Raw genomic sequence first — 56729 nt, forward strand, 5'->3', positions numbered from 1 at the left:
CTGCTACCTTCGCGCCTTCACGTCCAAAGCGGACAGCCATCGCCCGGCCCAGCCCTGAAGAAGCGCCGGTAATCACCACTGCTTTTCCTTTTAAGTCAGGATACATGCTTCTTCCTCCTTTAGTGATATTATGTTTTTGTAAAACCGACGAGCACACCACCGGCTGCGATAAGCAGGCAGCCCGCTAGTACAAGGACAAGCTGTTTTTTCGTTTTCTTTTCTCCTAACAGAAAAATGCCGCCCAGTGTTGAGATAATGACACCCGTTTGAGACAAGGAGAAGCTGGTGGCCACGCCGATCCGGGGTACGGATAAAAGCAGTCCGAGATTGCCGATGCCCCAAAGAATGCCAGACAAAGTATTGCGTAAAGCATATTTGTTAAAGGGCTTATGTTTAAGCGTCAGCAGCACGGCTCCGATAAACATACCGATTGCTTGAGGCAGAATAGCGGCCCAGCTGTCGATGTTAAACCAGCGGATAATCACAACGTAGAGCAGGTAGCCCGCTGTCGAAATGAGCAGCAGAAGCAGCCCTTTTCGCCGGCTGCCCGATCTTTTGCTTGGGTCTTCTCCGCCTCCTGTAATCGATGTCAGTACGACCCCTGTGATAATCAGTACGATCGATATAATCCCTAGTAAAACCGCTGTAGCAGTCGTCCACTCTTTAAAGACAATAACGCCAAAAAGAGTCGTAGCGGCCAGCTGCATACCAGTAGAAATCGGAACGGCTTTTGAAACGCCAAGATGCGGTACACTGCCGAGCTGGTTTTTCTGGCCAACTGCCCAGAAAAGGCCGGAAACAACCCCCGCCATCCAAGCGGTTGTATTCACAAAAGGCTGGGCCCACAGATACATACCAAAAGCAAAAACAAGCGCCCCAATGGTAATGCCGAGAGTCTGACTATGAGAATCGCCGCCTAATTTTACGCTCACCAATACGATACTTCCCCATGTCAAAGCAGGAAGAAGTGCAATTAAAATCGTTATCATTCTAAGTCCCTCAGTTCTTCTGTTGTTGGACACCTACAGGTTATGAGCGTTCTATCTATACAGAAGATAGCTTTTGTCCAATGCAAAACGATTATACGCAAAAAAAACGCTTAGTCTTAAACTAAGCGTAATCGGCAGAACCATATTATTATGAAAGCGTATACAAAATCCTATAAAGAGTAGGACCCTTGCTATGCACCGGCGGTTCAGGCGTGCCGTTGATCTGATGTTTCATCATTCATAACCTGCTCAGCCCGGCCAATATAGTGCACACCCTCCATCAACTGCGAAGCATCACAAATTAAATGAACCAGTGTTTCTTTTTTCGTCCATGCAATTAAATCATTCGCCAGAATAGGCTTTTGGCACTTGCTGCAGCACCAATTTATGTTTCGATTCATTTTGTTCACGCACCCTTTTTTTCTTTCTATCATACCGTCCCATGAAAGAAAAGCGTGTCAAACGACAACCGATTTTTTTGGCATGTTTTGTCGAGTTCTTTTCCTTTGTTCTACATCGCCATACGGACACATTACCTTCGTGATACATATGATGAAGAGCAGGATTTAAATTTAATGGGCGGAGGGGAAGCAATATGTATCCATACTGGCATCCTTATTACGGTTTTTATGGCATGATGCCTTACGAAGCTGTCCCAGCTAACGTGATCAGCGCGCAGGGGCAGCCAGACAGATTAGGACGTCGCTGGATTGTTCAAGAAGGTGCTTGGCGGGCCGTCTGGACGCGGCGTGGAAACAGTAACGTGTTTGATGGAAGATGGTCATTGGCAGGTCAGCCGGATATCACAGCCGTTTTAACCATTTATACAGCTGGATCTTTTGTTTTTGTGCTGCGCCGAAACAGCAGCGATGGGAATAACTGCAATTATACAGGGAACTTCGGTGCTGACGGACGGACGGTAAGCGGACAATTTATTTGTAACCGCGGCGGCGGCACGTGGAGTGCCGTAATTGAACGGCGTCAGCAGCCCGATGACCGGGACCGGCTCGGCCGGAGATGGGATGAGCAGGAAGGCGCCTGGCGCGGGGTATGGACACGTCGCGGGAACAGCAACATTTTTGATGCAAGATGGACACAGCCCGGTCAAACGCCTGTTACCGCCGTTTTAACGATTACGCTGCAAGGAAACAACGTCCGCATTCAAAGACGAAACAGCAGCGACGGAAACAACTGTGACTACAGAGGCACACTGTCTGCAGACGGCAGAACAGCTTCCGGCCAATTCACCTGTGACCGCGGCGGCGGTAGCTGGAGCGCTACGATTACCCGATAATACAAGAAGGCTTCCGGATAACCGGAAGCCTTTTGATTATTCGCCTGCTTTTTCTGCTAAGTATTCCCATCTTTCCATCATGTGGTCAAGCTTTTCTTTGAGTTCTGTTTCTTCTGCCATTAACAGATTTAATTTCTCAAAATCACTGCCAGCAGTAGCCATTTCCTCTGAGATCGCTGCCAGCCGCTGCTCTGCGGCTTCCATGTCATCCTCAATCGTTTCCCATTCGCGTGTTTCCGAATACGACATTTTCTTTTTTCGTTCCGGGCGCGGCGGTGCAGCCGCCATTTTTGGCTTCGCTTCTTCAACGGGTGCCTCCTGCTTTTCTTCCAGAAACTCAGAGTAGCTTCCGTAGTAAAAATCGACGGTACCCTGTCCTTTGAAAACAAGCAGCTGGTGACACACTTTATCAAGGAAGTAGCGGTCATGGGATACCGTTGCCACCACGCCGGAAAAGTTTTCCAGGTAGTCTTCTAAAATCGTCAGGGTCTGCGTGTCGAGATCATTCGTTGGTTCGTCTAGTAAAAGCACGTTTGGTGCGGACATTAAAATATTTAATAAATAAAGGCGCCGCTTTTCCCCGCCTGAAAGCTTTCGGATCAATGTGCCATGCGTATGCATAGGGAACAAAAACTTTTCCAGCATCTGTGCAGCTGAAACGAAGCTGCCGTCTTTAAGCTGAATCGATTCGGCTGTTTCCCGAATGTACTCGATCATCCGCATGTTTTCGTCCATGTCTTCGTTTTCCTGTGTATAGTAGCCGATTTTCACAGTCTGCCCCTGATCCAGACTACCGGCATCTACCGTCTCCCGGCCTGCAATAATATTAAGGAGTGTTGATTTCCCGCTGCCGTTGCGTCCGACAATTCCAATCCGGTCCCCCCGCTTAAACAAAAAGGAAAAGTCGGTTAAAATCGCCTGGCTGTCAAAAGATTTTTGAATGTTTTGAAGCTCGAGTACTTTTTTGCCAAGACGGGCGCCGCCAAGGTCCATTTGAAGGGATTCGCTGCTGTGCTTCTGTTTCACTTCCGCATCCAGGACTTCAAAGCGCTGAATACGGGCTTTTTGTTTGGTTGTGCGGGCTTTGGCCCCTTTGCGCATCCAGGCAAGCTCTTTTTTAAACAAGCTTTCTTTTTTGCCCTGCTCAAGCGTCTCGTTTTCTTCCCGAATAGCTTTCGCTTCAAGAAAGTCTGCATAATTTCCTTTGTACTCATACAACTTTCCGCGCTCAAGCTCCCAAATTTTATCCGCGACGGCATCGAGAAAATACCGGTCATGCGTGACAAACAGCACCGCTTTCTGCGATTTCTTCAAGTATTCCTGAAGCCATTTAATACTGTCATAGTCCAAGTGGTTCGTCGGCTCATCCAAAATAAGCAGATCAGGTGTTTCAATGAGCGTTTTAGCAAGAGCAGCCCGCTTTTTCTGGCCGCCGGACAGTTCAGACAGCTTTTGTCCAAAATTCGGCAGGCCCAGCTTTGTTAAGATCGTTTTGGCTTCCGCGCTTGTATCCCATGCGCCCAGGTCATCCATTCGCTGCTGCTGCTTCATAAGCTCTTGCTGCACCGATTCGTCTTCGGCATTTTCCTGCAGCCGAAGAAGCGCCCGCTCATACTCTTTAATCGCCGAAAAAACCGGTGATTGGCTGGCATATAAATAATCCATAATGGTCATGTTCTCATCAAAATCCGGATTTTGAGACAAGTAGGAAATCGAATAGTCATTCGGATGGTCCTTTTTTCCTTCGTCCCAGTCATCCAGGCCGGCAATCACGTTTAAAAGTGTTGTTTTGCCAGTTCCATTGATACCGAGAATACCAATTTTATCTCCTTCTGTGATCGAAAAAGAAATATGCTGAAACAGCTCTTTTTCCCCTACTGTTTTTGTTACGCCTTCCATTGTAAAAACGTTCATGGTTTTCCCCTTTTCATGCTGGTCTTTTTTCATTTTACCATTCTTCCCTGTATAATGGACCCGAGGTGGTTGAATTGGTTAAAACGATTTTGCTCTCCGGCTACAAAAGCCATGAGCTTGGCATATGGGATCAAAAACACCCCGGCATTTCCGTGATCAAACTTGCACTTGAGGGGCGGCTGCGTACGCTTCTTGACGAAGGGCTCCAATGGGTGATTATCGGCGGACAGCCCGGCGTGGAGCTGTGGGGAGCGGAAGTGGTTTTTTCCTTGAAAGAAGAGTTTCCGGACTTAAAGCTCGGTGTTCTAACCCCTTTTTTAGAGCAGGAGAAAAATTGGAAGGAAGAACGGCAGGATTACTATAACAGCATTATCGACCAGGCCGATTTTGTAGATGCCGTGTCTAAAAAGCCGTACATAGGGCCCTGGCAGTTCAAAGCGAGAGATGAATTTTCACTCGACAATACAGACGCGCTTCTGCTCGTTTATGATGAAGAAAGAGAAGGGTCGCCCAAGTTTTTAAAAGCAGCAGCAGATAAACGGACGGAACGAGGCGATTACGCGGTTTTCATAATCACGATGTATGACCTGCAGACAGCAGCGGAAGAGCTGCAGGAGCGGGAGCGTACCGACTTTTATTAAATCGGCAGAATGCTTCATATAAAAAGGAACCTGAGGCAGGTTCCTTTTTTGATTGCATCGTTTTATTCGTATTCCACTGTAATATGAGCGGCAGCGGCCTCTGCCTGTTTACGCGCTTTCTCAACCGTTTCAGCACTGTTTAGCACAACAGCCATGCGGCGGCCTTTTTTTGTTTCCGGCTTTCCAAACACACGCACCTGCGTGTCGGGTGCCGCCAGTGCTTTTTCAACCCCTTTAATTTCATAAGAAGACTGCTCTTCCCATGCTTTGATCGTACGGCTGGCACCAGGTGAAAGAAGACGGATACCTGGAATCGGAAAACCAAGGACAGCCCGGATGTGGATGGCAAACTCAGACAAATCCTGGGTTACCATGGTCACCATTCCTGTATCGTGCGGACGCGGTGATACCTCGCTAAAGTAAATACCGTTTTCGGTAATAAACAGCTCTACGCCAAATAAGCCATAACCGCCAAGCGCGTCTGTTATTTTTTGAGCAATTGCTTCTGCTTCTGCGATCTGGCTCTCCGTCATGTTATGCGGCTGCCATGATTCGATATAATCGCCGTCTTCTTGAATATGGCCGATTGGCGCACAGAAGCTTGTGCCGGAAACGGAACGGACGGTTAACAATGTAATTTCGGATTCAAACGTAATAAACTCTTCTACAATGACCCGTGTTTTTTTCGCCCGTCCTCCTTCAAGCGCAATATTCCAGGAAGACTCTATCTCTTCTTTTGAGCGGCAGACGCTTTGTCCTTTGCCGGATGAACTCATTATCGGCTTAATCACACACGGTGTACCGATCGTCTCTACCGCTTCTTGCAGTTCTTCAAGCGTATTGGCAAAAGCATATTTTGCAGTAGGCAGTCCCAGTGTTTCGCTGGCAAGACGGCGGATTCCTTCGCGGTCCATCGTTAAATTTGCGGCTTTCGCTGTTGGCACAACATGATACCCTTCTTCCTCCAGCTCGATTAGTGTCTCAGTCGCAATAGCTTCAATTTCTGGAATAATAAAGTCGGGTTTTTCCTGTTCAATTAACGCACGCAGCGCTGCCCCGTCCAGCATATTGATTACATGGGAGGAATGAGCGACCTGCATGGCGGGCGCCTGCGCGTAACGGTCTACCGCAATCGTTTTTACGCCAAGCCGGTGTGCTTCAATCACCACTTCTTTACCCAATTCTCCCGACCCGAGCATCATAATCGTTTTTGTTTTTAATCCAGTCATCTTCATATTCTCCTTAACATCCGCCATTGGTGGCTTTTTCTCTTCTTTTTCTGTTTCCGAATCCATTATAACACGCAAATAACGAACATATTAATCTGATTTACAATAAATTATTCGTATGACGGAACACGTTAACTTTTTAAAAAAGAGGGAAAACAGAAAACAGAATAAGAAAGCGGGTGACGGAATGATACAGAGCGATACAAATACATGCCTGTTATGTGAAAACGAGCAATCTTTAATACCAATCAAACAGCACTTTATGTGCAGCGAATGCCTGGATGAAGGAAATGACTGGCGGCTGGCACAATGGGAATCGTGGTTTCAAAAGCGGATCAGCCGGTATTTGCATTTATGCCATAAATGCTTAAAAACGGATGATATCGAAGCAGTTCATCAAGCCCGGATAACAGGAAGAAAGATCCTGGCTTTACTCCAGTTTTTAAACGTACCTAAAAATCATTCTGTTATAAAAGTGTTAAAAAACATCCATTCTTTGCTTAACCCCGTGCGTGAAGCCGATGTGTTTTTAGAGGCATTTGAGAGCCGAAACCATAAGGTTCACCAGCAGCTTTTTAAAAAGGTCCGCAAAAAACGAAAAAAGCTGCAAAAAAAGCTGCAGCAAAGCCTGCCTCCATTAATTAAAAAAGCGAGCCGCCGGCTGTCAGCTTTTGCTGCAGAGGAACTGCCTTTTTACGCATTATCCATTGACCCAGAGGCCCAGATCCTTTTGTTTGAAAACCAATTCAACGAGAAAATTGAGCGATACAAGCAGTCCGTGGACGCGTATGGGAAACGAGCACCTGGATCCATTAAAGCGCTTCACAAAGTACGAATTCAATCTAAAGCGCTCCGCTACATGTACGCAGAGCTCGGCAGCTTGCTGGGACAGGTCTTTTCAAAAAAAGAAAAGCATTATAAGGATATTCAAAGCCAGTTTGGCGAGATTAACGATGTGCAGGAATGGCTGAATAAGCTGGACCGTTACAAAAACAAGCTGGGTGCATCCAAAGAAGAAGTGGCTGCTGTCGAAAAAAAGTGGCAGAACCGATTAAAAGTGCTTCTCGAGGAAGTGGAACTTATACTCATAGAAAACCGGGCAGGCTAATGTATGCCAATCCTGCCGCACATTGAAATAATGATAAAAAAGCCGCCTATTGGCGGCTTTTTTATCATCGCTTATTTCGTATACGGGCAACTTCATCCGCCACAAACTGTACATTCGTGCCGACAATGACTTGAATACTGTTTGGGCCTACAATATGGGTGCCCGGCACACCGGTTGATTTGATTTTTGCTTCGTCTACTGCTTTCATATCTCTGACTTCAACGCGCAGACGGGTCACACAGTTATCAATGGAAGCAACATTGGCGTCACCGCCCAGCCCTTCGTAAATGACGGCTGCCATTTTCACGAATCGGCTGCCTGAAGCAGTATCTTCAATTTGTGCTGTTTCTTCTTCTCGTCCCGGTGTTTTTAAATCAAACTTTTGAATTAAAAACCGGAACATAATGTAATAAATCAGACCAAAGACAAGACCCTGTAAAAGCAGCATATACGGCATATTGGCGAGCGGCAGCCTTGAACTGAGTATAAAATCAACAAGCCCTGCACTAAAGCCGAATCCTGCGGTCCAGTGGAAAAACGCAGCTACAGCAAGAGACAGCCCAGTCAATGCCGCATGCACGACATATAGCGCTGGTGCTAAAAACATAAAGGAGAATTCCAGCGGTTCTGTCACACCGGTGAAAAAGGACGCGAATCCAGCCGCAAGCAATAGAGATGCAGCCTGCTTTTTACGCTTCGTTTTGGCTGTATGATACATCGCCAGCGCCGCAGCCGGAAGACCGAACATCATCACCGGGAAAAATCCTGCCTGGTACATGCCAGTTACGCCTTTTTCACCAGTTCCGGACCAAAAATTGCCGATATCATTAATCCCTGCTACATCAAACCAGAAAACAGAGTTTAAAGCGTGGTGAAGACCGGTTGGAATCAGGAGACGGTTGAAAAAGCCGTACAAGCCGGCACCAATAAAATCAAGCTTACTGATCGCTGTTCCAAATGAGACGAGTGCTGTGAAGATAACAGGCCAGACAAAAAACAATACACCGGAGATAACAAGCATCGCTACCGCCGTCATAATCGGCACGAGACGTTTGCCGCTGAAAAAAGCAAGCGCATCATGAAGCTGCACATGACTAAACCGGTTATACATCACAGAAGCCACAATACCCGATAAAATACCGATAAACTGATTCCCGATTTTTTCAAATGCCGCATTGACGTTTTCAGGGTCCGTCCCTTGTAGCATGGCCACCGAATCGGTTGACAGGAGTGTAGTGACTACGAGATAAGCAACCAGCCCGCTTAGCGCTGCCGATCCATCTTTGTCTTTTGACATGCCAAGCGCAACCCCGACTGCAAACAAAATCGCCATATTATCAATAATGGACGATCCCGCTTTAATTAAGAAAGCGGCGGCCGCATTGTCTGCTCCCCATCCGGCCGGATCAATCCAGTAGCCGATTCCCATCAAAATCGCGGCAGCCGGAAGTACAGCTACCGGCAGCATTAACGAACGGCCGATATTTTGCAGATATTTCATCATGAATATCCATCCCCCTTAAAAGTAAATTAGAAAACGGTTTCGTTAACAGCACTTTATCACGCTTAAAGTATAGATGTCTATACCAATTAAAGAAATTTTAAAAGTATAACCCCGTAAATTTTGAGACTAAAGCTGCTTATTGGTATAGACAACTAGTTTTTACTCCGTTACACTGAAAATAAACATATAAAAAATGAGGTGCTGTAAAATGAAGGAGTATATGATAAAAGGCGGCTCCGTTTATGCAGAGAACGAAGTATTTTCTCCCGGGTTTGTTCATATAACAAATGGGAAAATTGCTGCTGCAGGCCACTTGTCAGCGTGTCCATCTGACGTGCCGGCTGTTTCCACTTCTGCTGAGTCGATAATTCTGCCCGGAGCAGTTGACATTCATATTCACGGTGCAGCCGGTGCCGATACAATGGATGCCACACAAGCTTCCCTGCATAAAATGGCGGCATATCTTCCGTCCGAAGGCACAACCACTTTTTTAGCGACAACTATGACACAAGCAAAAGAAGCGATTGAACAAGCACTGGACTGCTTTTCGCATTACGAACAGAAGTCGGGTGAAGCAGAAATAGCCGGTATTCATTTAGAAGGACCTTTTATTTCCCCAAAACACCCCGGCGCCCAGCCGCGTGAAGCGATTCAGCAGCCAAATGTAGAGCAGTTTCAAAAATGGAATGCCCTATGCGGTGAAAAGATCCGCCTCGTTACACTGGCACCCGAAGAAAAATACGGAATGGACCTTGTCGCTTATTTAACACAATCAAGTGTTACCGCATCCGCCGGCCATACCGATGCTACATTTGATGAACTCTGCAGGGCGGCCGAAGCCGGACTGACCCATATCACCCACCTTTATAACGGAATGCGGGGCATGCACCACCGTGAACCCGGTACTGCCGGAGGTGCCTTGCTTCACAGCGGGCTTTATGTGGAAATGATCGTGGACGGCATTCATATCCATCCGCAGATGGTGCGTCTTGCCTTCGAACAAAAAACAGCGGACCGAACTATATTGATTACGGACTCTATGCGCGCTAAAGGCGTACCGGACGGAGAGTATGAGCTTGGCGGACAGGCGGTCACCGTTCAAAACGGAAGGGCTGTTCTTGAAGACGGTACCCTGGCCGGCAGCACGTTATCTATGCAGGGAGCCATTCAAAACATGCGGAAGTTTACGGACTGCACGATACGGGATATTGTTAAAATGACCGCCGAAAATCCAGCAAAGCAGGTACGGCTGTTTGAGCGAAAAGGAAGTATTGCACCAGGAAAAGATGCTGACCTTGTCGTGTACGATGAACAGTTTTGTGTACAAAAAACGATTTGCCGCGGCGTTGTGGCATTCGAAAAGGAGAGGGAAAAATGAAGATCATCCGTGTTCCCGATTATGAAGCGATGAGCAAACAAGCCGCAGATGTTTTAATAAAAAGAATCAAAGAGCTTCCCGCGCCTGTTATCGGATTGGCGACAGGCTCTACCCCAAAAGGGATGTATGAGCAGTTAATTTCTGCGCATCAAAATGAAGGCCTTTCCTTTCGGCATGTGACGACCTTTAATTTAGATGAGTATATCGGACTGCCGCCATCTGATCCGAACAGCTATCATTCTTTTATGCAGGAAACCTTTTTTCGGCATATTGATATCCCATTGGAAAATATCCATATACCTAATGGAGAAGCGGCTCTTTTAGAAAATGAGTGTACCCGGTATGAAGCGCTCATTGACAAAAAAGAAATCGATGTGCAGGTGCTCGGCATCGGCGAAAATGGACATATTGGCTTTAACGAGCCAGGCACATCTTTCGATCAAATCACCCATGTGACGACACTGACCCATTCTACCCGGCAGGCAAACGCCCGGTTTTTCCAATCAGCAGAAGCAGTGCCGAAGCAGGCGATTACAATGGGAATTGCGTCTATTATGAAAAGCCGCAAGATTCTTTTGCTTGCCTCAGGCTTGCGAAAAGCAGAAGCAGTCGCACGCTTGTTTTCAGGAAATATCTCAGAAGATTTCCCGGCGTCTGTACTACACCATCACCCATGTGTTACAATAATAGCAGATAATGAAGCGCTTTCATTGTCGAATATGAAAGGAAGAACGATATGATTGACAAACGCTCGCCTGTGCCAATTTACTATCAGCTTGAACATGTGATTCGTCAGCAAATCGATACGGGTGAATTACAGCCTGGTGACCTCATTCCTTCTGAACGGGAGTATGCCGAACAGCTTGATGTCAGCCGGATGACCGTACGGCAGGCCATTACAAACCTCGTGAACGAAGGACTGCTGTACCGGCAAAAAGGCCGCGGCACGTTTGTGGCAGAACAAAAATTAGAACAAAACCTTTCTGGACTCACGAGTTTTACCGAAGATATGAGAGCGCGGGGAATGGTCCCTGGCAGCACACTGCTTGCATTTGAAATTGTGCCGGCGGACAAAAAAGTAGCAGACCGGCTGTCGCTCGCTGAACATGCGCCTGTGTATGAAATCAAACGAATCCGGCTGGCCGATAAAGTGCCAATGGCTCTGGAGACCGTATACATGTCTGCCAACTTAATCAAAGGCTTAAGCGAAGCCATTATTACGACTTCTCTTTACCACTATATAGAAGAAGAACTCGGACTTGAGATTGGGCGCGCCGTTCAATCAATGGAGTCTGCGATCGTCAGCGAAGCAGAGCGGCCGCATCTGCTTGTGCCAAAAGGAGCGCCTGTTTTGCTGATTGAACGGCATACCTTCTTAAAAGACGGTACACCCCTTGAATATGTGAAGTCATCCTACCGCGCGGACCGCTACAAGTTCACGATCGACATAAACCGGTAAAGGAGCAGGATACGATGATGTACTTAAAATATGTTCACAGAGTCGCAGATATGCTTGTTGATGCAGCGCACAAACAAACAAGCCAGGCGGATATTGCCGCTGAATGGATTGTCAAAAGTGTCCGGCGTGGAGGAATTGTTCACGTATTCGGCTGCGGGCATTCACATATGCTGGCAGAAGAGCTGTTTTACCGGGCTGGAGGACTCGCCTGCATTCAGCCCATTTTTTTAGAAGATGTCATGCTCCATAAAGGAGCCGTACGCTCTTCGACATTTGAACGCCAAAACGGCTATATCGCTTCGCTGGAGGATGAACTCGATATTCGTCCGGAAGATGTACTGATCGTCGTATCCACATCGGGCATTAACCCGGTTCCGATTGACATTTTGCTTCGCGGCCGAAAAGCAGGCGTGAAAACAATCGCTATTACTTCCTTAGAATATGCCCGAAGAGCCCAGACCCGGCACGAGGAAGGAACGACCCTGCGCGATGCCGCAGATCTTGTCATTGATAATGGTGCTCCTTATGGAGATGCGCTGTTAACAGACAAAAAAGCGCCAGCGCCGTTCGGGCCAGCGTCCACCTTGCTCAGTGCCGCCCTGTTAAATGGCATTATGGCTTCTGTGATCGCCAAAATGATTGAACGTGGATTGGAACCGCCGATTTTTTTAAGCGGCAATCTGCCGGATGCCGATGAACATAACCGCATGCTGGTTGAACAATATAAAGAACGGATTCCTCTGCTTCGTTAAAACGTTCTTCCCTGCGGAAGAGCGTTTTTTTAACGGTATTGTTCCCGTATTTGCAGGACGGCGAGCTCCTTCATTTTTGCTTCCACCATCACATCAATGGATGTATCCGGCAAATGCTCGATAAAATAGCGCCAGTCATCTTCCAAAATATAATTATGGTGAGCACGATCTGTTTTTCCATCCCGCCCGGAGCTGATATGCATTTTCGGCGGAATTTCTTTATGCTGCCACGTGTCGACGGCTCGCTGGATTACTTCGTCAATTTTTGCGTCTTCTTCATGGTTACATGCATGATGATGAATATCAAAACAAGCCGCTGCACCGGTTTCGCTGCACACATCAAGCACATCATGGATGGTAAAAATCTTATCATCATTTTCAATCCGCATCGTTTGTTTGATTACTTCCGGAAGCTGCTTAAATGTTCCGGCAAACCGTTCCTTTGCTGATTCTTTATCCCCATATGCACCGCCGACATGCAAAATCATATCGCGTCCGCCGGTAAGATCTAAGAGTTCCTGATGGTGAATCAAGTCTAAAATCGACTTTTGCACCACTTCCTCGTTAGGAGAATTGATCAACGTATACTGGCCTGGATGAACAGACAAACGAACATCGTATTCAGCTGCCAGTTCCTTGATTTCATCTGTAATTTTTAAAACATCTTCATCTTTCCACCACTCCCATGTCACTACCGGATGGGTGGCAAGCGGTATGAGGTTGCTGCTCATCCGGTAAAAATAAATCCGGTTGGCCACATTCCATTTTATAATTTCCAATGTTTCGTTTAAGTTATGAAGCGCCAGTTCTTTTATTTTGGCCATCCCTTCTGTTTCAGCTGTTTTCAGCCGGCACGTTTTAAATTTGGATGGCATCGACATATTGATACAAGCATATCCGATTCGCATAGATAAACTCCTTTTTGGTTTCGTTTCTTTTCTTTATCTTTTCCCTAACCACCCGGGGATGAACCGCTTCACTATACATGAATTCACGCTTTTCCTACAAGAAAGAATCGGCTATACCAGAAGCAAAGATAACTTAAAAGTATAGGTAATAGATTTTAGCCAATTTCATCGTTCTGAAATACCCCCAATAGATGCTGTTGTATCAACGTTTTTAAGCGATAACCGAAACAACCGTTTCGTTCATTTGATTTATTTTCAATTGCTTGGTCACCTGTGTCCACCCAGGTCACTATGGAAATGGCTGTGATTCTGAATCCTGTTTTTTCATTTTAATTTATCGTAATCCTATAATAAAAAAGCGTCATTTTCTTCAAATAAAACAGCCCCTTTAAGCCAATAAAGCTTAAAGGGGCTGTTTTTTATCTGCACAATTCTCTGCTGGCCAGAGAGTAATTTTTCGAATTTCTCACTAGGCATCAGTTTTCCGAAAAGATAACCCTGTGCAAACCGGCAATTATATTTTAAGAAGTATATTCTTCTGCTGTTCTTCTACAATCACCTGGAGGCCCGGACTCCTGCCTATTCCAATAACAGCTTTTAACAAATCTTGATCAGCCGGACCACTCAGATTATCAATAAACGATTTGTCTATCTTGACCCTATCAATCGGTAAAGTCTTTATGACGCTCAGTGAAGAATAGCGTGTACCAAAATCATCAATGGATGTTCGGACACCCAGCAGTATGCGTCTAATCCTCATCATTGTGTGGAATGTCCGTTTCTGTCCGTGTGCACCCAGAGCCAGAATCACTTGAAGCTGGCCTGCTGGTCGTGGAAACCAGTGCAGCCAGCATGAACAGGGCTGTCCAAACCCATAAAAAAAGACAAAGCGGTCCCAGAACCACTTTGTCTACAGTCTGTGACCAGTTAAAACAGGCCTTTTTTAATTTTTTTCAAAAAAAATCAAATCATTTCATACAATAGTAAAAAGCATTATAGATGGAATTGGAAAGTTAGTCTCAGAATAATTTAAGATAAAGAGGTTGAATAAGTGGATAGAATAGAAATTTTTAAAGAAAATTATCATAAAGAGCTGGAATTGAGAGAATACCTGCAAAACCGTTTCTCCACAAACGTTACAATTGTGACCTTATTATTAGCTGCTTTGCTATACTGCATTAAAAATGCCGGCTCCATTGAATACACTAAATATTTTTACTCTGATTTCTTTTGGGTTTTTTACATCTCCCTAATCTTTGCAGTAGCTACTTCTATTTATATAATTGTGATTTTGTTAATACACTTACTTGGAGCACCTTATAAAAGAATACCTTCTTCTCAGGTATTAAATTCTTACTATCAAGATTTAGTAAAGTACTACGAAGATTATCCCGAAGCTGAAGGAAATCCTGATAGTGAGTTCGAAAAATCTATGACTGAATATTATATTGAGATAGGCACATATAATACGGAGGTCAACGAGAAAAGAACGAAAAATATGGGCAACGCACATATTGGAATAATTGTTTTAGCAGTTACTATTTTAATTTCTTTGATGTTCTATGTCCCCACCTTTCTTGAAAAGGATGCAAATGTTCAAAAGTTTGAAATTGTTGATCCGAATGCACCTGAAAATCCAGCGACACCTAAAGAAAAAGATATAAAGGAGAATGTTAATGATCCAAAATAACTCTAGAAAAACCGGCCCGCAAAACAGTAAAAAAACCCCTCCCCCGCCTAGAAAACCAGATCCTTCGATTTTTAAAGAGAATTCTGTTAAACCTGGCCATATTAACAGTAAGAAAAAATAACTTTTATTTGTAAAGCCCCAAAGCCGACATTGCAGACAGCTTTGGGGCTTTTTCAAAAGTATTTTGACAGAGCCCTACAATTTATTGTAGGGTTTTCTCATAGGCATGACCGTTTAGTACATGAAAGGAGATATCCTTATGTCGAGTTATATTGTTTTAGATAAGAAAAATCCAAACGACAAGTCGGAACTTCCCCGCATAAAGATAACCGTTGAATTAGGATATGATGAGCGTGGTAAACGGATCCGGCGCAAAAAGACTGTTGCACTGAAAACTCTTTCGGATCGTGCTATTAAAAAAGCAATCACCGAATTTGAAATTGAAGTAGCAACCAGCGGCCCGATTGATACAAATAACCTTAAATACCGGGAAGCAGTTACATTGTGGCTCGAGAACCATGTATCACACCTTTCCTTCCAATCGCAAAAGACGTATGAGCAGAACATTCAGCCTGCTGTTGAGTTTTTTGGAGATATTAAACTGAAGGACTTGAAGAAATTCCACATTGTCGAGTTCATGAATCATTTAACAGTTTTAGATGAGAAATCTGCAGATTACAAAATGAAGATGAACCGCTTGATGCTACAGAAGATGGTTGAATGGGATTTGATGCCTGAAAACGTTGCGGCAACCGTTAAAAAGAAAAAGCAGGAAAAGAAAGAAATGCTCTTCTATAGTGAGCAGGAAGTAAAGCAGCTTTTTGAACTGCTTGAAGAAGCGATGCCGAAACACCGGCTGGTTATTAAGATGGCTGTTCTTTCCGGAATGCGTCTTGGAGAGATTCTAGGCTTAACGATGGAGAATGTAAACTTCTCGGATAATACGATCACAGTTAAGCATACGTTGGTTCACGATACGAAAAAAGGCATCTATTACCTGGGCGCCCCTAAGAATAAAAAGAAACGTGTAATCCCGATGCCAGCTGACTACATGGCAGAGCTGCGCGGATATATTAAAGAAGTGAAAAAGAACCGGATGGCATATGGATCCGAGTGGCGAGGAATTGAAGGGATGGATTTAATCTTCTGCCGGCCGGATGGATACCCGCATCTTCCGCAGTCATTCTTAAAGTATTTTCACACCTTTACAGAGAACCACGGCATGAAGCGAATTCGATTCCATGATCTTCGCCATACGCATGCTTCCCTTTTATTATCGAAAGGTGTTAATATTAAGGTCATTCAAGAACGGATGGGTCACAGCACGATTACATTGACCATCGACACATATTCGCATTTAACGAAGGAAAACGAGCAAGAAGCTGTAACGAAATTAACGAGCATCTTTTAAAGTTTTTACTTTGTTAGTGCAAAAATTTATTCGTAATCTATTTTAGAATAAATGGATCAGAATAAAGAGGAAAATAATGAAAACAAAATTACTTACAGCACTTTTTTCTCTCTACTTTGGCGGGCTGTACCTTTAATGATGCAACAAACGATATTTATCTCATACCAGAAGGCTATGAAGGATATGTTTATGCATTCTATAACGTAAAGAACACTCCCGAAGTTAAAAAAGAAGGCGATTATGATGTTTATAACATAAATAAGGATGGATACTTCGTCACCTCTACCCCGGATATGGATTACGGGACAGTAACAGATAAATACTATTATGTAGATACAAATGGACAAAGAACCAAAATTGACGAAGAGTGTATTAGAGGAATAGGAACTGGCGGCTATGAAAGTGATTCGGATAGCTCCAATAAAATTGACATCAAGTACACTGGAGTTGAAGTTAAAAAAGCGGATGCAGCCAAGAATTTGCGGAATCCAGTAATGGGATGGGTGGTACCGAAGATTTAGATTCAGTTCTTTCAGAAGTAACACAGAAACACTATGGAGTAGATTGACCAACATCAACCCTAAACGGAGACAAAGTTTTTATACTTCGGTCCCCTTTTGGTCACCTAAAACAAAAAAAACGCTAAAAAATGACAGAAACCCTTTATGCATAAGGGTTTCTATTTTTATGTCCAGATAATTATAAATTATATGGACTTTACATAATTATTTTACGGTAAAGAACTGAAACATGAATCTGCCGGCGATTTTAGCCTCACATGAAGCGTTTATGCAGCTGCTCCAATCAAAAGAGCATATACTTGATGAAGAGCTCAACTTGTCTCTTGCCTACTGTACAGATGAAGAATTTTTAGAGTATTTTTTGCGATTGGCCTTTTAAAAGAAAACTGGACCGTCATGCGCGAGCTGTCTTCACAGGAAAGGAAGCGCGCTATATTATCGACCGTTTTGCAAAAATGAGTGAAACAACGAAAAATGCAGAAGCGATTGAAGCCCGCAGCCAGAGGGTGATTTGTTGGTGGATGTGATAGAAAAAGGCGGAAAAGAACGGACTCTTACGATTATGAGAGAAACCGAGTCTCTTCTTTTTCAATATCGAAGTGTATGCGGCGAAACAACAGAAATTTGCTTGAACCGGATGTTCCGCTTGCTTTCGTGAAGTATATGGAAGTTAATCAATATTTTTCCATTACTAATCTTTATTTAGAACGAATTCAAGAAGATTGCATGCATCATCACCTCCAAAATATCTGTTTTTAGGCATGCTTGAGATTCACTTTCTCGTGCATCGAGAAACCGTTAGATGAACAGCAGTCCGTCTCGATGCAAATAAAAACAGCACTCATTTTGAGTGCTGTTTTTCCTTATAATGGATCATTCCTTGGGCGCTGACTCTGAGATCGATAGCAAGCAGTTCATAAACTGGATGATCATTCTCAACTCCGGCCCGTTCGAGCTGTTCGCGGACTTTTTGCATGAGTACCGTTTCGATCTCTTCGACTGTGCTGTTTTTTTCCAAAACCTGCATATACACATTAAGCCAGTCCAAAACCATGCTTGCAGCTTGCTTCGGCTGATCGCTTATTCCATAATGACTAAAGAAAAGTCGTTCTGGGTGAAAGGCCATCATTTTATCGATAGACTGCTTCATCAAATGCGGGTCAAATTGATTCGGTGAGGTAGTCGGCATAAAAAGCTCGGTTTCTTTGTTTTTTAGCTGGGCATATTGAATACCTGCTGTGTCGCCGGTAAACATACCAGCCGATTTTTCATCCCAAATCGAAAAGTGATGGTTCGCATGCCCTGGAGTATGAAGAAACCGCAGAATGCGTCCGCCAAGATCCAGCTCGCCCCCGTCTTCCATTTCAATGATTCGTTCTTTTGGCACCGGCACAATCGGATCGAATAATTCATCGAACGCTTCTCCATATACCATTTTTGCACTGGCAATCAACCGGCTCGGGTCTGCCAGGTGGCGGGCGCCTTTCGGATGCACGACCAATTTTGCATTTGGGCAGGATTCCAAAAACAAGCCGGCGCCGCCCGCATGATCAAGATGAATATGCGTGACAATCACATAATCAATTTCTTTAGGCTGTATATGAAGTTCCTTCAATCCATCGAGTAAAAATGGAACAGATGGGCTGGCACTTGTTTCAATAATCGCTTTTTTCGACTCGTGAAACACATAGCAGCCCGTTCGCTCTTCAAACCCGGAATCGTGTAAATCAATTAACGATAAGTCAAATCCTAATGAAACCGTCGTCATTTTTTTGCCTCCTTTTGAAACGAAACGAACTGCCCAAGGGAGCAGTTCGTTTCATCCATACAGTATAGGAATTATTTTGAAACGGGAACTTCCGTTACCCATCCAAACTCGTCTTTGATCTTACCTTTTTGAATGCCTGTAATTGTATCGTAAATACGTTTTGACAACTCACCTGTCTGGGCGTCGTTCAGCACCATTTTTTCTTCCTCCCATAAAAATTCACCAATTGGAGAAATAACCGCAGCAGTGCCTGTTCCAAAGGCTTCTTCCAATTTACCGTCACGGTAAGCCTGTGCAACTTCCTCGATTGAAATGCGGCGTTCTGAAACCGGTACATTCCAGTGTTTTAAAAGCTGAATGACTGAGTCACGTGTGACCCCGTGCAAAATGCTGCCGTTTAGCGCAGGTGTCACCACTTCCCCGTCAATTTTAAAGAATACATTCATGCTGCCCACTTCTTCGATGTATTTTTTCTCTACACCGTCAAGCCAGAGCACTTGTGAGTATTCTTTTCCGGCTGCTGCTTCCTGTGCTTTTAAGCTGGATGCATAGTTTCCGCCTGTTTTCGCTTCACCTGTTCCGCCTTTTACCGCGCGGACAAACTCATTTTCCACGAGAATCTTAACCGGCGCAATTCCTTCTTTGTAATACGAACCGACCGGCGACATGATAATCATGAAAATATAGTTTTTCGATGGAGCAACACCCAAAAACGGTTCTGTAGCCACAATAAATGGACGGACGTATAAAGATGTGCCTTCCGCTGTCGGAATCCATTCCTGGTCTACCTCAATCAGCTTTTTTAACCCGTCAATCACAAAGTCACCATCAATTTGCGGAATGCAAAGACGCTCATTGGAGCGATTTAAACGTTCCATATTTTTCTCCGGGCGGAATAAAAAGACTTTTCCTTCTTCTGTTAAGTAAGCTTTCAATCCTTCGAATACCGTTTGTCCATAGTGGAACACCATAGCCGACGGATCAAGGGTAATCGGCTGGTATGGAACGATGCGCGCATCATGCCATCCTCTGCCTTCCGTGTAATCCATCATAAACATATGATCAGTAAAAATACGGCCGAACCCAAGGTTGGATTGATCCGGTTTTTCTCTTTTTGTGTCAGCTAATTGGACGGTTAATTCTTGTGTCATCTTCAAGGACTCCTCATGTGTAAAAATTCGTCAGCACAGGGGCTGATGTATGTACTTCTTCTATCATACAATTTTTTAGAATATTTTCACACTATAAAATCAAATTTTTTCAATGTGCTCCGCTTTCAACTATAATAGATTAAGAAAGAAAAGGTGAACTGATGTGCCTTTGGGCATCACGGCCGGCTCATCAGGGGCTTGAAAGAAAAATGGAGCTGGTTAAATGAACATAAACGAACTAAAAGCTTTGTTTGGAGAAAGAACTCCGGATATACTAGGCGGCGAAAATCTAGTCAAGTTTTCAGTCCTGCTGCCGCTTATTCAAAAAAACGGCGAATTGCATGTGCTTTTTGAAGTCCGTTCCCTTTTAATGCGGCGACAGCCAGGTGAAATTTGCTTTCCGGGCGGCAAAATCGATCAAAGTGACGAGAGCCCCGCTCATGCGGCCATTCGTGAAACGAAGGAAGAGCTGGGAATACCGGTGGAACATATTGAGATCCTCTTTCCTCTTGATTACATGCTTTCGCCGTTTGGGACAATCATTTACAGTTATGCCGGCCTCATTGACATATCTCATATGCAGCTGAACGAAGCAGAGGTAGGTGAAATATTTACCGTACCGCTTTCCTTTTTACTGCAAACGGAGCCGGAGCTTCACTACGTGGCGCTTAGGCCGGAGCCGGAAGAAAATTTCCCCTATCATTTAATCGCACAGGGAGAGAACTATGCCTGGCAGACGAAGAGAATGGAAGAATATTTTTATCTTTACGAAGACCGGATTATATGGGGGCTGACCGCACGAATTTTAAAGCATTTCCTTGATATCCTGCGTTCTCATCCACATATGCTTGACAAATAGTTAGAATATACGATAATAAAAACAAATATATCAAAATGATGGGATTAGTATACAGACAGCTGCCGGATTAGAGAGGGAGTTCATTGGCTGAAAAGCTCCTGCGGAAAAGCACTGTAGAACCTGCCCTAGCCAACATTGCTTATGAAAACATAAGCCGGTCTTTCCCCGTTACGGATGCAGAGTGGGCGCAGTTTTGCGTCAAAAAAGGTGGTACCACGGAAAGCATACCCGTCCTTTATGGACGATTCGGTATGCTTTTTTTATGGAAAAGGATGAGATAATCAATGAAAAAGCAACGTATTGTCGTAAAAATTGGCAGCAGTTCTTTAACAGATGACAGCGGCAACATTATGGAAGAAAAAATCGCAGATCACACATCTGCGATTGCGGAGATGAAGCAAGCAGGACACGAAGTCATTGTTGTATCCTCTGGTGCTGTAGCAGCCGGCTTTCGGGCGCTTGGCTACCCGGCGCGGCCGAAAGTAATGGCCGCACGCCAGGCCTCGGCGGCTGTCGGACAAAGCTTATTGATTCAGCGGTATATTGCCCACTTGTCGCCAAAAGGTATTACAACCGCCCAGATGCTGCTTACAAAAGGCGATTTTTATTCAAAAGGACGGTTTCAAAATTTCTACACGTCGATGAGTGAACTGTTAAGCCGCGGGGCTGTGCCGATCATCAACGAAAACGATTCTATTTCGATTGAGGAGTTAACGTACGGAGACAATGATATGCTTTCGGCACTTGTCAGCGGCTTCCTGCAGGCGGACGGACTGGTCATTTTAACGGATATTGATGGCTTATATGACAGCAATCCGAAAACAAATCCAAACGCAAAGCGGTTTAACTTTGTTCCGTCTATTACGGAAGAAATGCTTCAGGCAGCGGGCGGAAGCGGCTCGTCTGTTGGAACCGGCGGCATGAAATCAAAATTGCTGGCTGCAGACAAAGCCCAGTCTCTTGGCGTTTCTGTTTTTATTGGCAACGGAATTGGCGAACGAAAGCTGCTTGATATTATTGAAGGAAAAGGGGCCGGCACCTATATCGGCTCACCGATGCAGCCGCATATGCAGCGAAAAAAACAGTGGCTCGCTCTTCATGCAAAGCCATCCGGAACGGTTACGGTAGATGCAGGAGCCGAAAAAGCAGTGTTAAAAGGAGGCAAAAGTCTTCTTCCTGTCGGCATCCTGGCTGTAGAAGGCTTGTTTGACGCATTGGATGTTGTAGATATACGCAGCCAAAGCGGTGAATTACTCGGCCGCGGCCAGGTCTTTTACTCATCGGTTGATTTAGAAAAAGTAAAAGGCCTGCCCGGTCCTGAAGCAAAAGCTTATTCTATCAACGAACGGGCTGAAGTGATCCACCGCGATAACTGGGTAACATTAAAAAACGAGAGCTAGGAGTGGAAAACATGAGTGAGCTATTACAAAAAGCAGCACGGTTGAAAGAAGCATCTTTTGATATGGCAATGAAATCAACAGCCGAGAAAGACGAGGCACTTCTGCTGATTGCAGATGCTTTAATTGAACAGACACCTTACATTTTAGCGGCAAATGAGCAGGATATGGCTGCTGGACGTGAAGCCGGCTTTACCGATTCTCTGCTTGACCGGCTTCAACTGACGGAAGAACGTTTAACTGCTATTGCTGAAGCGGTGCGCCAGCTGACAAAGCTAAACGACCCAATTGGTGAAACGGTCGAATCGTGGACGACTGAGCATGGCCTTGAGATTGAAACGATCCGAGTGCCGCTCGGCGTGGTCGGCATGGTATATGAAGCACGTCCAAATGTAACAGTTGATGCAGCTACTCTCTGTTTAAAAGCAGGCAATGCCGTTCTGCTCCGCGGCAGCACTTCTGCGCTCGAATCCAATAAAGCGCTCGTTTCGGTGATGAAAAAAGCGCTCGAGCAGTCTGCTCTTTCCGCAGATGCGATTCAGCTTTTAGAGGATACAAGCCGCTCCACTGCAGCTCAAATGTTTAAGCTGAATGAATATTTAGATGTGTTAATCCCGCGGGGCGGCGCCGGCCTCATTCAATCAGTGATTGAACAGGCAACTGTTCCAGTTCTGGAGACAGGGGTTGGAAACTGCCACATTTTTATTGATGAGTCAGCTCAGAAAAACATGGCTGTCGATATCGCATTAAATGCGAAAACACACCGCCCTTCTGTTTGTAACGCAGCAGAAAGCCTGCTTGTTCATCGAAACTGGCCTTATCAGCGCGAGTTGTTTGCGGCTCTTCAGGAAGCCGGCGTAGAAGTACGGGGCGATGATAACCTGACCCATTCCTATGAGCATATTAAAAAAGCATCCGAAGAAGACTGGGGCCAGGAATACTTGGCTATGACGCTGTCTGCAAAGCTTGTTGACAGTACAAAAGAAGCGGTGGCTCATATTAACCGTTACGGCACAAAGCATTCAGAGGCAATTGTGACGGATAATGAAGAAAGTGCGGAGTTATTTTTCCGTGGAATTGATGCAGCAGTTTTATACCGAAATGCCTCTACCCGGTTTACGGATGGAGAACAATTCGGTTATGGGGCAGAAATTGGCATCAGTACCCAAAAACTGCACGCACGTGGTCCTATGGGGCTGACGGCCATTACAACCGTAAAATCCCTTGTTCGCGGATCCGGGCAAATACGTCAATAAAAAAAGCGGCGAGAGATTTCTCTCGCCGCTTCAGGCGTTTTCAACCAGCCTGCTTTCTTATTTTGTTTATACTCTCAAACGTCAGGGAAAAACCCTGCCGCTTTTCACATAAACGCTTTGTCAATATAGTTACTTTGTTTTAAAATCAATCCATCTTCTACAAGCGCTTCCCATATTACGCAATCAAGCGCGTAAGGCGCTTCTGCCTGAAGCTCCTTCAGCATTTGTTTTGTTACCGTAAAAGAGTGCGAGAAGCCGTCTATAATAAACAAACCGGAAACGTAATCCTCCTGTTTGTCCCAATTGAATAAAAGAAGCGTGTCATAATCCCAGTCTGCCAGCTGTTTTTCCATGCAGTTGATCACGTGGAAAAAGAAGCTTTCCTGATCCATTACTTTAGCCAAATACCCGCGAAGCATTCCAGATGTATTCATATCTCCCATCCCCCTATAGTCCTTGCTGTCTTATAATTTTTTCTTCCCTTTGCCCGTTCCTTTTAAACGAGAAAAGCGCATCATGTTTTGATGCGCTTTTCACTTTATTTTACCTCATTAATAACAAGCTGTTCACCGTTTTCTTCATAAACAAATGTCACACTTTGGCCAGGTTCCATTGATTCAAATTTTTTCATCGTTTCACTTTCAGCTTCTACTTGGTAAGCATTTGGTACGCCGTCTACTTCAATTTCTACTGTATGCGGATCGGCTACACCGTTAAATGTCCCCGTTGCTTCTTTTCCCTGCACCGTTCCGGTCACTTCTTCCGTCGCATTTTCTGTAGCCGTTTCAGCTTGTTCTTTCGCGTCACTTGCGCCCTGTTCAATGGCTGCGCCGGCATCAGCTGCTTTTTCTTTTACCGTATCGGCAGCTTTGCTGGCTTCATCCTGCACACCCTGTGTAGCTTGATCCGCTTCCTCAACGGCTTTTTCGGTTGACTGGGCTGCATTATCAGCTGCCGTTTTGGCATCGCTGGCCGCTTCATCTGCTGCTTGCTCTGCGTCTGTTGCTGTTTCTGTTGTTGTTTCTGTTTCTTGCTGCTCGGTCTGCTGCTCAGTTTGCTCTGTTTCTTCCTGAGGCGCCGTTGTTGTTTCCTCAGCTGTATTTTCGTTTTCCTCTGGTGATGCATTCTCAGAATCAGCTGAACAGCCGGCAAGAAGTCCTCCAGCCAGTAAAGCGGCTCCTAGGAAACCTGTTGCTTTCTTCATTATGTAGCTCCTCCTCATATGTTGTTACCTCACACTATACTTGTTTTTTGTTTTGAAGAAAAGTAATACGATAATAATAGAGGAGAAATGGATGATTTTTACTATTCCGATGGTCCTGCCAGTCAAGGCGGATTCGTCCGGTAACCTTTTTTTAATGGTACAAAAATGGAGTTCATCTGTCTTTGAAGGTTGAACGGATGCAGCTTTCTTTGGTTTTTCCTATTTCGGTTCATGCTGTTGCGTTCAGTTTGTTCAATCAAGACAATGCCTCTTCTTTTGCCCATTCAAGCACCTCTTTCAATTTAGGAAATAGTCATGCCACTTCTCTTACTATCATACGGTACAAGTATGAAGAATATGTAAATATGTTATTAAAGATTGTAAATTTATCAATCACCTATCCTGCTTAGCTGATCAGTGATGTACCTCTCAACTTTCTTTTTCATTTCCGTGAAAAAGCGGTATAATTATGTGTTGAAAGATTAAAGAGGTGTTTTTAAAATGAAAAAAACCATTTCACCCGCGTTTGATCCGTGGGAAAGCTATATGGATATCGATCAGTCCGGCTCTGCCCGGCTGTCTAATATTGAGTTTACAACGACGACACTCTGCAATATGCGCTGCGAGCATTGTGCGGTCGGCTATACTCTTCAAACAAAGGATCCTGAGGCTCTGCCTCTTTCGCTGCTACTGTCACGCCTGGAGGAAATTCCACATTTGCGCGCGATCAGCATCACAGGCGGCGAACCGATGCTCTCCAAAAAATCGGTTGAACAGTATGTAAAACCATTGCTCAAATATGCCCACGAACGCGGTGTTTATACCCAAATGAATTCCAATTTGACGATTGATGCCGGGCGTTATGAAGAGATTGCGCCTTTTCTTGATGTTCTTCATATTTCCCATAACTGGGGCACTGTAGACGATTTTGTGGAAGCCGGGTTTGCAAATATGGAGCGCAAACCTTCCTATAGCCAGCGCGAAAAGCTATTTGACCGAATGATCGAAAACAGCCGGATTTTATCCGAGGCAAATGTGATGGTATCGGCCGAGACGATGCTGAATAAACGGACTCTTCCCCATCTTGAACACATTCACAAACAAATTGTTGGGGAAATGAAATGTGCCCGCCATGAGGTTCATCCGATGTATCCAAGTGATTTTGCCAGCGCGCTTGAATCTTTGACGCTTGACGAAACCCGCAGCGCGATCCATCACTTGCTTGATGTTCGTGATCCAGGTGTGTGGATGCTGTTCGGAACACTTCCGTTTTTTGCGTGCAGTTCGAATGAGCGCGATCGTGAACTTCTAACCCGTCTGCACCAGGAACCGCTGGTGACCGTGCGCAATGATCCGGATGGACGCTCACGATTAAATGTGAATATTTTTTCCGGTGATGTGATCGTAACCGATTTTGCAGATGCACCGTCGCTTGGCAATATTGCAGACAACTCTCTTCAATCTTCTTTTGAAACGTGGAACCATTCTGCATTGGCAAAGGAAATTGCCTGCCATTGCTCGTCCGTACGGTGTTTAGGCCCGAATTTACTTGTTAAAAAAGCTTATTATCCAGATACAGATTTTACAACACAAACAGCTTGGATAGAAAGAAAGGAAGTACAGCAATGAAAAAAGAAAAAGCGATTTTTGCCGGTGGATGTTTTTGGTGCATGGTCAAGCCGTTTGACCAATGGGACGGCATTGAATCCGTCATTTCCGGTTACACAGGCGGCCACACGGAAAATCCGACGTATGAGGAAGTAAAGGCCGGCGGTACCGGCCATAAAGAAGCAGTTGAAATCATCTACGATGCCGATATTATTTCATATGAGCAAATCCTTGAGGTATACTGGCAGCAAATTGATCCAACCGATGACGAAGGACAGTTCCAGGACCGGGGTGACTCTTACCGGGCCGTTATCTTTTATTTGTCTCCTGAGCAGCACAAAGCGGCCGAGGAGTCCAAGCGAAAACTGGCAGAGAGCGGTATGTTTAAAAAGCCGGTTGTGACGCCTATTTTACCGGCTGGTCCGTTTTATCCGGCGGAAGACTATCATCAGAATTTTTATCAAACACACGAGGAAGAATATAAAGCGGACCGGGCACAGTCCGGCCGCGATGAATTTTTAAATGAGCATTGGACAGATCATGAAACGAAGCATTAAGTCAGATGCTGTTGCCGGCTGGATTAAAGATCAAATCGTGCGTGGCAAATGGGCGATTGGCACGAAGATTCCAAGCCAGCGTGTTTTGGCAGAAGAACTGTCTGTAAACCGGAGCACGGTTGTAGCGGCGCTCGAACAGCTGAAAGCGGCCGGTATTATCGAGGGCGTGATGGGAAAAGGAACGATTGTAGCGAGCGATACATGGTCGCTTCTCGCTGCCCTGCCTGCAGAAGATAAAGTACAATCTTTACCAGCAGATACCGGAATTATTGACTTAAGCAAAGGTGAGCTTGCCGAAGATGTTTTTCCGGAAAATTATTTAAATGATGTGCTCAGCCGGCTGTCTGGAAAAATCCATTCACTCGGGTATGAAGACCGGGGCGGTTATGAGCCGCTTCGTGAGGCCATTGCCGGGTATATGACCCGGCAGGGAACCAAGGTAGCGCCGTCTTCTATTTTAATTGTGTCTGGTGCTATGCAGGGATTTGGCTTGATTGCATCCGGCCTGCTTGAGCGGGGATCTTCTGTTTTACTCGAAGAGCCTTCTTATCTATACTCCATCCGTACTTTTCAGTCGCTTGGCATGTCACTCAAAGGCATTGAGATGGATAGCGAAGGAGTAAAACTGGATTCACTTCAGAATACTTGGATGTCCGGCCAAAAAGGAGCGCTTTATACCATTCCCTGCTTTCATAACCCGACCGGTATTTTAATGAGCGAAACAAGAAGAAAAGAAGTGCTGTCTTTTTGCAGCACGAACCGCCTTCCTGTAATTGAAGATGACATTTATCGTGATTTATGGCTCGATGAACCGCCGCCGCCTTCTTTAAAATCAATGGATGAGACCGGTAACGTGCTTTATATTGGCAGCTTGTCAAAAACATTGAGTCCCGGCCTGCGGATCGGCTGGATCGCCGGCTCTGAGTCCGTTATTGAACGGCTGGCAGACTTGAAAATGCAGGCTGATTACGGAACGAGTTCCCTCTCGCAGCGTGTAGCAGCCGAGTGGCTTGGTGAAGGGCTCTATGAGCATCACCTTGAATATGTCCGTAAAGAGCTGAAAAAGCGGCGGCAGGCGGCTTCTGAGTCGCTTCAGCGGCACCTGTCGGATGTCGCGCAATGGACAATGCCGAACGGCGGTTTTTTTGTCTGGCTTCGCTTGAACCAGCCTATTTCTTTAAAAGAGTTATATACAGAAGCATTAAATGAAGGGATTTTATTTCATCCGGGAAGTATTTATACAGAGGGTACGTCACGGGCGATTCGACTGTCCTACGGCTATGCCAGGCCTGATCAATTTGAAGAAGGCATCAAACGGATGAAAAAGTGGATTGTTGCTTTATCAAAATAACTAAAGGAGTATCACACATGGTCATTACAGAACATACACTTGAAAAAATAGAAGATCCATTTGGCATTTTAGAGGGAGATCGATACGAATATCGCCTTTTTGCTTCCGTAGATGAAGAGGATGAGTTGTATTCACCGGAAGGCTTTTATATCCGCGTTTTGTACGCAGTAACGGAATCTGGCCAGCACATAGCCGGTTTGTTTTTGCATAACCGCATAGATGACAGCGTATTGGATTTTGAACTAGAAGAAGATGAAGTGGAAATGGTTCGCGAATACTGCGCTGCCCACCTTTCCTAAACAGTAAAAACCCCGTCTGCTCTATCAATGCGGACGGGGTTTTTACATAACTTCACTGACGGCCGTTTCCGTGACGATCAATCCCTTCCTCCTTATTGGGCTTTTTGAATATATAACTTCATCTGCTCTTCTGTTAAGTTGTGCATAAAGCGGTAAAACGGAATTTTTTTAATTCCAAACGCCTTGCACATTTCCAAATAATATTCATATGCTTCCCGGTACATCTCCATATTTTCCACCCCTTCTGTTATATAACAATTTATTTTTGTATAAATTAATATATAACAGTATGAAAGGGTTGTCAATTTCTTTCAATAAAAAAAAGCAGAAAGATTTCTGCTTTTTTAACGAATCATCACTTCGTCTTCATCTTCTGGATCTACGGCCTGATCAATAAATACTTTTGTCCGGATGAACCATTTATGTGTTTCATCGGTTTTAGGACCCTGCAAAGGAATCTTGATAGAAAATGGAACCTTATGTGCCTCACTTGCTTTTATATTCCGTTTAAATGGCAGGATCACTTCTTGGAAATGTTTTTCGTGCCATGAAAAATCACTGTCTTCCTTTACTTCTTCATACTGAAGATAAAGCAATATTTGAACTTTATCAATCGGCTCTTCCACTTTTCCTCCCTTTATGTAGACATAGCCGTTTATCGTTTCTCCCGGCGATACCGCTTTTTGATCTATCATTGTATCTACTTTAATGCTTCCTATGCCAATGCTCGAAAAAAAATCTTTCCACATGTACAGTTCCTCCTGTTTTTATTTTTCTTTTCCCCGAACAGATTGTTTTTATGACGTTTTTTTAATTATTTTATTTGAATTTTGCACATAATGCATTATTAACAAAATAACGGTAAGCGGTCAAAATTCTTTTTTCCATATTGGATAAAAAAACTTGGTTCCTTTTTTATTGTATGGAAGCAGCTTCATGTCGGCGATTAAATGAGATAAGTATGCAAGCATTAAAACGGTTTGAAGTCCCTGAATCGGAAATCTTCGGGCAATTTCAGCGGCAACAAAATAAAACAGAAGCAACCCGATAAAAGAGTGCGTCCATGTCCGATGAGAAACAACAGAAGCAAATATAATGAATAGTCCATTGTAAACAATCCATGTTTCCTGTATGTACCACCCTGCATAAGCGGCGACCGCGCCGGTTAAAAACAATGATGTTCTTTGCTTAATAAACAGTCTTGGCAGAAGCAGCAGTCCAAGACTGACAAGAAAGCCGGTTACCTGTTTTACACCGAACAGCATAAAGTAACTGTATAAAGCCAGCAGCACACCGGCTGCCGCAAAAAACAACACGAGCCATTTCTTTTCTACCGTAATTTTATTTGCCAGCTTTCCGTTCACATCCAGATCGGGAACTAACGCGGTAACTGCTCCGGCAAAACCGAAAAGAGCTGTTTCAACGATTGAAGACTGCGACCAGACAGCTATGCCCACCCCCGTAGCAGCTCCAATCGCCATATGAGAAGATCCTTTCATGATTCCTCGTCCTTTCATCATATAAAAAGCCGCCCTTTTACCGGACGGCTTTTTACTTTTATAAATTGTCCATAACTTGAAGCATCCAGTCTTGTACTGCTTCAATATGCTCTGTAGAAATTTCCATTTCGCATAATACAGTGCCCTTGCCGATAATTTTCAGCACTGGAACAATGGCCGGCTTTTTAGGGTTGTAAGAATAAACAACCGTATCGATGTGTTTGATCGGTATCCGCGTATTCGTTACCATCCCTGTGCTTTTTAAGTATCCATTTTCTACTTTCACGCAGTTTTTCTTCCAGCTGTAGGATGATTCGGTTACAATTGCCTGCGCCTGCTCGTCTGTAAAAATTGCCATCTTTATTGATAACTCCTTTTTGTTCACCGCGACTACTTAAAAATAACAGCTTCTATTCCATTTGTAAATACCATTCTAAAGTTTACATAATACTATTACCGTTCATTTAGGCACAAAAAAATAAAACGGAACTTATTCCGTTTTACATCACTTTTGCTTTGATAAACACTTGTGGGTTTTGCGCTTTTATCGCTTTTACGAAACGGTTTGGGTTGCGCAGAATAAAAAAGTAAGAAACATTTGAACGGGTATAAACCGCAATCCGTTCCTTTTTGACGTAAGGACGGATAATATATTTTTCAAAAAAGGATGCATCCTTTGATATTTCACCCATTTCAAAAACTTCCACAATCTCATTCGTTGGAATAGAGGTTTCCTGGGTGCCATTTTTAACAACAAGCACTCCTTCTTCTACTTTATGTCCAGAGAATACACGGCTTGCCCATACTATTCCAGCAATCATTGCAACGACAGCTGCTGCCATATAGATCATACTCATCCTCCTGATCGTTCATTATTCATCTATTTGCCACCCTTATTTTACTCGTTTTTTCTAAAAAAACACCTATTTCCTTCAGAAAAATGTAGCATTTTTGTGACAAATAACCATAATGATATTGACAGCGCTTGCAAATTATGCTTTTTTAAAAAAGACTCTAAAAATGTAAAACAGGTGAAGCGTTTGCTTCACCTGTTATGGTTTCATTCAGAATTATTGTTTTTCAACGTTAGCAGCTTGTGGGCCACGTGGTCCTTCAACCACTTCAAATGTCACATTTTGACCTTCTTCAAGTGATTTGTAGCCTTCACCTTGAATAGCTGAGAAATGAACGAATACATCGTCCTGTCCTTCAACTTCGATAAAACCGAAGCCTTTTTCTGCGTTAAACCATTTTACTTTACCTTCTAGCATGTTATGTCCTCCTCGCGCTTAATACGCAAATCTTTTCTTGCTGTTTGCTGCTATTTCAAGATGAAGCACGTAATGTGATATCATTTGAAACGAACGAACAACTGTCTTTACTATATCATCTTTTTTTAGGCGGTGCAACCGCAATCTTTCCATTTTTCTCAATTTCAAGCATCCTTGCTATCTGCAAAAGATGAGCTGGAATATCCCATTTTATCGTACGGTCCGGGTAGACCCACATGCGGATGATATCAAGCTTATCAAGACCGGTCTCAAGCTTTGACACAACCCATTTCATGCGGTCAAGTCCTGGATTGGCCATAATAAACAAGCTTGGGTTTTCAGCTTCTCCCTGAGCACGAATCAGCTTTTCAATCTGGTCTCCTGTATTTCCCCGCAACTGGTTGTTGTCATAAACCATGCCTTCCTGCTGGCGTTTTCCGCGTGAACCTTTACACTTTATGTAAGCGTACCAGTCCTGTTTAGCGGCGATTAGATCATGGCTCCCGGCTGCGGCTTCAAGCTGGACCGTCCATCCTTGAGCCATTAAATGCTCCGTTACGGCTTCAAGTACTTCTTCCTGTGTTAGAACAAATTCATCCGGCACTTTTAATCGTTCAAGACTAATCGGCACATGTCTTCCCCCCTTTTCTTTTCATATTACATTCCACCCGCATGCCTGGTTTCCCTTCTCAGCGCAGAATTTTCCGCATAATCTGCACGCGATTTTCATAAGGAGGATACAAAAACGGCATGGAAAGCGACGTTTTTTTGCGCAGAATGCTTTTTTTATGGGAAAAAAGATCGAAGCTTGCTTTTCCATGATAGGCATTCATGCCGGAAGGCCCGACGCCGCCAAACGGAAGATGCGGACTTGATACGTGAAGAAGCGTATCATTGATCGTGGCACCGCCAAACGGAATGGAAGAAACAAGCTTTTCTTCAATTGCTGCCTTTTTTGTAAACGCGTAAAGCGCCAGCGGTTTAGGAAGCTGTTTGACTCTCTTAATGGCCTCATCGAGCTCCGTATAAGTAAGAACAGGCAAAATCGGGCCGAATATCTCTTCTTCCATTAATACATCGTCCCACTCTGCTTCAACCACAGCAGGCGCAATAAACAAGTCTTCTCTGTCTGCCGCGCCGCCCATAAGAAGGCGCCCGTCCGTCCGCTCGAGCATAGCGTGCAGCCGGTTAAACTGCCGTTCATTGACAATACGCGCAAAATCAGGACTTTCCTGCGGCGCTGCTCCGTAAAAATCATGCACAGCAAGCTGCAGTTCTTTCAAAAAAGCCCCCTTTGCATTTTGATGTACGAGCACATAATCTGGTGCTACACATGTCTGGCCGGCGTTTGTAAATTTCCCCCATGCAATCCGGCGGGCGGCTTGTTTTAAATCAGCTGAATAGTCTACGAAAGCCGGACTTTTGCCGCCGAGCTCCAGTGTAACGGGAATCAGCTGCTTAGCTGCTGCACTCATTACTACTTTTGCCGTTGAGGCACTTCCGGTAAAGAATATATAATCAAAAGGAGCTTCTAGCAAAGCGGTAACCGTTTCTTTTCCTCCTTCCTGGACACCGATAAACCCGGGCTCAAAAAGTTCTTCTAAAAGGCTTTTAATCACAGCAGAGGTGTGCGGGGTGCTTTCGGAGGGCTTGACCACAACAGTATTTCCAGCTGCAACGGCACCGATCAGCGGTTCAAGAACCAATTGAAACGGATAATTAAACGGGCCGATGATAAGAATACTCCCGTACGGCTCCGGAATAATATAGCTTTCCGCCGGCTGCTGGTATAAAGGAGTAGCGACTTTTTCCGCCGCTGCCCATTCCTTCAGATGATTCTGCATGTATCGAATACTTTCATATAAGAAACCAATTTCTGTGGTATACGCTTCAAAGGCACTTTTGCGTAGATCTCGGTGCAGTGCTGCTGAAATCTCGTTTTCATACTTTTTTATCGCTTGCTTTAACTCTGTCAGGCGCTCGATTCGCCAATCGATACTTTGGGTGACGCCTGAATCAAAAAAATTCTTCTGGGCCTGCATCATATCGGCCATATTCATGCTTATCAACCCCTGTATGTATATTTCTTTTAGTTTAACAGTCTCCTATAGGAGCGTCAAAAAACACCTTCAAATTTGGGGTAAAGTGCGCTATGATGACACAGAGAGGTGAAGGTTGTGAACATATTGCTTTGGACAGCTGGTGCCGCCATTCAAGCAGCAGCAATGTCGATTTTTTTATTTCCGCACGCCATTTCTTCCGGTGGTGCAGCAGGTATCAGCATTATGATGAATCATGTGCTTCACACTCCTTATGCGGCAACAATCTGGGGAGTGAACGCCATCATGATCGTCCTGGCCTTTAAATGGCTTGGCTTGAAAACAGCGGCCGGCACCATGTATTGTGTATCGGTTACAGCGACCATTATTCATTTTTTAACACCGGTCTTTATTGTTCCACCCGCAACAATTTGGCTTGATCTTCCGGCCGGCGCCCTTTTGTTTGGAATTGGGCTTGGCATCCTGTTTAAAGCCGGTGCTTCTTCCGGCGGTATGGATATCGCGGCGCTTATTCTGTCAAAATGGCGGAACTGGGCACCGGGACGAACGTTATTTTACATAAACACGCTGATTTTAATTGCAACGGGAATCGTGGTTGATGTTAAAACCATCCTCTATGCGATTGTCTGTCAATGGATCGCATCACGGGTGATTGATTTTATTCAATCTGCTATGGTTTATCCTGTGCAAAAAAAGGCGCTTCCGAAGCAGTAGCTTCAGGAAGCGCCTTTTTTATTTGTCGTTCATCGCTGTTTTTAACGTTTCAATGTTTTGTTTCATAATCGACATATAATCCTGTTTCTGTTCAATATCTTCTTCTGTGAGTGTAGCGAGATTGTGAAGGCGGAGAGAATCTGCTCCAATTTCGTCTTGAATCACCTTAGCAATTTTAGGCGTTACGTTTTGCTCGAAAATCATGTAGTGAATATTATGCTCTTTCGCTGTATCGGCCAAATCTTTCAGCTCTTTCTGTGACGGCTCATCCGTAGACGATATGCCGGCCACACTCAGCTGTTCAATGCCGTATGATTTTTCCCAGTAACCGTACGCTGCATGAGACACGAGAATTTCCTTATGTGCTGCTGTATCTGCCATTGCATGGAAATCTTCATCCAGCTGCTCAAGTTCCGCTGTCAGCGCCTCATAGTTTTTTGTATAAAGTGCTTCTTCATCCGGATTTAGTTCAACCAGTTCTTCCTTTACAATTTCGGCCATTTGTTCTGCTAACAGCGGATCCAGCCAGATGTGCGGGTCCACTCCACTGTGATTATGCCCATCTTCTGATTCATGGCTGTGCTCTTCTGCTGCTTCTTCTGATTCATGATTCTGCTCTTCCGCTGCTTCTTCCGATTCACCGCTATGTTCTTCTGTCCCGTGGTCATGTGCCGAATCAAGGTCCACCTGCTCCCCTACATTTACCACATGCACATCTTCAGAAGAAAGGGTCTCGGTTACCTTATCTGCAAACGGCTCCAACTGAAGGCCGTTATACAGGAATAAATCAGCTCCAGCAATATCTAATATCGTTTTAGATGTTGGTTCATACGTATGCTCATCTGCTCCTGCAGGCAGCATGCTTTCTACTTTCACCGTATCACCGCCGATGCGCTGGGTAAAATATTGAAGCGGATAAATCGTTGTATAAACCGTCAATGTGTCATCCGCTGCTTTTTTTGTATCCGCTGCTTCGTTTTCTTCATTTCCGCAAGCTGCCAGCATTAAAAGCAAGCCAGCTGCTGCTGCTGTCCATTTTTTCACTTGTATATCCTCCAGAATCAAATGTTTCTTTAATAATATAGTAATGATTCCGATTTGTAAACAGTAATTGTTACGATTTAAAAAAGCACCCACCAAAAGGTGGGTGCCTGCTCGTTATTTCGTTAAAATAATCGGCTCGCCTCTCGTGACAATAACCGTATGTTCAATTTGCGCTACTCGGCTTCCGTCTGGTGTTACAAACGTCCATCCATCTCCTGACTCTTTAATCATATCGGCTTTTTCTGAAACGAACGGTTCAAACGCAATCACCATTCCTTCTTTTAAAAGCGCATTATCCCACGGATCAAAATAGTTTAAAATATGATCTGGTGCTTCATGGAGTGATTTGCCGATTCCATGCCCAGTTAAATTTTTAATGACCTCAAATCCATTGCGGCGCGCTTCATTTGCGACTGCTTTCCCAATTTGGTTTTGCTTTGCGCCTGCTTTGATTTTCATTAAGCCGCGCTCAAAAGCCTGCTCTGCCGTTTGGCATAATTTCGTTAAAATAGGATCGCCTTCGCCTACTACAAAGGAAATACCGGTGTCTGCAAAGTAGCCGTCGAGTGACCCAGAAACGTCAATATTTACAAGGTCTCCTTCTTGAATCACACGGCTTCCGGGGATACCGTGGGCCACTTCGTCATTTACACTAATACACGTAAAGCCCGGAAAATCGTACTCCCCTTTTGGCCCTGAAATCGCACCATGCTGCGCAAACAAGCGGCCGCCCAGTTCATCTATTTCTTTTGTAGTCACGCCTGGTTTTGTAAAAGCGCGCATTTCATCGCGAATCAACGCGACGATTTTTCCGATTTTTTGGAGTGCTTGAATATCTTCATCTGTTTTTACAATCATTAAGTCCATTCCTTCACTTTTAATTTTCCATTACTTATTATAGCAGAATGTTAAGAATCTGTTGAAAATATGTATGGATCATGTTTGATGCACCCATGCAATGTTAAACTAATACTATAAGCCGATACTATCCCGACCGAAGGAGTGATTTCGATGACGAAATGCATCATTTTTGATTTTGACGGTACCCTTTCTGATTCTATTCAAATATTTATAAAGGCATACAATGATTTTGCCGAAAAAGAGGGCTATAATCAAGTTTCAATTGAAGAACTTGATGATTTAAAAAAAATGAGCATTCCTGAGCGCTGCCGCCATTTAAATTTCCCAATGCGCAGCATCCCATTTGCGGCTCCGAAGCTGTATCGCTTTATACGTGAATCAAAGGCCTCTCTTCCGCTGTTCCCAGGCATTAAACAAATGCTTGATGAATTAAGCAGCCGCGGCATTCACATTGCGATCATTTCATCTAATGCATCAGATATTATTAACCACTGCTTAAAATCAAATGGGATTCATTACATTCATGATATCTTTTCTTCTAAGTACATCTTCAGTAAAGATAAAATGATCAAAAAATTATTGAAGCAGTACAATTATTCGCGGGAAGAGGTTTTTTATGTAGGCGATGAGCAGCGTGATATTGATGCCTGCATGAAAAGCGGGCTGCGGGCCGTCTGGGCGTCGTGGGGATACGACCATGAATCTCTCATTTCCGGCGAAGCGTCCAAAGCGGCTGTTCCAGACGACATTGTTGATTTTGCGCTGCGGACATAAAAAAAGTGCGGATCTTTAGTCCGCACTTTTTTAATGAACTGAACTTGCGGTGCTCTGCTTTCTCCCTCTTGCCCAGTGGATGCAGATCAGAAGCGTAACACCGATAATGACAGCCCCAAAAATATAAGGAAGCCCCATATTTACATCAAACAGGGTACCTGCAAGAGCTGGACCAATCATGTTGCCAATGCTCATGTAGGCGTTGTTCATACCGGCTGCAAACCCCTGCTCGCTTCCTGCCATTTTTGAAATGGTTGTGTTAATGGAGGGGCGCAGCAGGGAAGCAGCGGTAAAAAATACCGCTGAAATAAGTAAAATGGACGAGAAGCCGGTTGCAAATAAAATACCAAGCATCGAAACCGCTGCAACAACAAGCATCGTATTCATGACGCGAACTTCCCCAAATCGTTCCAGCACACGGTCAAGCACAAACGCCTGGACAACCACACCAATCAAGCCGCCGATTACCATTAAAATTGAAATGTCTGACGGGCTAAAGCCGAACTTTTGGTCGGTAAATAAGCTGATGGTAGATTGATAATTAGCCAGTCCAAAAGACAGTGTAAACATCATAACAAGCAAAATAAAATAAGGCTTTTTCAAAGAAAGCGCAAGCTGTTTCACAAGCGGATCCCGTTTTTTTACAATGGCTTGTACATGTTCTTTCGCTGGTTCACTCAAGAAAAAAGTGGAGATCAGCGCCGCCAGTGCCGCTACCGTACCGGCAATCATAAACGGCGCCCGAAGCCCGAATGCTGCCAGGAAGCCGCCGACACCCGGTCCCACTACAAATCCAAATGACATGGCCGCTCCAAGGCGCCCCATCCCTTTTGCCCGCGTTTCAACTGTTGTAATATCCGCCACAAATGCCATCATCGACGGAATCATAAAAGCGCCTCCGATACCGCCAATCACACGGGATGCATATAAAAGAGCAAGGTGATTAGAAAACGCGAATATGAATTGGGCGGCAGAAAACAGCAGAAGACCAAAAATAATAGATTTCTTCCGTCCGTATCGATCTGATAAGTCTCCAGCCAGCGGTGAAAATAAAAACTGGGCAAACGCAAACGTTGCAATTAAAAATCCAAATGTTTTTCCGCCGGCCCCAAATTCATGAATAATGGTTGGCATGATCGGAATCACCAGGCCAATTCCTGTCATGACGATAAACATATTCATCATTAAAATCAGCAGTGGAAACTGCTGAATATCTTGTCTTGACATGTACATCCTTCTTTCTTGTCTTAATAAATCGTTTTAGGCATTCTGCCGACTGCCTGTTCAAGCTCTTCAGCCATCGCTTTCATATGCGGCAGGCTTTTCAAATTAAAAAGCATCCCTGCTAGAACGGCGGCACGCGGGTTTACTTCAAGTAATTCTTTTTCTAAAAGCGCGATCGAGTCGAGTGCAAAAGAAGCATCCTGTTCCCCTTCAGCCAGGGCTTTCAGTTTTTTTATAAAATAAAGGGGATGAACACTTTCTGAATACAAACCGGCTTCCTTATCAGACCCGGAGGCTTTAAAAAACGGCTCTTGTTTGTTCTGAAGCATCCACAGGGCTGAGGCATTCAACTGCTGAAATAAATGCCGGGCAAGGCGGTCAAAATCGTGCTGGACGTCTTGTTCAATAATTTCTCCTAAGTACGATATCATCATTCCCTTTATGGAAGTGTTCAAATCTGGTGCATATGGAATGATTTCTTTTCCGTAGATAGCAGCAATCTGTCTTTCTGTCCGCTTTCTCAGCTGAATACTTTCCTGGCGGATAAAATCGTGCAAAGATGAATCTTCAAGGCCGCGTATTTCTTTTAGCTGCATCATAAAAAACTCCTGAAAGGCATAATAATGCCGCGCTCGAATGGCCATCTCCCGGATAAAATGTTCTTCATGGCTGTCTGACTCGTTTTTCGCCGCTGCAATTTGATCGTGCAGCACCTGATAGTAATACTTGAATATATCGGATAACAGTTCTTCTTTTGATTTGAAGTACGTGTACAAACTTCCCTTTGACAGCCCGCATACATCCGCAATCTGCTGCATGGACGTTTGATGAAAGCTCGTTGTTGAAAATAGCTTCATCGCCGTCAGCAGGATTTTTCTTTTTTTGCCATTCATTTTCTACACCAACCAAACAGTTTTTTAATTGACCGCGAAGTCAATCTTAGCATAGGCTGTCCTAAAACACACGGAAAATGTTTCGTAAAACGAAATAAATACCAAAAAAATACCCGAACGGTTTGTCCGGGTATCGGGTCACTGTCTGCCTGACTTCAGCAAGTCACGTATTTCTGTTAAAAGCTCTTCTTCTTTTGTTAAAGAAAGCGGTGCTTCTTCTTCTTTTTTTTCTTTTGTGTAAAGCTTATTAAACAATTTAATAAACAAAAAAACGGAAAATGAAATAATAACAAAATCCACAATAGTTTGAATGAAAATACCGTATTTCACCTCAGCCTTGCCAAATGTAAAAGACAAGCCTGAAAAGTCGATTCCGCCAACTAAAAGTCCAACAAGCGGCATGATCACATCAGCCACAAGGGAAGAAACAATTTTACCAAAAGCGGCTCCGAGGATCACCCCGACGGCTAAATCCATCACGTTGCCCCGCATCGCAAATGATTTAAATTCCTTCAGCATGGTCCTCCCTCCTTTCTGCTTCACTGTTTTATATCCTGCAAACAGGCATAAAAAACATTTTAGCAGAAAAGGAGCTTATTTTTCAGCAAGATCGTCTTTTTTCATTTTTTCCCTTCTATTCCATCTTTGCTCGGACTTAAAAAGCTTAATAAATAACGTAATAAAAAAAACTGGAACTGCATAAACCAATACATACAGAAAACCGGCCAGCCATTGCATATTCCCGCCCCCTCTGTTGATTGACTTTCAGTTTTTATATTATATAAGGTTTTTCTGTTTTATTGCAATCTCATTTGAATTTTGCACATAGTTAAATAAACATATTGAGGAACTTAAAAAGCTTCACGCTGTGAAGGCGTGAAGCTTTTAGTTAGGCTTCTTCTTTTTCCGTTACAAGAAGCTGTTCTACAGCGCCTTGTTCCTTTTCGTCTACAACAAATGAACCATTTGAATAACGGTCCACTTTTTTCAAAGTATGGACAACCACTTTTACATCCGGTCCTTTTTTCGTCCGTACATAATAGTCCCGGTCTTCATCAAGCTTTGCTGCACCGACAATACGGTGTGGATTTGTTTTCAACTCACGAAGCAGCACGACGCCGCGCTTGGCGCGTGTTGTCTGCTCGAATTGATCGAGCCCTCCCCGTTTTGCCGATCCGCGGTTTGTAACGGCGATAAACGACGTTTCGTCTCCGCTGTCCGACACAATAACCGCAACGGTATAATCTTCGTCTTTTAAGCTGATTCCTTTTACGCCGGCTGCACGCGGTCCAACCACAGGTACTTCTTCTTCTGGAAACCGCAGACCATAGCCGTAATGTGTAATCATTAAAATTTCACTGCTGCCGTCTGTAAGTGCCGCTGCACACACTTCATCGTCACCCTTGACATTCATAGCCGTCAATGCCCGTGAATAGCGCTGTACGCTCAGCTGCGAAAGCTCTGTCCGCTTAATCATGCCGTCTTTTGTGGCCAGCAGCACATATCGCTCGGCAGAAAAATCACGTACAGGAAAAGCCGCCACAATCGATTCATCCTTAAAGCCGCTGACCATACCCGATGCATGCTGGCCGGCGTCTTTCCAGCGAATATCCGGCAGCTCGTGTACCGGTAAATACAAGTAGCTGCCTTTATTTGTGAAAACGAGCAGCACATCTGTTGTATTCATTTCGCGCTTAAATAACAGCCCGTCCGATTCTTTCATGGCCGGAAGCCCGCCAGAAGCGGAATAAGAGCGCGTACCGGTCCGTTTAATGTATCCTTCCCGCGTAACAGAAACGATTACATCCTCACTTGGGATCATCGCTTTTTGATCGATTTTAATTTCCTGGATCTCCGCTTCGATCACCGTGCGGCGCTCGGTCGCATAGATTTTCTTCATATCTTTCAATTCACGCTTAATAACCGATTCAAGCTTTTTCGCACTTCCTAAAATGGCTTCCAGCTGCTTGATCGTTTTTTCAAGCTCAGCCGACTCTTTTTGAAGCGCGGTAATATCTGTGTTGGTTAAGCGGTAAAGCTGTAATGTCACAATTGCTTCAGCCTGCGGCTCCGTAAATTCAAATTGATCCATCAAGCGGTGTTTAGCGTCCTGTTTGTCTTTTGAAGAACGAATACAGGCAATCACTTCGTCCAAAATAGACAGTGCTTTGATCAGCCCCGCTACGATATGATGGCGGGCTTTTGCTCTCTCTAACTCATAAGCTGACCGGTTGGTTACCACTTCTTTTCTATGTTCAATATAAGCATCCAGCAGGCGGTGCAGTCCCATCAAAACAGGACGCTTATTGGCGATTGCAACCATGTTAAAGTTATACGAAATCTGCAGGTCCGTCGCTTTAAATAAATAATTTAAAATCAGCTCTGCATCTGCTTCTTTTTTCAAATCAATCACGACCCGCAGTCCGGTCCGGTCGGTCTCATCCCGAACCTCGGCGATACTGTCGAGCTTTCGATCGATGCGTAAATCATCCATTTTCTTTACAAGTGATGCTTTGTTTACTTCATATGGTATTTCTGTAATGACAATCCGCTGACGTCCTCCACGCATATCTTCAATTTCCGTTTTGGCGCGGACAATCATTTTTCCTTTTCCGGTTTTATATGCTTTTTCAATGCCGTCTACCCCTTGAATAATACCGCCGGTTGGAAAATCCGGACCCGGAAGAACAGTCATTAACTCCTCCACTGTGCAATCCGGTTTTTCCATCCGCATAATCACAGCGTCAATCACTTCATCAAGGCGGTGAGGAGGAATTTCCGTGGCATATCCTGCTGAGATCCCTGTTGATCCATTCACAAGCAGATTTGGAAATCTTGCCGGCAGCACAACCGGCTCATTGGTTGTTTCATCGAAGTTCGGAATAAAATCAACGGTTCTTTTTTCAATATCTGTCAGCAATTCACCGGCAATCGCTGACAGTCTTGTTTCGGTATAACGCATCGCAGCAGGGGGATCCCCATCGACCGATCCGTTGTTGCCATGCATTTCAATAAGCGGTGTCCGCATTTTCCAGTTCTGGCTCAAGCGGACCATTGCATCGTACACAGATGTATCACCATGAGGGTGATAATTACCGATTACGTTCCCGACCGTTTTGGCGGCTTTTCGGAACGGCTTTTGGTGCGTATTCCCCTCTGTATGCATAGAAAACAAAATACGGCGCTGTACCGGTTTGAGTCCATCCCGTGCATCCGGAAGCGCCCGTTCTTGAATAATGTATTTACTATACCGCCCGAATCGGTCACCAATGACGTCCTCAAGCGGCAAATCTTGAATGTGTTCACTTTCCAATTCGTTATTCCTCCCTGTTGCCAGCCAGCTGCTCATTTTCTAAAAGCGCGGCTTCCTCTTCCAATCCGAACGCCACATTGGATTCGATCCATTTTCTGCGCGGCTCTACTTTATCCCCCATCAGGACGGTTACACGACGCTCCGCCCGTGCGGCATCATCAATGGTCACCCGGATCAGCGTTCTTGTTTCAGGGTTCATTGTTGTTTCCCATAGCTGATCGGCATTCATCTCACCAAGACCCTTGTAACGCTGAATGGTGGTTCCTTTGCCCATTTTTTTGAGCAACCCATCGAGTTCACGCTCAGTCCACACATATTCTGTTACTTCTTTTTTTCCGGTTCCTTTTGATACTTTAAAAAGCGGCGGCATGGCAATATACACCTTCCCGCTGTCAATGAGCGGCTTCATATACCGGTAGAAAAACGTAAGCAGCAGCACTTGGATATGAGCGCCGTCTGTATCGGCGTCTGTCATTATCACAACTTTATCATAATTGGCATCATCCACGGCAAAGTCCGGGCCAACACCGGCGCCGATTGCATGGATAATAGTATTGATTTCCTCGTTTTTAAAAATATCCGCAAGCTTTGCTTTTTCTGTGTTAATGACTTTTCCACGAAGCGGCAGCACCGCTTGAAACTTGCGGTCGCGTCCTTGCTTCGCAGAGCCGCCGGCCGAGTCTCCTTCAACCAGGTACAGTTCATTACGCTCAGGATTGCGCGACTGGGCCGGCGTCAGCTTTCCGGACAGCACCGATTCCCCTTTTTTGCGCTTTTTGCCGTTCCGGGCATCTTCCCGGGCTTTGCGGGCAGCTTCTCTCGCCTGCGCCGCTTTGATCGCTTTTTTGATGAGAAGCGCACTTACACCCTGGTTTTCTTCAAGAAAATACAGCATTTTTTCAGATACGACTTGATCGACTGCCGAGCGGGCTTCCCCGGTTCCAAGCTTTCCTTTTGTTTGCCCCTCAAACTGGAGAAGATGCTCAGGGACGCGCACCGATACGATGGCCGTCAGCCCTTCTCGAATGTCCGTTCCTTCAAGGTTTTTATCTTTTTCCTTCAGCAGCCCGTTCTTACGCGCATATTCATTAAATGTACGCGTCATGGCTGCCCGCGCACCCGCTTCATGCGTACCGCCGTCTTTCGTGCGCACGTTGTTGACAAACGACAGCACGTTCTCAGAAAAGCCATCGTTAAACTGAAAAGCGAATTCTGCTTCGATCTCGTTCTGTGTTCCTTCAAACGACACAACTGGATGAAGCGCGTCTTTTTCTTCATTTAAATATTTAACAAACTCTTCAATCCCGTTCTCAAAAAAGTATTCTTCTTTTTGTTCACGGTCTTTTCGCTTGTCTTCTAACGTAATTTTCAAGCCTTTCAACAAAAATGCTGACTCTCTTAACCGTTCGCTCAGCGTGTCAAATTGAAAAACGGTCGTTGAAAAAATCGTTTCATCCGGCTTGAAATGAATTTGTGTCCCGGTTGATTTTGTTTTCCCTTTTTTCTCAAGTGTTGTGACTGGACGGCCGCCTTTTTCAAAACGCTGCTCGAATTGAAAGCCGTCCCGCCAAATCGTAACCGTCAGCGACTCAGACAGGGCGTTGACAACAGAAGCCCCTACCCCATGCAGGCCGCCGCTTGTTTTATAGCCGCCTTGTCCAAATTTTCCGCCTGCGTGAAGCACGGTTAAAATCACTTCCGTTGTCGGCTTGCCCGTGCGGTGCATGCCCGTTGGCATTCCGCGCCCGTAGTCACGTACACTGATTGAATTGTCTTTATGGATCGTAACGTTAATCTCGGTTCCATGTCCGCCAAGCGCTTCATCAACCGAGTTGTCAACGATTTCATACACCAAATGGTGAAGCCCACGGCTGTCTGTCGACCCTATATACATTCCAGGGCGCTTTCGAACCGCTTCAAGTCCCTCAAGAACCTGGATGGAGTCTTCATTGTAAGTTGATTGTTTTGTTGCATCCGCCATGAACTAAATCTCCTCTCTTTCCAACACCCGTACATAAAACGTATGTTCTTAACTATCATATCATAAAAAGCGGCGGTTCACCAATCTCTTTGCTGATTCCGTTTTAAAGAGTACGTTACTTTCCCTCGAGAATCAACCGAAATAATTTTACCGCCGCCGTAACCCTCGTGGTAAAATGAATGAGAATGTCATGCACATGATTATACAACACAAAAAGGGAGAATGAGAAATTGATTCCAGCACTTGTACTTATTATCGCCTACTTACTGGGCTCGATTCCTTCCGGTTTAATTGCAGGAAAAGCGTTTTTCGGCATAGATATACGGGAGCATGGAAGCGGGAATTTGGGCGCAACCAATTCGTTTCGCGTTCTCGGAAAAAAAGCCGGCGCCTTTGTGACAGCGGCAGATATTTTAAAAGGAACAGCCGCTGCCTCTATTCCGATTATTTTTGATGATACAGGGGTTCATGCCCTTTTGGCCGGCCTTGCCGCAGTGATCGGACACATCTTTCCCGTATTTGCCGGATTTCGCGGCGGCAAAGCAGTCGCCACATCAGCTGGTGTGCTCCTTGCGTACGAACCGCTTTTTTTCCTGCTTTTAATTGCGATCTTTTTAGTTGTTCTGCTGACCACAAAGTATGTATCTGTCGCATCCGTAACCGCTGCTGTAGCTGCCTTTATTTATGCGGTCATCCATACTTTTTATACGCAGGACATTCCGTTTTTAGCGGTTGTGACCGCTCTGGCTTTTTTCGTTGTTTACCGGCACCGGGCAAACATGACACGCCTTCGCAATGGGACAGAGCCTAAAATCCCATTAGGCGGGCGTAAATAAAAAACGGCTTGACTGTTGAAGTCAAGCCGTTTTTTGCCGAAATAATTCAAAAACAGCGAACTATTTTGAGTCCTTCTCTTTCCATGCTACACTATGAAAAAAGAATGGAGTGGTAACAGTGAACATCAATATAACAAACGAAGCCTTAAATTGGTTTAAGGAAGAAATGCAGGCGGCAAAGGGAGATACCGTCCGCTTTTATGTACGGTACGGCGGCTCAAGCCCTCTTCATGAAGGGTTCTCACTTGGCATGACAAAAGACGAGCCACTTGAACCAGCCGTAACCGTTTCTCATGAAGGTGTAACCTATTTTGTTGAAGAAAAAGATGTCTGGTACTTTGACGGCCACCATTTAAAAGTCACTTATGATGAAAAGCTGCAAGAGCCTGCTTTTGAGTACATAAAAGATTCCGCTGCTAAAGATTAAATCGTTTAATATGGTCAAACAGTTTTTCATTTTTTAAGACAACCAGCTGCTTTTCGCCAAGCAGATCGAAATGAGGCCGGGATGGATTTCGCATATCGATCCATTCCGGTTTTAACCCGTACTTTCTTCCCCACTCCGCCAATTTCCCAGCATCTGCACAGCCCGCTTTTGTTACGGTCCGGCAACCCGGGAACCGATCATCCTTCCAATAGTGGGTTAAAAAGGCCACTTTGCCTCGTGCAATCTCCTTTTTCCACTTTTCCACTTCTTCCCGCTTTATTCCGAATGCCATTACTTTTCCTTCTTTTCTTTTTCATACACTTCATGCCACTCGGGAAAAGCTTTTTTAAATTTGACCGGGCGGAATGTTTCCTTGTCTACGACGGTATGTACGCTTGAGCCGGTTACACAAACATCGCCTGCTTCGTTCACAATTTCGTAGCCGTATGTCGTGCGGATGCCTGTATGTGAGCGGATCCATGTTCGAACAAGCGCCCTCTCTCCGTAACGAAACGGCCTCCTATAGGAAAGCTGGATATCGGTTACCGGAGAAACAAATCCGGCTCTTTCCATATCGGCATAATGAAAGCCTAAATCTTTAATGAGCTGGGTTCGTCCAATTTCAAACCAAACAACATACTGGCCATGATACACAACCTGCATAGCATCGGTTTCTGCATATCGGACTTCTACTTGCGCTTCTGAAATAAACAAAATCAAAACTCCTTTAACAAAATCAAATTCTTCACCTATTTTACCATGTTTTGAACAGGCGTTTATTCATTTTGCTTTTACGGGTACAGTCAAAGAACGCATAAAGGAGGATGGTTGGTTGATTACGTTTTTAAAGCGGGACAGAAAAACATGATATCCTTTTAAAAACACACATAAATACAGACAGCAATCCTTGCGATAAAGAAAGCGTAGATCAAGCCGGCGCCGTTATATACGGTGAAAGCCTTAAAGAAACCCGTTCTTCTGCGTGACACAGTGTTTAAATCCTGTTTAACGGCGATAAAGAGGTCGGCTCTCCTTCCTCCATAGTCTTGATTAAAGACACGGCGGAAGGGGAAAAATACAGCCTGTCAGCGGGATACAGGTGTACTGGCAAAGCATCGCCCTTTTTCATATGCGTGTTTCCAGTAAAAGTGCCCATGCCGGCGTCGAGCCCGAGCTTGCCCGGAGTGCCACTGAAGAAATCGCTCGTAAAGTGATTAAGCCCCAGCAGTTAAGCGATCATTCAAACGGGCCGTCTGTTGAAATCGGATTAATCGAAGGCAGAACATCCGCCCATGAAAAAACGGTGGCTGCCGCCCGGCTTTTAAAAGAAGTAAAAGAAACCAGCAGGCATATTGTACTGGACATTCACGATGAGTATACAGGCGGCGCCTTAGACGCATTTTTTACTGCAGATAAGGGCACTCTGATGGAGCCTGCCGGTGAATTCTCACATAGTGAAACCGATGAGTCTCCCTTGACCGATTCACTGTCAGAGCGGGCTTTTTTACTTGTATAAACGATTGTACGATTATCTTAAACTGACGGAGGATAACCCTATGACAATAGATCACATTTGGAAAAATCAACGAAATCATGCGCACAAGCAGCGCGCTCACGGATCGAAAGGAATGACGGCGAGCGCCACTGAAGAATCGTCCCTTATTGGTGCAGATGTGTTAGCGAAAGGCGGAAACGCCGTGGATGCCCTGGCGGCTATGCAGTTCGCTTTGGCCGTATCTGAACCGTTTAACACAGGGCTTGCAGCCAGCGGCTTTATTCTTTATTACGATGCCGAAACGAAAAAAACGTCCGTTGTAAACGGACACTCGATTTCGCCGAAAAGAGCGCATAAAAATGTTTTTGTAGATGAGCACCAGGATGTGATTCCATTTTTAGAGCGCTCCACTCCTGGTACAGCTGTAGCGGTTCCCGGCATTTTAAGAGGAATAGAAAAAGCGTTGAATGAATTTGGCACAATGTCCTGGCAGGATGTAATTGCCCCAGCCGTTGATTTGTCCGAAAAAGGAGTCCGTGTGAATTTAACCTGGAATACAGGGCTGCAGCGCTTTAGCGGCCGGCTTGGAGAGAAAGCGAAAGATTTTTTTTACCCAAACGGCGTGCCCCTTACTGAAGGGGAAATTGTCGTGAACGAAGACTTAACGAAAACACTTAAAATCCTGCAAGAACATGGAGCAGATGCTTTTTACAAAGGGGAAATTGCCGATAAAATTGTCCAAACCGTTCAAGAGTTTGGCGGTTTTATGGAAAAAGACGACTTGGCCGCTTATGAAGCAACTGTGTCTGAAGCGATCACCGGTACTTACAAGGAGTATACAGTTACGGTTCCTGCTCCACCAAATGGCGGCGGCTTTGCTCTTCTTTATATGCTTAAACTGCTTGAAAAGCTGGATATCAGCCAATATGGCCTTCGTTCGTGGGAAAAATATTATCTTCTTGCTGAAGTGATGCGCATTATGACGGCTGATAAGCTTGCGTTCATGGGTGATCCTGCTTTTTACGATATCCCGTTAAACGGCCTGTTAACAGAGGAATATTTAGAGGAGCGGTTGAAGTTGGTAAACTTTAAATTCCGGAATGAGGATGTAACAGAGGGCAATCCGTGGCCGTATGATGAAAAAGAACCTCATAATAAAAACGCCAGTACGACAGATCCCGGACCCGATACCACTCACTTTATAGCTGTAGATGAAAAAGGCAGCATCGCTGCCTGTACCTCTTCGTTAGAGCACTTCTTCGGCTCTGGTATTATGGTGCCCGGCTGCGGATTTTTATTAAATAATGATATGACTGATTTTGATCCGGATCCAGCCGGTTTAAATTCCGTTGAGCCTGGCAAATATCCGGTCAGCATGAAAACGCCGACTATTGTTTTTAAGGACGGCGAACCGATTTTAACACTTGGCTCACCCGGCGGGCCAACCATTCCAGCATCCGTTTTACAGACGATGATCCATGTGCTTGATTTTGGTCTTGATTTAAAAGAAGCGATTGAAGAACCTCGCATTTATAACGGTACAGGGCCGCTTATTTGGCAGGAAGAAGGCATCCCGGAAGAAGCAAAGCAGACGCTTGAGAGCATGAACTATCAGTTTGATTCCATTGCGCTGTCCATAGGAAACGTTCAAGCAATTTTACTAAACCCCCAGACGGGTGAACGCATTGGCGCCAGTGATTCCTCTCGTCCAGGAATTCCCGCTTCCCAGGACCCTGAATAAAAAAATTTCCGGCGTATCAGCCGGAAATTTTTTTGTAGCAAGAAAACAGCCGGCTTGCACGATACTTTTTTTTATCTATACTTGTCCGGCTACCTGGGCAGATTCAAATGTAGCCATTTCCTTAAGGATTAAAACCGCTGATTGAAGAATTGGAAAAGCAACAGCGGCACCTGATCCTTCTCCCAGTCTCATTTGAAAATCAAGAATTGGTTCTTTTCCTAACAATTCAAGAATAGCGGAATGGCCGGGTTCAACCGAGCGGTGAGCCATGATCATATAATCCTTTACACTGCTTGATATTTTCGATGCAGCAAGTGCCGCCGTCGATGCAATAAAACCATCTACAAGAATCGGCGTTCTATTCGCTGCGGAAGCAAGCATTGCCCCTGTCATACCGCAGATCTCCAATCCCCCTACTTTCGCTAATACGTCAATTGAATCTTCTGTATTCGGCTTTCTTCTTTCAAGTGCCAGGCCGGCCACCTGTTTCTTATATTCCCTTTTGTTCTCTTTAATTCCGGTGCCTGCACCTGTCAGCTTTTCAATGCTGATCCCGCTGAACGCGGCAGTAACCGCACTGCTTGCTGTTGTATTACCGATCCCCATCTCTTCTCCAAGGATCAGACATTTAACGCAGCTGTGGATCATTGCTACTGCCTGCTGATAGCCTGTTTCGATTGCTTTGACCGCTTCATCCCGGCTCATCGCGTTTTCGTTTAAAAAGTCAGCCGTGCCGTATTTAATCTTCTTGTTTACCAGCTTCTCCTCTTTCATATCTCCTGCTATCCCGATATCCACTACACACATTTTGGCTCCAATGGATTTACTGAAAACATTGATAGCCGCTCCCCCGTTTTAAAAATTGCGTACCATTTGCATCGTCACTTCCTGCGGAAAAGCAGACACCCCTTCAGATACGATTCCATGATCGGCAGCAAATACAATCACACCCGGCGGTGAAACAACAGGAAACGATTCTCCCGTCATTTTAGCCAGCTCAACAGCCAGTTCTTCCAGCCTGCCGAGGCTGTTTTTCGGTTTGGTCAGCGTATCTGCATACTGCTGAGCCAATTCTCCCGCTCTTTCTTCCAGGCTTGGTATATGTACAGCCATTATCTTGCTTTCCATCAATCCAAAAACATCCTTTCTCCTTTTTATCTGCATACAGCTTCAACAAAAATCCGCTAGCAGCCGGAAACAGCATTGCCACATTTATTTTACAATGTATGATGGAGACCAATAAAAAAGCCGGCTCCTGATTGGAACCGGCTGCATTCAAATATTAGTTGCCTGCTTTAACACTTTGCAATTTGCCGCGAAGGACCATCTGCAAAATACCGCCATGACGGTAGTAGTCAACATCTACTTCAGAATCAAAGCGAACAAGCGCTTCAAATTCTGTTTTCTTGCCTTCTTTATTTGTAGCTGTTACTTTAACGATTTCGCGTGGTTTTACACTGTCTGTAATCGCCACTTCGAATGTTTCTTCTCCTGTCAAGCCAAGAGTATCAGCATTCTCGCCTTTTTTGAATTGAAGCGGAAGCACACCCATCATGACAAGGTTGGAACGGTGAATACGCTCATAGCTTTCCGCGATAACTGTTTTTACGCCAAGAAGGTTTGTACCTTTTGCTGCCCAGTCACGTGAAGAGCCCATGCCGTAGTCTTTGCCTGCCAATACAACAAGACCTGTTCCCTGCTCCTGATACTTCATGCAAGCATCATAAATCGGCATTACTTCGCCTGTCGGCCAGAATGTTGTGTATCCGCCTTCTGTGCCTGGAGCAATCTGGTTGCGAATACGGATGTTCGCAAATGTACCACGCATCATGACTTCATGGTTTCCACGGCGTGAACCGTAAGAGTTGAAGTTGCGAGGCTCTACGCCTTTTTCACGCAAGTATTTGCCTGCTGGTGTATCTTTGCCGATTGCTCCCGCTGGTGAAATGTGGTCCGTTGTAACGGAGTCACCGAATTTACCCATCACGCGAAGGCCGGCAAGTGCCTGGATCGGCTCTGGATTTGGTGAAAGATTTTCAAAGAATGTTGGGTTCGCAATGTATGTGGATTCAGAATCCCAGCTGTAAAGAGCATCATCGTTCGTTTGGATTTGATTCCATTTTGCATTGCTGTTAAATACTTGATCGTATTCTTTGCGGAACAATTCAGGTGTTACCGTGCGTTGTACCGCTTCTTTTACTTCTGCTGTACCCGGCCAAATGTCTTTAAAGAATACATCTTGTCCGTCTTTTCCTTTGCCAATCGGATCTTTTTGAAGATCGATGTTTACGTTGCCTGCAAGCGCATAAGCCACAACAAGCGGCGGAGACGCAAGGTAGTTTCCTTTTACAAGCGGGTGAATACGTCCTTCAAAGTTACGGTTTCCTGAAAGAACAGACGTGACAAGAAGGTCGGAATCAATAATCGCTTTTTCAATTTCTTCTTTCATTGGACCTGAGTTTCCGATACATGTTGTGCAGCCATAGCCGACAACGTTGAAGCCGATTTTCTCCATGTATGGAAGAAGGCCGGAATCACGCAGGTAGCCTGTTACAACTTTTGAACCTGGCGCCAATGAAGTTTTTACATACTTCGGCACTTCAAGACCAAGTTCAACCGCTTTTTTCGCAACTAGACCTGCTGCCAGAAGAACATATGGGTTTGATGTATTTGTACAAGATGTGATCGCTGCAATACCGATCGCCCCTGTTTTCATTTCTGCTGTTGTGCCATCTGCAAATGTAACGGTTGCTGTACGGTCAAGCTCTTCTTTTGTTAAGCCAAAACCGTGGTTGCCTTGCGGCGCACTTACAGCTTCCTGGAATGATTTTTGCATTTGAGAAAGCGGAATTAAGTCCTGCGGACGTTTTGGTCCAGACAAGTTTGGCTCAATTTGGGCCAAGTCTAGCTCTACTACTTGTGTGTAAACAGGATCTTCGCTCGCTGGCGTAAAGAACATGTCGTTTTCTTTCAAGTACTGCTCAACGACTTGAATGTGTGCTTCATCACGTCCAGTTAAACGCATGTAATCAAGCGCTTCCGAATCCACTGGGAAGAATCCGCATGTTGCACCGTATTCTGGGGCCATGTTTGCAATCGTTGCACGATCCGCAAGCGGAAGCGTAGCAACACCTGCTCCGAAGAATTCAACGAACTTACCAACTACGCCTGTTTGACGAAGCACTTGTGTTACTTTTAATGCAAGGTCTGTTGCTGTAGCGCCGTCTGGAAGCTCACCTGTTAGTTTTACACCCACAACTTCAGGAATTGGGAAGTAAGATGGCTGTCCAAGCATACCTGCTTCTGCTTCAATTCCTCCAACGCCCCAGCCAAGTACACCGATACCATTGATCATCGTTGTATGCGAGTCAGTTCCAACTAATGAATCAGGGTATGTTTCAAATTCACCGTTTGCTCCTTCTACTGCATGAACAACACTTGCGAGGTACTCAAGGTTTACCTGGTGGACGATACCAGTTGCCGGCGGAACCGCACGATAGTTATCAAATGCTTTTTGAGCCCAGCTTAAAAACTCATAACGTTCTGCGTTACGATCAAACTCAAGCTCCATATTGCGCTCAAGTGCTTCTTGTGTACCGTAAGCATCTACTTGAACAGAGTGGTCGATAACAAGGTCAACTGGAATCTCAGGATTGATCACCTGTGGATCGCCGCCGATATCTGCCATTGCTTTACGAAGAGATGCCAGGTCAACAACAACCGGTACGCCTGTAAAGTCCTGCAGGATAACACGGGATGGCTTAAATGGAACTTCTGCTTCTGCATCCGCATCTGCTCCCCATTTAGCCAGGTTTTCAACATGTTCTTTCGTAATGACATAACCATCAAATTGACGAAGAACAGATTCAAGTAATACTTTAATTGAGTAAGGAAGACGGGATACGTTTCCGATACCTGCTTCCTGAAGTGCTGCCAGACGGTAGTAGTTATAGCGCTTACCGTTTAAGTCAAAGCTTGCACGGGCGTTAAAAACATCAGTAGTCGCCATTTTGGTTCCCCCTCTTAACTAGTTGAATATGTACTAAAACGATTGGAAAATAATTTTTTTATTTTTTCTAATTTTCCACCCCTTTTATCTTAGTACATTCATTAACATAAGTAAATAAAAAGAAATTTATTGCTTCCGATAAGAAAAACAAATCACTTAAAAAATGATTTTTGCTTCGTCCTTTTAAAGTATCCCCTACCCAGCCGTGTTTTTTCAAGAAACAAATAGTCATATTTCCAGTCAAGCTCGGGCATATGCTTAAAATTCATTCCCTAAGTGGTGCTCAGTGCCCAACGCTGATGGTCTGCATTTGCTGCCCGGTCGAGTGTTTTTACATTGTTTCGCTCTTTTATTTTCCAAAATAATTCCCGGAGCTTTACTTCGAACTTATCAATCTCATACATTTTGCATGTATGATGAGACCGGGCAAGCTCTTCTGCCAGCTTTTCACCTTCTACATTAATCTTTCTGGGAAGAACGAAAAACATGTGCTATCATCCCCTGTCTCTCCCGCTTCATTAGTTACTTAAACATATCACTGTTACCCCAGTTTTGTTTGGTTAAACTGGCAGCTGTTTCTAAATACCGCGTTTTGAAAAACGGGCCTGCGGGTAAAATTAGTTATAAGCAGGCGCCCAAGCGGCAGCTTCTGTAAGAAGGAGGATTTTCGTATGTATACTAGCAACGTCAATAAAAAACAAAAAAGCGGAGGACTTGGCTATCTTTTAGTGGGGGCAGGGGCCGCAGCATGGTGGCTGTCTAAAGAAAAAAATCGCTCCAAATTAGACAGCTTAATTTCCCAGGCGAAGCAAAAGTTAAACAGCTCTCCATCTTCTAACGAGTCATCTCCGATTCAAAAAGCAGGCGATTCACACTCAATTGATGTCCCTGATCATAAAATGGTTGGAGAAGGATCCCAATTTGCTGTTGATTACTACAACAAAAAACAAAAATAAGCTGTTTAATTTGTCTCATTTCGATAAAAAGAGTTGATTTATCAACGCTCCTGCGAGGGTAGATTATTTTTTGCTTTTCAGCCTCCCCCCTATTGTTCCGCCGGTACTACAGGGGAACAATAGGGGAGACTTTAAATTTAGGACAGGTACTCCAAAAAGGTTCTTATCTGAGACCTTTTTATTTTTCTTCTATGGATCTTTTGACCATCTTTCTCGGCTTTTTCGGCTTTTTAATGTACCCAGTTTTAGATCATGCTTTTCCGCTAATGCAGCAAGCGTGATTTTGATTGTTTTCCATTCTGAACTGATATCATTCTAGTTCGCCACTTCATATCACCACCACCTCCAATTTGTTTTTAGGCAAAGAAAAAAGCAGCCCGCAGGATGCTTCCTTCCACTCTGTATTTAGCTAATTACTTCCTCGAAAACTACTTTTAGATATTCATCAAACTTATGGTCATTAAAGAATCCACCTTCGTGACATACCCAATTACCTTCGGATACTAAGGGAGATATAATATCAATTCGCTGACGGTCTTCTCCAATAATCTTAAAAACCTCAATAGAGTTTTTCTCTCTTTTGAACCCAAGAACATGTCCTTGGATTCTTATTTCCGAGAAAAGTTCATCTTCTGGATAATCACTATATACTTGGATATCTCCATAAGTTGCTGGTATAAAGTCCTCTACACTTTCACCAAACTTTTCGACGCGATCATTGATAAAAGATACAGCACGATCTGTTAACTCTTTTCTCTTTACATCATTTGCATACTGCTCTCTTAAATTCGCTACGAATCGGCTTTCAAAACTCATACAAGCACCTCCCTTAGTTTATTATCATTATTTCGACAAAAGGAGATATTTTCCTGCATCAAATATATCTGATTCCTATCAAAATATGGCCTTTTTTTGAATCCCTAACTGTGGGAGAAACTAATTAAACCCGGCCAACTGGCAGGGTTTAATAATAGCTGCAATTTAATTGGGTCAACCACATCCTTCGTTAACTATCACACCCTCTAGTTGACGAAAAACGATTTAAATTTATTTTTAAATAAAATGTAATGGAATAAAAAAGAATAGCCGGTGCAGGCTGCTTCATGATGAAAGCAGCTCCTATAGCTTTTTAAAAAGACATTTTACACTTATCTTTCACAAAATTCTTTTTTCATCATTTTCAGCTTTCTTTTCATCTCTCGAATATCTTCTTTCATCTCTCGAAGATCATCTTCCATCCGTTTAAGCTCGTCTTCCATCCGTTCACGCCGACTTCTCCGGTCGCGGTTACTGCAGTTAGAGCACATATCATACTCTCCTTTTATTTTTTATTGTCTTACACCATTAGAATATGAAAAAATGCTAGACATGCTTGGGAGATTATCCACAATTTAAGTTATAAGTAAAAGAAAAAAAGAGAACTGACTAAAACTTGCAAAGATCGCATTTAAGCACAAAAAAGATTTAGTCCTAAAATCAAATCCCGAAAAGCAGACTGGGTTGCTCTTCACTTCTGCATGCCGGCTTTTATGCTTGAAAAACGGTTGGGCGCCGGTAAAGCTTTAGCGCTATTTAATGTTGAGTATGCTTTCTCGGAAGAGCGTCTTGCTATATTGAAGATTCCTTAATCGATTCATCTTCAGACTACAGTAACTTTGCCTGATCTATATCTTTATAATCAATAGTGACGTTTCATCCCAAAAAACATATCGGTACTTGGCACCCTGTCCACCTTCGAAATGAAAACTTTGAAAATAGAGGTATGTTGCTTCAAACAAATAATTCATCATACTTTACAAAAAATAATTAAGTATGCCTCCGAATAACGGAGTGCTGTTTTTAAACTGGAAAGATACCTAACAAAGATTAAACTTGCAAACAGTGGTAAGATTAAGATTGAGGATTTATCCTATGGACAAAATTTCTAAAAGTGGCTTGGAAGAAAGGTGTCACCTTTTGTCTAAAAATAGATTTAAAAGGAGCGTTTGCAAATGAAAACAATGACTCGACTCACTTTCGCCAATAGCCAAAAAGAGCTGGATCATAAAATTGAACAAATTACACAAAACCATGAACAACGAAATCCCGAATGCAAAGTCGAGATTTCTTACTTAGACCCGGAATTAGAGGATATTCGTTTTCTAAAGGACCAAACCACACAATTATTAATTGGAATACGAATAGTTGAAAAAGCAAATGGCGATAAATAAGCAGTATCAAACATGTTTATTTATTTTGAAAAAAGAGGTGTAAAAGTATGGCAGGCAGAAACAAGTATCATACTGGAGAAATAGTGAAAATAAAAACAACGGATGAACTAGTAACAATAAATAAATGGCATTATGTACAAAATATGAAGCAATACTCTTATACCGTAAAAGAGTATCCATTAACTTTTTATTTTGAAGATGAATTTTACAGCCATAACTAAATTAATCAATGCGGTTGACCAAACTGCAGCCAAGTCGACTCTAGAAAAAATATTCATGAATATGCATTGAGCCTCAATGCGCCTCAATAAAGCACCCAGACGGTGTGAAAAAAGCCACCTAACGTAGGATGATAAATATAAACGTAATAAAGGTGGCTGCTTTTGTGATAGAAGTGAAAGATTTCTTTCTCAACCAGCCTGTCCCTTTCTGGGACAGGCTTTTTATTTTACACTATAAAGGAACATATATTCTAAAAGCTTTATTTGTCTGTAAACATAATCAACTTCGGACAATTTGAGGACGTGACCGAGAACCCCTTTATCCCCTCGGCAGCGCGTCTATTTCTGGTCGGAGCTATAGACCATGAGAGGAACATAACTAACTATATTCTAACCCTTCTCCTAGGTTATACAGGGCTCCGTTAATAAATAACGTGCCGCCATAAAGCGCCTGCCATTCTGTTTTTAACACTAACAGATCAATTGATGATAGTACCAACTGCAATCCTCATAACCGCTTCTGCAACGGTCATGAGCGATGTTTTTGAAATTTACTACTTATTCGGCCCTATCAAACAAAGCATTGATCGCCAAAACAAGCAAATAAAAACAGCAAAAAGCCGCCGGAAATCCGGCGGCTTTTACTGTTCTCTTTTTGTGTATTCACCAACATAATATAAAATGTCAGATACATACTGGTCACTTTGATTATAAGCGAAGATCGCCCGTTTCATATCACCATCGGCAGCACCGTTTTCACTTAAATAATAGGCAGCACTGTAGATCGCATCTTCCACATTGAAAGGATCTGCTTTCCCATCTCCATTGGCATCCACCCCGTATCCGCCATATTTTGCAATGACAGCCGGGTCTGTTTTTTCCTCTTCCGGGATATCACCTTTACCAAGGCCGCTGCAAGTCGGATGCTCCCATCCTACAAACGTACACGGCA

The 56729-nt window shown here is 44.2% G+C and carries 62 protein-coding genes and 1 pseudogene (2 of these 63 cut by a window edge); 27 read left to right on the forward strand and 36 right to left on the reverse strand.

Annotation, left to right across the window (positions count from 1 at the left end):
• The 3 genes from RIN81_RS05460 to RIN81_RS05470 all read right to left on the reverse strand — a co-directional run.
• Positions 1–106, reverse strand: partial view of a glucose-1-dehydrogenase gene (locus RIN81_RS05460; RefSeq protein WP_309088118.1) — the start only. It extends 680 nt beyond the left edge of the window; the window shows 106 of its 786 coding nt (coding positions 1–106); the start codon lies at positions 104–106; its stop codon lies beyond the left edge, outside the window.
• A gap of 22 nt (positions 107–128) precedes the next feature.
• Positions 129–986, reverse strand: a complete 858-nt coding sequence (locus tag RIN81_RS05465; protein ID WP_242233172.1) for a GRP family sugar transporter — start codon at positions 984–986, stop codon at positions 129–131.
• Between the two features lie 209 nt (positions 987–1195).
• On the reverse strand, positions 1196–1390 hold the full coding sequence (locus RIN81_RS05470; protein WP_251272251.1) for a hypothetical protein: 195 nt from the start codon (positions 1388–1390) through the stop codon (positions 1196–1198).
• Positions 1391–1584: 194 nt separating this feature from the next.
• On the opposite strand from RIN81_RS05470, the gene RIN81_RS05475 reads away from it, so the two are divergent.
• Positions 1585–2283: a hypothetical protein gene (locus RIN81_RS05475; protein ID WP_309088120.1), complete on the forward strand. Its 699-nt coding sequence runs from the start codon at positions 1585–1587 to the stop codon at positions 2281–2283.
• A gap of 36 nt (positions 2284–2319) precedes the next feature.
• On the opposite strand, the gene RIN81_RS05480 is transcribed toward RIN81_RS05475, so the two are convergent.
• Positions 2320–4197, reverse strand: coding sequence for an ABC-F family ATP-binding cassette domain-containing protein (locus RIN81_RS05480; protein WP_309088122.1), 1878 nt, complete (start codon positions 4195–4197; stop codon positions 2320–2322).
• A 74-nt stretch (positions 4198–4271) separates the two neighbouring features.
• Between RIN81_RS05480 and RIN81_RS05485 the strand changes: the two genes are divergently transcribed.
• The gene (locus RIN81_RS05485; RefSeq protein ID WP_309088124.1) at positions 4272–4838 is read left to right on the forward strand and encodes an SLOG family protein; all 567 of its coding nucleotides are present in this window, start codon (positions 4272–4274) and stop codon (positions 4836–4838) included.
• 62 nt (positions 4839–4900) lie between these two features.
• On the opposite strand, the gene purT is transcribed toward RIN81_RS05485, so the two are convergent.
• A complete protein-coding gene (gene purT / locus RIN81_RS05490) occupies positions 4901–6067 on the reverse strand; it encodes a formate-dependent phosphoribosylglycinamide formyltransferase (protein ID WP_309088126.1) in 1167 nt (388 codons plus the stop codon).
• 187 nt (positions 6068–6254) lie between these two features.
• On the opposite strand from purT, the gene RIN81_RS05495 reads away from it, so the two are divergent.
• Positions 6255–7175, forward strand: a complete 921-nt coding sequence (locus tag RIN81_RS05495; protein WP_309088128.1) for a CHAD domain-containing protein — start codon at positions 6255–6257, stop codon at positions 7173–7175.
• A 64-nt stretch (positions 7176–7239) separates the two neighbouring features.
• Here the strand turns inward: RIN81_RS05495 and nagE are convergent, their stop codons facing one another.
• On the reverse strand, positions 7240–8679 hold the full coding sequence (gene nagE, locus RIN81_RS05500) for an N-acetylglucosamine-specific PTS transporter subunit IIBC (protein WP_309088131.1): 1440 nt from the start codon (positions 8677–8679) through the stop codon (positions 7240–7242).
• Between the two features lie 208 nt (positions 8680–8887).
• On the opposite strand from nagE, the gene nagA reads away from it, so the two are divergent.
• Genes nagA through RIN81_RS05520 form a run of 4 tightly spaced genes read left to right on the forward strand, consistent with a single transcriptional unit; the run spans position 8888 to position 12268 of the window.
• Positions 8888–10057, forward strand: a complete 1170-nt coding sequence (gene nagA, locus RIN81_RS05505) for an N-acetylglucosamine-6-phosphate deacetylase (RefSeq protein ID WP_309088133.1) — start codon at positions 8888–8890, stop codon at positions 10055–10057.
• Positions 10054–10797: a glucosamine-6-phosphate deaminase gene (nagB, locus tag RIN81_RS05510; RefSeq protein WP_309088135.1), complete on the forward strand. Its 744-nt coding sequence runs from the start codon at positions 10054–10056 to the stop codon at positions 10795–10797. Before nagA ends, nagB begins: the two co-directional genes overlap by 4 nt.
• Positions 10794–11516 carry a GntR family transcriptional regulator gene (locus tag RIN81_RS05515; RefSeq protein ID WP_309088137.1) on the forward strand — a complete coding sequence of 241 codons (723 nt, stop codon included), beginning with the start codon at positions 10794–10796 and terminating at the stop codon, positions 11514–11516. Before nagB ends, RIN81_RS05515 begins: the two co-directional genes overlap by 4 nt.
• A gap of 17 nt (positions 11517–11533) precedes the next feature.
• Complete coding sequence (locus tag RIN81_RS05520) at positions 11534–12268, forward strand: SIS domain-containing protein (RefSeq protein WP_375164504.1); 735 nt, start codon at positions 11534–11536, stop codon at positions 12266–12268.
• Positions 12269–12297: 29 nt separating this feature from the next.
• Here RIN81_RS05520 and uvsE read toward each other — a convergent pair whose 3' ends face one another.
• Both uvsE and RIN81_RS15775 read right to left on the reverse strand, forming a co-directional pair.
• Positions 12298–13176, reverse strand: coding sequence for a UV DNA damage repair endonuclease UvsE (uvsE, locus tag RIN81_RS05525; RefSeq protein ID WP_309088141.1), 879 nt, complete (start codon positions 13174–13176; stop codon positions 12298–12300).
• 514 nt (positions 13177–13690) lie between these two features.
• The gene (locus tag RIN81_RS15775; protein ID WP_375164505.1) at positions 13691–13939 is read right to left on the reverse strand and encodes an EAL domain-containing protein; all 249 of its coding nucleotides are present in this window, start codon (positions 13937–13939) and stop codon (positions 13691–13693) included.
• 288 nt (positions 13940–14227) lie between these two features.
• Between RIN81_RS15775 and RIN81_RS05530 the strand changes: the two genes are divergently transcribed.
• From RIN81_RS05530 to RIN81_RS05545, 4 genes are all read left to right on the forward strand, one after another.
• The gene (locus RIN81_RS05530) at positions 14228–14866 is read left to right on the forward strand and encodes a hypothetical protein (RefSeq protein WP_309088142.1); all 639 of its coding nucleotides are present in this window, start codon (positions 14228–14230) and stop codon (positions 14864–14866) included.
• A 259-nt stretch (positions 14867–15125) separates the two neighbouring features.
• Positions 15126–16277, forward strand: coding sequence for a tyrosine-type recombinase/integrase (locus tag RIN81_RS05535; RefSeq protein ID WP_309088144.1), 1152 nt, complete (start codon positions 15126–15128; stop codon positions 16275–16277).
• A gap of 116 nt (positions 16278–16393) precedes the next feature.
• Positions 16394–16798: a DUF6843 domain-containing protein gene (locus RIN81_RS05540; protein WP_309088146.1), complete on the forward strand. Its 405-nt coding sequence runs from the start codon at positions 16394–16396 to the stop codon at positions 16796–16798.
• 514 nt (positions 16799–17312) lie between these two features.
• A complete protein-coding gene (locus RIN81_RS05545) occupies positions 17313–17456 on the forward strand; it encodes a hypothetical protein (protein WP_309088148.1) in 144 nt (47 codons plus the stop codon).
• A 183-nt stretch (positions 17457–17639) separates the two neighbouring features.
• On the opposite strand, the gene RIN81_RS05550 is transcribed toward RIN81_RS05545, so the two are convergent.
• On the reverse strand, positions 17640–18566 hold the full coding sequence (locus RIN81_RS05550) for an MBL fold metallo-hydrolase (RefSeq protein WP_309088150.1): 927 nt from the start codon (positions 18564–18566) through the stop codon (positions 17640–17642).
• 71 nt (positions 18567–18637) lie between these two features.
• Positions 18638–19717 (reverse strand): branched-chain amino acid aminotransferase, encoded by a 1080-nt coding sequence (locus RIN81_RS05555; protein ID WP_309088152.1) that lies wholly within the window; start codon positions 19715–19717, stop codon positions 18638–18640.
• 223 nt (positions 19718–19940) lie between these two features.
• On the opposite strand from RIN81_RS05555, the gene RIN81_RS05560 reads away from it, so the two are divergent.
• The 3 genes from RIN81_RS05560 (at position 19941) to RIN81_RS05570 (ending at position 23229) form a co-directional block, all read left to right on the forward strand.
• The gene (locus RIN81_RS05560) at positions 19941–20576 is read left to right on the forward strand and encodes an NUDIX hydrolase (protein ID WP_309088154.1); all 636 of its coding nucleotides are present in this window, start codon (positions 19941–19943) and stop codon (positions 20574–20576) included.
• Between the two features lie 284 nt (positions 20577–20860).
• Positions 20861–21976, forward strand: a complete 1116-nt coding sequence (proB, locus tag RIN81_RS05565; protein WP_309088156.1) for a glutamate 5-kinase — start codon at positions 20861–20863, stop codon at positions 21974–21976.
• Positions 21977–21987: 11 nt separating this feature from the next.
• A complete protein-coding gene (locus RIN81_RS05570; RefSeq protein ID WP_309088158.1) occupies positions 21988–23229 on the forward strand; it encodes a glutamate-5-semialdehyde dehydrogenase in 1242 nt (413 codons plus the stop codon).
• A gap of 104 nt (positions 23230–23333) precedes the next feature.
• On the opposite strand, the gene RIN81_RS05575 is transcribed toward RIN81_RS05570, so the two are convergent.
• The 3 genes from RIN81_RS05575 to RIN81_RS05585 all read right to left on the reverse strand — a co-directional run bounded on the left by RIN81_RS05575 (position 23334) and on the right by RIN81_RS05585 (position 24717).
• Positions 23334–23663, reverse strand: coding sequence for a hypothetical protein (locus tag RIN81_RS05575; protein WP_309088160.1), 330 nt, complete (start codon positions 23661–23663; stop codon positions 23334–23336).
• 104 nt (positions 23664–23767) lie between these two features.
• Positions 23768–24433: a hypothetical protein gene (locus RIN81_RS05580; RefSeq protein ID WP_309088165.1), complete on the reverse strand. Its 666-nt coding sequence runs from the start codon at positions 24431–24433 to the stop codon at positions 23768–23770.
• A 122-nt stretch (positions 24434–24555) separates the two neighbouring features.
• Entirely contained in the window at positions 24556–24717 is a 162-nt protein-coding gene (locus RIN81_RS05585; protein ID WP_309088167.1) for a hypothetical protein, read from the reverse strand.
• Positions 24718–24934: 217 nt separating this feature from the next.
• Between RIN81_RS05585 and yfkAB the strand changes: the two genes are divergently transcribed.
• Genes yfkAB through RIN81_RS05605 form a run of 4 tightly spaced genes read left to right on the forward strand, consistent with a single transcriptional unit; the run spans position 24935 to position 28248 of the window.
• On the forward strand, positions 24935–26062 hold the full coding sequence (gene yfkAB, locus RIN81_RS05590; RefSeq protein WP_309088169.1) for a radical SAM/CxCxxxxC motif protein YfkAB: 1128 nt from the start codon (positions 24935–24937) through the stop codon (positions 26060–26062).
• The gene (msrA, locus tag RIN81_RS05595) at positions 26059–26598 is read left to right on the forward strand and encodes a peptide-methionine (S)-S-oxide reductase MsrA (RefSeq protein ID WP_309088171.1); all 540 of its coding nucleotides are present in this window, start codon (positions 26059–26061) and stop codon (positions 26596–26598) included. The genes yfkAB and msrA overlap by 4 nt, the downstream gene beginning before the upstream one ends.
• The gene (locus RIN81_RS05600; protein ID WP_309088173.1) at positions 26582–27949 is read left to right on the forward strand and encodes an aminotransferase-like domain-containing protein; all 1368 of its coding nucleotides are present in this window, start codon (positions 26582–26584) and stop codon (positions 27947–27949) included. Before msrA ends, RIN81_RS05600 begins: the two co-directional genes overlap by 17 nt.
• 17 nt (positions 27950–27966) lie before the next feature.
• Positions 27967–28248: a DUF6509 family protein gene (locus RIN81_RS05605; protein ID WP_309088175.1), complete on the forward strand. Its 282-nt coding sequence runs from the start codon at positions 27967–27969 to the stop codon at positions 28246–28248.
• A gap of 92 nt (positions 28249–28340) precedes the next feature.
• Here the strand turns inward: RIN81_RS05605 and RIN81_RS05610 are convergent, their stop codons facing one another.
• The 8 genes from RIN81_RS05610 to RIN81_RS05645 all read right to left on the reverse strand — a co-directional run bounded on the left by RIN81_RS05610 (position 28341) and on the right by RIN81_RS05645 (position 33078).
• The gene (locus tag RIN81_RS05610) at positions 28341–28478 is read right to left on the reverse strand and encodes a hypothetical protein (protein ID WP_242232960.1); all 138 of its coding nucleotides are present in this window, start codon (positions 28476–28478) and stop codon (positions 28341–28343) included.
• 114 nt (positions 28479–28592) lie between these two features.
• Positions 28593–28997 (reverse strand): sporulation protein, encoded by a 405-nt coding sequence (locus RIN81_RS05615; protein WP_309088178.1) that lies wholly within the window; start codon positions 28995–28997, stop codon positions 28593–28595.
• A 120-nt stretch (positions 28998–29117) separates the two neighbouring features.
• Positions 29118–29768 carry a metal-dependent hydrolase gene (locus RIN81_RS05620; RefSeq protein ID WP_309088180.1) on the reverse strand — a complete coding sequence of 217 codons (651 nt, stop codon included), beginning with the start codon at positions 29766–29768 and terminating at the stop codon, positions 29118–29120.
• Between the two features lie 37 nt (positions 29769–29805).
• Entirely contained in the window at positions 29806–30105 is a 300-nt protein-coding gene (locus RIN81_RS05625) for a hypothetical protein (protein ID WP_309088182.1), read from the reverse strand.
• Between the two features lie 142 nt (positions 30106–30247).
• Positions 30248–30598: a hypothetical protein gene (locus RIN81_RS05630; RefSeq protein ID WP_242232964.1), complete on the reverse strand. Its 351-nt coding sequence runs from the start codon at positions 30596–30598 to the stop codon at positions 30248–30250.
• A gap of 219 nt (positions 30599–30817) precedes the next feature.
• Positions 30818–31018 carry a cold-shock protein CspD gene (gene cspD, locus RIN81_RS05635; RefSeq protein ID WP_242232965.1) on the reverse strand — a complete coding sequence of 67 codons (201 nt, stop codon included), beginning with the start codon at positions 31016–31018 and terminating at the stop codon, positions 30818–30820.
• A 115-nt stretch (positions 31019–31133) separates the two neighbouring features.
• The gene (locus RIN81_RS05640) at positions 31134–31649 is read right to left on the reverse strand and encodes a hypothetical protein (RefSeq protein ID WP_309088184.1); all 516 of its coding nucleotides are present in this window, start codon (positions 31647–31649) and stop codon (positions 31134–31136) included.
• Between the two features lie 58 nt (positions 31650–31707).
• Positions 31708–33078 (reverse strand): aldehyde dehydrogenase, encoded by a 1371-nt coding sequence (locus RIN81_RS05645; RefSeq protein WP_309088186.1) that lies wholly within the window; start codon positions 33076–33078, stop codon positions 31708–31710.
• A 117-nt stretch (positions 33079–33195) separates the two neighbouring features.
• Between RIN81_RS05645 and RIN81_RS05650 the strand changes: the two genes are divergently transcribed.
• The gene (locus tag RIN81_RS05650) at positions 33196–33792 is read left to right on the forward strand and encodes a YitT family protein (protein ID WP_309088188.1); all 597 of its coding nucleotides are present in this window, start codon (positions 33196–33198) and stop codon (positions 33790–33792) included.
• An 18-nt stretch (positions 33793–33810) separates the two neighbouring features.
• Here the strand turns inward: RIN81_RS05650 and RIN81_RS05655 are convergent, their stop codons facing one another.
• Positions 33811–34836 (reverse strand): metal ABC transporter solute-binding protein, Zn/Mn family, encoded by a 1026-nt coding sequence (locus RIN81_RS05655; protein ID WP_309088190.1) that lies wholly within the window; start codon positions 34834–34836, stop codon positions 33811–33813.
• Between the two features lie 114 nt (positions 34837–34950).
• Complete coding sequence (gene map, locus RIN81_RS05660) at positions 34951–35694, reverse strand: type I methionyl aminopeptidase (protein ID WP_309088192.1); 744 nt, start codon at positions 35692–35694, stop codon at positions 34951–34953.
• 153 nt (positions 35695–35847) lie between these two features.
• Between map and RIN81_RS05665 the strand changes: the two genes are divergently transcribed.
• Positions 35848–36471 (forward strand): HAD hydrolase-like protein, encoded by a 624-nt coding sequence (locus RIN81_RS05665; protein ID WP_251272357.1) that lies wholly within the window; start codon positions 35848–35850, stop codon positions 36469–36471.
• A gap of 30 nt (positions 36472–36501) precedes the next feature.
• Here RIN81_RS05665 and RIN81_RS05670 read toward each other — a convergent pair whose 3' ends face one another.
• The 5 genes from RIN81_RS05670 to parE all read right to left on the reverse strand — a co-directional run bounded on the left by RIN81_RS05670 (position 36502) and on the right by parE (position 43882).
• On the reverse strand, positions 36502–37698 hold the full coding sequence (locus RIN81_RS05670) for an MFS transporter (protein WP_309088194.1): 1197 nt from the start codon (positions 37696–37698) through the stop codon (positions 36502–36504).
• A gap of 20 nt (positions 37699–37718) precedes the next feature.
• Positions 37719–38588, reverse strand: coding sequence for a TetR/AcrR family transcriptional regulator (locus tag RIN81_RS05675; RefSeq protein WP_309088196.1), 870 nt, complete (start codon positions 38586–38588; stop codon positions 37719–37721).
• Positions 38589–38726: 138 nt separating this feature from the next.
• Positions 38727–39107 carry a large conductance mechanosensitive channel protein MscL gene (gene mscL / locus RIN81_RS05680; RefSeq protein WP_309088198.1) on the reverse strand — a complete coding sequence of 127 codons (381 nt, stop codon included), beginning with the start codon at positions 39105–39107 and terminating at the stop codon, positions 38727–38729.
• Between the two features lie 370 nt (positions 39108–39477).
• A complete protein-coding gene (parC, locus tag RIN81_RS05685; protein WP_309088200.1) occupies positions 39478–41901 on the reverse strand; it encodes a DNA topoisomerase IV subunit A in 2424 nt (807 codons plus the stop codon).
• A 4-nt stretch (positions 41902–41905) separates the two neighbouring features.
• A complete protein-coding gene (gene parE / locus RIN81_RS05690; RefSeq protein ID WP_309088202.1) occupies positions 41906–43882 on the reverse strand; it encodes a DNA topoisomerase IV subunit B in 1977 nt (658 codons plus the stop codon).
• Positions 43883–44115: 233 nt separating this feature from the next.
• On the opposite strand from parE, the gene plsY reads away from it, so the two are divergent.
• Together plsY and RIN81_RS05700 are read left to right on the forward strand one after the other, a co-directional pair.
• Positions 44116–44718, forward strand: coding sequence for a glycerol-3-phosphate 1-O-acyltransferase PlsY (gene plsY / locus RIN81_RS05695; RefSeq protein WP_309088296.1), 603 nt, complete (start codon positions 44116–44118; stop codon positions 44716–44718).
• Between the two features lie 118 nt (positions 44719–44836).
• Entirely contained in the window at positions 44837–45145 is a 309-nt protein-coding gene (locus RIN81_RS05700) for a HesB/YadR/YfhF family protein (RefSeq protein WP_309088204.1), read from the forward strand.
• Here RIN81_RS05700 and RIN81_RS05705 read toward each other — a convergent pair.
• Positions 45135–45437 (reverse strand): hypothetical protein, encoded by a 303-nt coding sequence (locus RIN81_RS05705; RefSeq protein WP_309088207.1) that lies wholly within the window; start codon positions 45435–45437, stop codon positions 45135–45137. The two genes, RIN81_RS05700 and RIN81_RS05705, sit on opposite strands and share 11 nt — an antisense overlap.
• The gene (locus tag RIN81_RS05710; protein WP_309088209.1) at positions 45437–45859 is read right to left on the reverse strand and encodes an acyl-CoA thioesterase; all 423 of its coding nucleotides are present in this window, start codon (positions 45857–45859) and stop codon (positions 45437–45439) included. The genes RIN81_RS05705 and RIN81_RS05710 overlap by 1 nt, the downstream gene beginning before the upstream one ends.
• A gap of 385 nt (positions 45860–46244) precedes the next feature.
• On the opposite strand from RIN81_RS05710, the gene RIN81_RS05715 reads away from it, so the two are divergent.
• On the forward strand, positions 46245–46661 hold the full coding sequence (locus tag RIN81_RS05715; RefSeq protein ID WP_309088211.1) for a zinc-binding metallopeptidase family protein: 417 nt from the start codon (positions 46245–46247) through the stop codon (positions 46659–46661).
• A gap of 40 nt (positions 46662–46701) precedes the next feature.
• Positions 46702–48381 (forward strand): gamma-glutamyltransferase, encoded by a 1680-nt coding sequence (gene ggt, locus RIN81_RS05720; RefSeq protein ID WP_309088214.1) that lies wholly within the window; start codon positions 46702–46704, stop codon positions 48379–48381.
• Positions 48382–48456: 75 nt separating this feature from the next.
• Here ggt and cobT read toward each other — a convergent pair.
• The 3 genes and pseudogenes from cobT to RIN81_RS05735 all read right to left on the reverse strand — a co-directional run bounded on the left by cobT (position 48457) and on the right by RIN81_RS05735 (position 52878).
• A pseudogene (gene cobT, locus RIN81_RS05725) lies at positions 48457–49494 on the reverse strand (nicotinate-nucleotide--dimethylbenzimidazole phosphoribosyltransferase).
• A 169-nt stretch (positions 49495–49663) separates the two neighbouring features.
• Positions 49664–52390: an aconitate hydratase AcnA gene (acnA, locus tag RIN81_RS05730; RefSeq protein ID WP_309088216.1), complete on the reverse strand. Its 2727-nt coding sequence runs from the start codon at positions 52388–52390 to the stop codon at positions 49664–49666.
• Positions 52391–52662: 272 nt separating this feature from the next.
• The gene (locus RIN81_RS05735) at positions 52663–52878 is read right to left on the reverse strand and encodes a hypothetical protein (protein ID WP_309088218.1); all 216 of its coding nucleotides are present in this window, start codon (positions 52876–52878) and stop codon (positions 52663–52665) included.
• Between the two features lie 183 nt (positions 52879–53061).
• Here RIN81_RS05735 and RIN81_RS05740 point away from each other — a divergent pair, with 183 nt between their 5' ends.
• The gene (locus RIN81_RS05740) at positions 53062–53346 is read left to right on the forward strand and encodes a hypothetical protein (protein WP_309088220.1); all 285 of its coding nucleotides are present in this window, start codon (positions 53062–53064) and stop codon (positions 53344–53346) included.
• Between the two features lie 405 nt (positions 53347–53751).
• Here RIN81_RS05740 and RIN81_RS05745 read toward each other — a convergent pair whose 3' ends face one another.
• Both RIN81_RS05745 and RIN81_RS05750 read right to left on the reverse strand, forming a co-directional pair.
• Positions 53752–54162 (reverse strand): hypothetical protein, encoded by a 411-nt coding sequence (locus tag RIN81_RS05745; RefSeq protein WP_309088222.1) that lies wholly within the window; start codon positions 54160–54162, stop codon positions 53752–53754.
• A 332-nt stretch (positions 54163–54494) separates the two neighbouring features.
• A complete protein-coding gene (locus RIN81_RS05750; RefSeq protein WP_309088224.1) occupies positions 54495–54653 on the reverse strand; it encodes a hypothetical protein in 159 nt (52 codons plus the stop codon).
• A 684-nt stretch (positions 54654–55337) separates the two neighbouring features.
• On the opposite strand from RIN81_RS05750, the gene RIN81_RS05755 reads away from it, so the two are divergent.
• Positions 55338–55556, forward strand: a complete 219-nt coding sequence (locus RIN81_RS05755; protein WP_309088226.1) for a hypothetical protein — start codon at positions 55338–55340, stop codon at positions 55554–55556.
• 47 nt (positions 55557–55603) lie between these two features.
• Positions 55604–55777, forward strand: coding sequence for a hypothetical protein (locus tag RIN81_RS05760; RefSeq protein WP_309088228.1), 174 nt, complete (start codon positions 55604–55606; stop codon positions 55775–55777).
• A 641-nt stretch (positions 55778–56418) separates the two neighbouring features.
• Here the strand turns inward: RIN81_RS05760 and RIN81_RS05765 are convergent.
• On the reverse strand, positions 56419–56729 hold the 3' portion of the coding sequence (locus RIN81_RS05765; protein WP_309088231.1) for a lytic transglycosylase domain-containing protein. It continues 289 nt past the right edge of the window; the window shows 311 of its 600 coding nt (coding positions 290–600); the start codon falls outside the window, past its right edge — the gene reads right to left on this strand; the stop codon is at positions 56419–56421.

Source organism: Domibacillus sp. (genome assembly GCF_031181085.1).
Lineage (GTDB): Bacteria > Bacillota > Bacilli > Bacillales > Domibacillaceae > Domibacillus.

What these genes read in the sequence shown, in the direction of transcription:
- RIN81_RS05470 (WP_251272251.1), bottom strand. Translation starts at nt 1,390, where the DNA reads ATGAATCGAAACATAAATTGGTGCTGCAGCAAGTGCCAAAAGCCTATT.
- RIN81_RS05475 (WP_309088120.1), top strand. Translation starts at nt 1,585, where the DNA reads ATGTATCCATACTGGCATCCTTATTACGGTTTTTATGGCATGATGCCT.
- RIN81_RS05480 (WP_309088122.1), bottom strand. Translation starts at nt 4,197, where the DNA reads ATGAACGTTTTTACAATGGAAGGCGTAACAAAAACAGTAGGGGAAAAA.
- purT (WP_309088126.1), bottom strand. Translation starts at nt 6,067, where the DNA reads ATGACTGGATTAAAAACAAAAACGATTATGATGCTCGGGTCGGGAGAA.
- RIN81_RS05495 (WP_309088128.1), top strand. Translation starts at nt 6,255, where the DNA reads ATGATACAGAGCGATACAAATACATGCCTGTTATGTGAAAACGAGCAA.
- nagE (WP_309088131.1), bottom strand. Translation starts at nt 8,679, where the DNA reads ATGATGAAATATCTGCAAAATATCGGCCGTTCGTTAATGCTGCCGGTA.
- nagA (WP_309088133.1), top strand. Translation starts at nt 8,888, where the DNA reads ATGAAGGAGTATATGATAAAAGGCGGCTCCGTTTATGCAGAGAACGAA.
- nagB (WP_309088135.1), top strand. Translation starts at nt 10,054, where the DNA reads ATGAAGATCATCCGTGTTCCCGATTATGAAGCGATGAGCAAACAAGCC.
- RIN81_RS05515 (WP_309088137.1), top strand. Translation starts at nt 10,794, where the DNA reads ATGATTGACAAACGCTCGCCTGTGCCAATTTACTATCAGCTTGAACAT.
- RIN81_RS05520 (WP_375164504.1), top strand. Translation starts at nt 11,534, where the DNA reads ATGTACTTAAAATATGTTCACAGAGTCGCAGATATGCTTGTTGATGCA.
- uvsE (WP_309088141.1), bottom strand. Translation starts at nt 13,176, where the DNA reads ATGCGAATCGGATATGCTTGTATCAATATGTCGATGCCATCCAAATTT.
- RIN81_RS15775 (WP_375164505.1), bottom strand. Translation starts at nt 13,939, where the DNA reads ATGATGAGGATTAGACGCATACTGCTGGGTGTCCGAACATCCATTGAT.
- RIN81_RS05535 (WP_309088144.1), top strand. Translation starts at nt 15,126, where the DNA reads ATGTCGAGTTATATTGTTTTAGATAAGAAAAATCCAAACGACAAGTCG.
- RIN81_RS05550 (WP_309088150.1), bottom strand. Translation starts at nt 18,566, where the DNA reads ATGACGACGGTTTCATTAGGATTTGACTTATCGTTAATTGATTTACAC.
- RIN81_RS05555 (WP_309088152.1), bottom strand. Translation starts at nt 19,717, where the DNA reads ATGACACAAGAATTAACCGTCCAATTAGCTGACACAAAAAGAGAAAAA.
- RIN81_RS05560 (WP_309088154.1), top strand. Translation starts at nt 19,941, where the DNA reads ATGAACATAAACGAACTAAAAGCTTTGTTTGGAGAAAGAACTCCGGAT.
- proB (WP_309088156.1), top strand. Translation starts at nt 20,861, where the DNA reads ATGAAAAAGCAACGTATTGTCGTAAAAATTGGCAGCAGTTCTTTAACA.
- RIN81_RS05570 (WP_309088158.1), top strand. Translation starts at nt 21,988, where the DNA reads ATGAGTGAGCTATTACAAAAAGCAGCACGGTTGAAAGAAGCATCTTTT.
- RIN81_RS05575 (WP_309088160.1), bottom strand. Translation starts at nt 23,663, where the DNA reads ATGAATACATCTGGAATGCTTCGCGGGTATTTGGCTAAAGTAATGGAT.
- RIN81_RS05580 (WP_309088165.1), bottom strand. Translation starts at nt 24,433, where the DNA reads ATGAAGAAAGCAACAGGTTTCCTAGGAGCCGCTTTACTGGCTGGAGGA.
- RIN81_RS05585 (WP_309088167.1), bottom strand. Translation starts at nt 24,717, where the DNA reads ATGGGCAAAAGAAGAGGCATTGTCTTGATTGAACAAACTGAACGCAAC.
- yfkAB (WP_309088169.1), top strand. Translation starts at nt 24,935, where the DNA reads ATGAAAAAAACCATTTCACCCGCGTTTGATCCGTGGGAAAGCTATATG.
- msrA (WP_309088171.1), top strand. Translation starts at nt 26,059, where the DNA reads ATGAAAAAAGAAAAAGCGATTTTTGCCGGTGGATGTTTTTGGTGCATG.
- RIN81_RS05600 (WP_309088173.1), top strand. Translation starts at nt 26,582, where the DNA reads ATGAAACGAAGCATTAAGTCAGATGCTGTTGCCGGCTGGATTAAAGAT.
- RIN81_RS05605 (WP_309088175.1), top strand. Translation starts at nt 27,967, where the DNA reads ATGGTCATTACAGAACATACACTTGAAAAAATAGAAGATCCATTTGGC.
- RIN81_RS05610 (WP_242232960.1), bottom strand. Translation starts at nt 28,478, where the DNA reads ATGGAGATGTACCGGGAAGCATATGAATATTATTTGGAAATGTGCAAG.
- RIN81_RS05615 (WP_309088178.1), bottom strand. Translation starts at nt 28,997, where the DNA reads ATGTGGAAAGATTTTTTTTCGAGCATTGGCATAGGAAGCATTAAAGTA.
- RIN81_RS05620 (WP_309088180.1), bottom strand. Translation starts at nt 29,768, where the DNA reads ATGATGAAAGGACGAGGAATCATGAAAGGATCTTCTCATATGGCGATT.
- RIN81_RS05625 (WP_309088182.1), bottom strand. Translation starts at nt 30,105, where the DNA reads ATGGCAATTTTTACAGACGAGCAGGCGCAGGCAATTGTAACCGAATCA.
- RIN81_RS05630 (WP_242232964.1), bottom strand. Translation starts at nt 30,598, where the DNA reads ATGATCTATATGGCAGCAGCTGTCGTTGCAATGATTGCTGGAATAGTA.
- cspD (WP_242232965.1), bottom strand. Translation starts at nt 31,018, where the DNA reads ATGCTAGAAGGTAAAGTAAAATGGTTTAACGCAGAAAAAGGCTTCGGT.
- RIN81_RS05645 (WP_309088186.1), bottom strand. Translation starts at nt 33,078, where the DNA reads ATGAATATGGCCGATATGATGCAGGCCCAGAAGAATTTTTTTGATTCA.
- map (WP_309088192.1), bottom strand. Translation starts at nt 35,694, where the DNA reads ATGATTGTAAAAACAGATGAAGATATTCAAGCACTCCAAAAAATCGGA.
- RIN81_RS05665 (WP_251272357.1), top strand. Translation starts at nt 35,848, where the DNA reads ATGACGAAATGCATCATTTTTGATTTTGACGGTACCCTTTCTGATTCT.
- RIN81_RS05670 (WP_309088194.1), bottom strand. Translation starts at nt 37,698, where the DNA reads ATGTCAAGACAAGATATTCAGCAGTTTCCACTGCTGATTTTAATGATG.
- RIN81_RS05675 (WP_309088196.1), bottom strand. Translation starts at nt 38,588, where the DNA reads ATGAATGGCAAAAAAAGAAAAATCCTGCTGACGGCGATGAAGCTATTT.
- mscL (WP_309088198.1), bottom strand. Translation starts at nt 39,107, where the DNA reads ATGCTGAAGGAATTTAAATCATTTGCGATGCGGGGCAACGTGATGGAT.
- parE (WP_309088202.1), bottom strand. Translation starts at nt 43,882, where the DNA reads ATGGCGGATGCAACAAAACAATCAACTTACAATGAAGACTCCATCCAG.
- RIN81_RS05705 (WP_309088207.1), bottom strand. Translation starts at nt 45,437, where the DNA reads ATGGCATTCGGAATAAAGCGGGAAGAAGTGGAAAAGTGGAAAAAGGAG.
- ggt (WP_309088214.1), top strand. Translation starts at nt 46,702, where the DNA reads ATGACAATAGATCACATTTGGAAAAATCAACGAAATCATGCGCACAAG.
- acnA (WP_309088216.1), bottom strand. Translation starts at nt 52,390, where the DNA reads ATGGCGACTACTGATGTTTTTAACGCCCGTGCAAGCTTTGACTTAAAC.
- RIN81_RS05735 (WP_309088218.1), bottom strand. Translation starts at nt 52,878, where the DNA reads ATGTTTTTCGTTCTTCCCAGAAAGATTAATGTAGAAGGTGAAAAGCTG.
- RIN81_RS05740 (WP_309088220.1), top strand. Translation starts at nt 53,062, where the DNA reads ATGTATACTAGCAACGTCAATAAAAAACAAAAAAGCGGAGGACTTGGC.
- RIN81_RS05745 (WP_309088222.1), bottom strand. Translation starts at nt 54,162, where the DNA reads ATGAGTTTTGAAAGCCGATTCGTAGCGAATTTAAGAGAGCAGTATGCA.
- RIN81_RS05750 (WP_309088224.1), bottom strand. Translation starts at nt 54,653, where the DNA reads ATGTGCTCTAACTGCAGTAACCGCGACCGGAGAAGTCGGCGTGAACGG.
- RIN81_RS05755 (WP_309088226.1), top strand. Translation starts at nt 55,338, where the DNA reads ATGAAAACAATGACTCGACTCACTTTCGCCAATAGCCAAAAAGAGCTG.
- RIN81_RS05760 (WP_309088228.1), top strand. Translation starts at nt 55,604, where the DNA reads ATGGCAGGCAGAAACAAGTATCATACTGGAGAAATAGTGAAAATAAAA.